Consider the following 57,671-nt stretch of genomic DNA (forward strand, 5'->3'; position numbering starts at 1 on the left):
GCTCTCAATCCATTCGCTCGACTTGCATGTATTAGGCACGCCGCCAGCGTTCATCCTGAGCCAGGATCAAACTCTCCAATAAAGTTAGTTTGTCTAGCATCTAAAAATAAAAATTGACGTTTCACGTTGTTTGTTTCGTTTAGTTTTCAAAGTTCAACATCGCGTTTCAGCGACTTTTATAATATATCATAGTATATTGTTTTCGTCAACAAGTTTTTTAAGATAATTTGTATCTCTCATTTGCTGACTCTGCCTATTATATAGACTTCTCTATTACTATGCAAGTATTATTATAAAAAAATAAGAGGGGGAAAAATCCCCCTCTTATTCTTCAGAAGAAACCTCTTCATTAGATTCCTCTTCTTCATCTTTTTGTGCTTTTGCTACTGTCGCTACCTCTTGTTCATCCTCTAAACGAATTAGACGGACACCTTGCGTATTACGTCCCATTTGAGAGATTTGATCAACTGGCATACGAATAATAATGCCTGCCGCTGTAATTAGCATGATGTCTTCTTCACCTGTTACAGACTTAACTGCTACTAATTTACCGTTCTTATCTGTAATGTTACAAGTCTTCAGACCTTTACCACCACGACTTTGCAGACGGTACTCATCAATCGGTGTACGTTTTCCGTAACCATTTTTCGTTACAATTAGAACATTTACATCCTCTTCAACAATTTCCATGCCTACAACTTGATCTTCATCACCTAATGTAATTGCTTTTACACCAGCCGCATTACGTCCCATAGAACGCACATCTTGCTCATTGAAACGAATTAACATACCGTTGCTTGTTCCAACGATAATATCCTTATCACCAGATGTTAAGCGTACAGAGATTAATTCATCCTCTTCACGAAGAGAAATCGCAATTAAGCCATTCGTACGTATATTTGCAAATGATGAAAGTGGTGTTCTTTTAGAGATACCTTGTTTTGTTGTAAAGAATAAGAACTGATCATCACCAAATTCACGAATTGGAATAATGGCGTTAATCCACTCCCCTTTATCTACACCTAATAGGTTAATAATCGGTATACCTTTTGCTGTACGGCTATACTCTGGGATTTCATATCCTTTCGTACGGTATACTTTACCCTTATTAGTGAAGAATAAAATATGATCATGTGTAGAAGTAGTCAATAGATGCTCTACGAAATCATCATCATTCGTTCCCATTCCTTGCACACCACGCCCGCCACGGTTCTGCGTTTTGTACGTAGAAGCTGGTAACCTCTTAATATAACCGTTATGAGTTAACGTAATTGCAATGTTTTGCTCTGGAATCAAATCTTCATCTTCAATAAATTCCATACCGCCAATTGTAATTTCCGTTCGTCTCTTATCATTGAAGCGCTCTTTTACTTCCGTTAATTCTTCACGAATAATCTCAAGAACTTTCTCTTCATCTGCTAAGATTGCTTTTAATTCAGCGATTAACTTCATTAACTCTTGATATTCTTGCTCAATTTTTTCACGTTCTAATCCTGTTAAACGTTGCAGACGCATATCTAAAATTGCTTGTGCTTGTTTCTCACTTAAACCGAAACGTTCCATTAAGCCTTGCTTTGCAATATCTGCTGTTTTCGAACCACGGATTAACGTAATAACTTCATCAAGATGATCTAGGGCAATTCGTAATCCTTCTAAAATATGAGCACGTGCCTCTGCTTTTTCTAATTCATAAGCAGTACGTCGACGAATTACTACCTTCTGATGCTCCAAGTAATGATATAAATTTTGTTTTAAATTCAATACTTGTGGCTCTCCATTTACAAGAGACAACATATTAATACCGAAACTTGTTTGAAGTGCTGTATGTTTATATAGATTATTTAATAGTACATTGGCATTGGCATCACGACGTACTTCCATAACAATACGCATACCGTTTCGATCTGACTCATCACGTAAATCCGTAATACCTTCAATTTTCTTATCACGAACTAATTCTGCAATTTTTTCAATTAATCGCGCCTTATTAACTTGATAAGGCAGTTCAGTTACGAGAATAGATTGTTTACCATTTGACTTCTCTTCAATTTCAACTTTAGCTCGAAGCATAATAGAGCCTCTACCTGTTTCATATGCTCTTCGAATCCCACTTCGTCCCAAAATTAAACCTGCTGTTGGAAAATCTGGTCCTGGAATAAACTCCATTAATTCCGCAATAGTAATGTCAGGATTATGGCTTAGTGCCAATACGCCATCAATTACTTCACCAAGTTGATGCGGCGGAATGTTTGTTGCCATACCAACTGCAATACCCGTCGTACCATTCACTAATAGATTAGGGAAACGCGCTGGCAATACAATAGGCTCTCTTTCAGAACCATCATAGTTATCTTGATAATCAATCGTATTTTTTGAAATATCACGTATTAATTCCATAGAAATCTTAGACATTCTTGCTTCTGTATAACGCATTGCTGCTGCCGAATCACCATCAACAGAACCAAAGTTACCATGTCCATCAACAAGCATATAACGTTGACTAAAATCTTGCGCCATACGTACCATCGTCTCGTAAACAGCTGAATCACCGTGAGGGTGATACTTACCGATTACTTCACCGACAATACGCGCTGATTTCTTATACGCTTTATCAGCTGTAATTCCTAAATCATTCATCGCATATAAAACCCTACGATGCACAGGTTTTAATCCATCACGAACATCTGGTAATGCACGAGATACGATAACACTCATTGCGTAATCTAAAAATGAGGTACGCATTTCATGACTAATATTAATTTCTCGAATTCGTGCTTGTTGTTGATTGTCTGACATCAACGAGCACCTCCTCTTACATTTCCGTTACACATACATTGATTTATATGTAGAAGACAGGAATACTTAGATTCCTGTCATTACTCATTTAAATATCAAGGTTTTTCACGTATTTTGCATTTTCTTGGATAAAGTTACGACGTGGCTCTACTTTATCTCCCATTAAAATTTCAAATGTTTCATCTGCCTCAATTGCATCTTGAAGAGAAACTTGAAGTAATGAACGTACTTCCGGGTCCATTGTCGTCTCCCATAACTGAGTTGGATTCATTTCCCCTAGACCTTTATAACGCTGAATCCCAGGCTTAGGTTGAGCTGGTAATTCCGCTAAGATTCTTTCAAGTTCCTTATCATTGTAAGCATATTGAATTTTCTTACCTTGTTGTACTTTAAACAAAGGCGGCTGTGCGATATATATATATCCACACTCAATTATTTGACGCATATAACGATAGAAGAACGTTAATAATAGGGTACGAATATGTGCACCATCAACATCGGCATCGGTCATAATAATAACTTTATGATAGCGTGCTTTTTCAATATCGAAGTCTCCGCCGATATTTGTACCGATCGCCGTAATAATTGTACGAACTTCATCATTTGATAAAATCTTATCTAAGCGTGCCTTTTCAACATTAATAATTTTACCCTTCAGCGGTAAAATTGCTTGGAAATGACGATCGCGTCCTTGTTTTGCAGATCCACCCGCAGAGTCACCCTCTACGATATAAATTTCACTAATCGCTGGATCTTTAGAAGAACAGTCTGCCAATTTCCCTGGTAAACTTGAAACTTCTAAAGCACTCTTTCGGCGAGTTAACTCACGAGCCTTTTTAGCTGCTACACGTGCACGCGCTGCCATAGTTCCTTTATCTATAATCTTACGTGCAACATTGGGATTTTCCAGTAAGAACTTTTCAAATGCCTCTGAGAATACTGACTCTGTAATTGTTCTTGCTTCACTATTTCCAAGTTTCGTCTTCGTTTGTCCTTCAAATTGTGGATTTGGATGTTTAATTGATACGATTGCCGTTAGACCTTCACGAACATCTTCACCAGTTAAATTACTATCCGCATCTTTTAAAATATTATTTTTACGACCATAATCGTTGATTACACGTGTTAGGGCAGTTTTAAATCCTACCTCATGTGTACCACCTTCATACGTATGAATATTATTTGTAAATGAGTAAATATGATTTGTATATCCTTCGTTATATTGAAGCGCAACTTCAACCTGAATACCATCTTTTGAACCTTCTACATATACAGGTTCTTCATGAATTGGTTGTTTTGAACGATTTAAATGTTCAACATATGATTTAATTCCACCTTCATAGTGAAACTCTTTCTTTTGCTTATGTTCACGCTTATCTTCAATTGTTAATTTAATATTACGATTTAAAAATGCCAACTCACGCATACGAGTCGCTAACGTATCAAATTCATATTCTGTCGTCTCTTTAAAAATCTCTGGGTCCGGCTTAAAGCGAGTTATTGTTCCAGTTTTATCTGTATCACCAATGACTTTTAAATCCGCAACTGGGATACCTCTTTCATACTTTTGGTAATGAATTTTTCCATCACGATGTACAAATACTTCTAGTTCTGTTGATAAGGCATTTACAACAGATGCACCAACACCATGCAAACCACCAGAAACCTTATAACCGCCACCGCCAAATTTACCTCCGGCGTGAAGGACAGTCATGATAACTTCTACTGCAGGACGTCCCATTTTTTCTTGTATACCAACTGGAATACCACGTCCATTATCCGTTACAAGAATACTATTATCTTCTTCAATACTAACGTTGATTTCATCGCAATACCCCGCTAAGGCTTCATCGATACTATTATCGACAATCTCCCATACAAGGTGGTGAAGTCCTTTTCCACTTGTAGTACCAATGTACATACCCGGACGTTTCCGAACTGCCTCTAGTCCTTCAAGTACCTGTATCTGACTTTCATCATATGCATTTTCTTGCATTTGCTTTTGTTCCATTGACACAAAGATCACCTACTTTTCCATTTAAACAGGGATTATGCCCTGTCCATTTCACAATCTACCGTGCCGTTCATTACATGAATTGTTTTCGCTTCTTTTAATGTTTCGTGTTCAATTCCGTCGACACTCGTCGTTGTCACAAATGTTTGCACTTTTCCTTGAATTGTATTTAACAGATGTGATTGACGATAATCATCCAATTCTGATAATACATCATCCAATAAAAGAATAGGATATTCCTTAACTTCTGAGTAAATCAATTCAATTTCAGCTAATTTTAGGGACAGTGCGGTCGTTCGTTGTTGTCCTTGTGAACCAAAGACTTGAACATTTTTACTATTAACGAAGAATTGTAAATCATCACGATGAGGACCAATTAAAGTTGTACCACGGAAAATTTCACGTTGTTTCACAGATTGAAAACTTTCATAGTATACTTCTTTTATTTTCGACAAATCCATTGATTCTGATACATCTAAGCTTGGTTTATAGACGATTTCTAATTCCTCTAATCCTCTGCTAATCCCGCGATGTATCGGCGCAGCCCATTCTTGTAGTAAATGCAAAAACTCAAAACGTTTTCGCAATATTTTTGCACCATGCTCAATGAGTTGAAGTGTAAATACATCCAACATCGTTTCCTCATTTTTACTATTCCCTTGCATCTTTTTAAGCAAGTGATTTCGTTGCGTGAGCACTTTTTGATATTGGCTTAGTTCGTACAAATAAACGGGCGCTATTTGTCCTAGTTCCATATCTAAAAAGCGTCTTCTTACTTGAGGGCTTCCTTTTACAAGATTTAAATCTTCTGGGGCAAACATCACAACGTTCATTTCACCAATATATTGGCTTAACTTTTGTTGTTCAAGTTGATTTAGCTTTGCCTTTTTACCTTTTTTGGAAATATTTAATTCTAAAGACAAAGAACTATTTCTTTTTTGTAATCTACCTTTGATTTGACCGTAATCCTCATCCCATCGAATAAGTTCACGATCATTAGAGGTTCTATGAGATTTTGCCATCGCTAATACGTAAATGGCCTCCATCAAATTTGTTTTCCCTTGTGCATTTTCACCAATAATTACATTGACCTTGTCCTCAAAGGAAAGCTCTAACTTTTCATAATTACGATAGTTTTTTAATTGTATTTCTGTAATAAACAAAGGGATCCCCCTTTATGCCTGAACTTGGAAAGTTCCACTTCCCGGAATTTCAATAATATCATTCGCATATAACTTGCGACCTCTTCTATTCTCAAGCTCTTGATTCACGTACACTTCATATTCTTGTAAGAACCATTTCACAGCTCCGCCCGTATCAATTACATCGGCTAGCTTTAAAAATTGTCCTAGTGTAATGTATTCTGTTGAAATTTTAATACTTTTCATAAAAATCTCTCACTTTCTGAAAGTGTTCATTCTTTCATTGTACTAAATAAACTAGCATTAGGAAAGCAATACCCTAAAATCAAATAAGGGTCACTAGTACCTTTAAACTAGCAACCCTCAACCCTTACTTAGTAAGTACGTACCGGTAAAATTAATTGGATGATGGAATCATCATTTACTGTACGAATCAAAAACGGCCTCATCGCCCCAGTAAAGCTAATTTTAATTTCTGTACTATCTAAAGCTTTTAATGCGTCCATCATATATTTTGCACTAAAAGATATTTTTAATTCTTCTCCATCTACGTTTTCACATTGAACTTCTTCTACTACTTTTCCGATTTCTGGTGAATTTGAAGAAATCTCAAGCATTTGTTGTTCTAATGTCGATAATTTAACAACATTGTTACGACCATCTCTTGCTAATAGCGAAGCACGATCAATCGCTTGTAAAAATTCTTTTGTATTCACAAAAATGTCTGTCTTACTCTCGGCTGGAATTAAACGTGTTGTATCTGGATAGTTACCTTCTAACAATCTCGAGAAGAATAATAAATGTTTTGTACGGAATAATACTTGATACTCCGTAATAACGATATCTACCATTTCTTCAGATTCATCTAGGATTTTACTTAATTCATTTAAGCTCTTACCAGGAATAACGACATTGGCTTGAAATTCATCAGCAATATTATACCCTTCAATTTTTGCTTTACGAAGTGCTAGTCTGTGACTATCTGTTGCAATACAAGTTAACTCGCTGTTATATACTTTCCAGTTTACACCTGTCAAGATCGGTCTTGTTTCAGAAGTTGAAACTGCAAATACCGTTTGCCTAATCATATGTTTAAGTAAATCTGTTGGAATCTTAAATACATGATGTTCTTCAATCTGAGGTAGTAACGGATATTCAGCTGAATCTAAACCATTTAAATTAAACTCTGATTTTCCAGATTTTATTTTTGTCATAAAATGATTTTCCACAGAAATTTCAACAATTTCTTTAGGTAATTTTTTTACGATCTCACTAAAATATTTTGCTTGTAAAACAATACTTCCTGATTGTTCAATTTCAACAACCTCTTTTCCAGCATCTTCGACTGGGATAAATGATTCGATAGAGATATCTGCATCGCTACCTGTTAAAGTAACCCCTTCTTCAGTTGCTACAACTTTAATTCCTGTAAGAATTGGAATTGTTGTACGAGAAGAAACTGCCTTCATTACATCTTGTACACCTCTTACAAGATAGTCTTTTTGTATTGTAAAACGCATAACGAAAAACCTCCGGTAAGTATAAGATTTTATTTATTTAATAAAGATAAAAAAGTAGTAGTAATAGTAATAGGGCTTGTGGATATGTGGATAACCCCGTTTAAAGATGTAAAAACAGTCTATCTACATGTGGATAGACTGTGCGTAAAACAAGGTAAGTTATTCACACTATTCAGCTACTACTACTTTAAAATATCATTAATTTCTTCGACATGTTTTTGTAATTGAGTATCCGTTTTTAATAGCTTCGAAATTTTTTCGTGAGCATGGATTACTGTTGTATGATCGCGGCCACCAAATTCTTCACCTATTTTTGGTAAAGATGAGTCCGTAAGTTCGCGTGATAAATACATTGCAATTTGACGAGGGAATGCAACGGATTTTGTACGTTTTTTTGCTTTGAAATCTTCTAATTTTACTTGATAGACGCCCCCAACGGCCTTTTGAATATCAGAGATAGAAATAATTCTAGGTATAGAGTTTGGAATAATACCTTTAAGTGCTTCAGCTGCTAAATCAGCATTAATATCTTTATTAATTAAAGATGAATAAGCTACAACGCGAATAAGTGCACCTTCTAACTCACGAATGTTAGAATCAATTTGATTTGCAATATAAAGCATAACCTCATTTGGTATATCAAGGCCTTCTGCTTTTGCTTTTTTACGTAAAATTGCAATTCTAGTTTCTAAATCTGGTGGCGTAATATCCGTAATTAAGCCCCATTCAAAGCGAGAACGAAGGCGATCTTCTAAAGTTGGGATTTCTTTTGGTGGTCTATCACTTGAAATCACAATTTGTTTACTTTCTTCGTGTAACGCATTAAATGTATGGAAGAACTCTTCCTGTGTTTGTTCTTTTCCAGCAAGAAATTGAATATCATCTATCAATAAGACATCTACATTACGATATTTATTACGAAAATCGACAGCTTTATTATCACGAATTGAGTTAATGAATTCATTTGTGAATTTTTCAGATGATAAATATACAACTTTTGCATTCGGGTTGTGTTCAATTACATAATGCCCAATTGCGTGCATTAAATGTGTTTTTCCAAGTCCAACGCCCCCATAAATAAAGAGCGGATTATAAGCTTTAGCTGGAGCTTCAGCTACAGCTAAAGAAGCAGCGTGTGCAAAACGATTACCAGAGCCAATAACAAATGTATCAAATGTATATTTTGGATTTAGCATGCTCTGTGGTAAATGAGTAGAATCATCTTGTACTCGATTTTTTTTAATAGGAGGAAGATCTATATCCTCTTCCGCCTGACTTTGGGGAATAATAAAACGAATAGCTAGTTTTGCCCCTGTTAAATCATAAAGTGTTTCCGAAATGAGTTCTGAATAATGGGATTCTAGCCAGTCACGAGCAAATTCATTTGGAGCTGTAATAGTTAATACATCTTTTTTCAAGTTATGAGCGGTTGTTGATTTTAACCACGTTTCATAACTTGGCTTACTTACCTTTTTTTCTAAGTCTTTCAAGGCACTATTCCATAAATCAGAGATATTTTCCAAAGGTGTCCCTCCTTTACAAAGATGGTAAAAGAATAAGGTTGCGCAACAATTGTACAACCCGTAAATATTTTAAATGCATATTTATACGAAACGTATTTTAAAATATAAAAACGTTGTTTGTATCAGAGATAGAGTTTTCGACAAAAAAACAAATGTGGACAACTATTTACCCACATGTGATTTAAACTGTCCACATGTTATACACAAATTGTGGATAAAATAAAGATGTGGAAAACTTATTCAAAGTGAAAACACAACTATAATATCAAAAAAAAGTAGCTATAGCAATGAATTTAAGAAAGTTATCCACAAAATCAATACCTTGTGGAATAAACTTGTCCACAACACGATATACTGTGTAAAAGTAAAAAAAGAGTTTGTGGATACAAAAAAAGAGAAAATATATTTATCCACAAGGAAATATAGGGGCTGTGAAAAAGTCTGTGAATAGGTTCAAAATGAATATTTGATGAAAATTTCAAGAACCATTGACATTTTCCTAGTTGATTAACTATAATTTATTAGACTGTCTTTAACAGATATTCCTCAGGGAGGTGTCATATAATGAAAAGAACTTACCAACCAAATAAACGTAAGCGCAGCAAAGTACATGGTTTCCGCAGCCGTATGAGCACAGCGAACGGACGTAAAGTGCTAGCAGCTCGTCGTCGTAAAGGAAGAAAAGTATTATCTGCGTAGACCACTGATCGTTCAGTGGTCTTTTTTTCTAATAATAATGAATTTCCGCTGATGAAATACAGGAGTGTCAATTGATATGAAGAAAAAAAATCGTATAAAAAAGAATGATGAATTTCAGGCTGTTTTCCAAAAAGGACAGTCGAATGCTAATCGTCAGTTTGTTGTATACCAGTTAAATAAAGAAAAACAGCCATACTTTCGCATCGGCCTTTCTGTTAGTAAGAAAATAGGAAATGCAGTAGTTCGTAATCGAATCAAGCGTATGATTCGCCAAGCGATTATGGAATTAAAAGATGAGATAGATTCTGGAAAAGATTTTGTTATAATAGCAAGGAAGCCTTGTGCAGAGATGACATATGAAGAGTTAAAGAAAAGCTTAATTCATGTCTTTAAACGCTCTGGTATGAAAAGAATAAAAAAGTAGCGTAAGGAAATGAATTACACTATATACATACCGAAACAAGGAGGAGCAGGCTTTGAAAAAGAAAATAGGTTTAATAGCCATGGTTGTTGTGTTAATGGCAATTGCTACTGGTTGTAGTGAAACAAATCAGCCGATTACACCGAAAAGTACTGGGATTTGGAATGAATATTTCGTATACCCGCTTTCTCAGTTAATCACGTATTTTGCAAACTTATTTGGTAGTAATTACGGCTTAGCAATCGTGGTTACAACTCTTATTATTCGTTTTGCATTATTACCATTAATGATCAAACAAACGAAGAGTACGAAGGCAATGCAAGCGTTACAACCAGAAATGGTAAAATTAAAAGAGAAATATAGCTCAAAAGATCAAGCAACACAGCAAAAATTACAACAAGAAATGATGCAGTTATATCAAAAAAATGGGGTAAATCCATTAGCAGGATGTTTACCAATTTTTGTTCAGATGCCTATTTTATTCGCGTTTTATCATGCGATTATGAGAACATCAGAAATTAGTAAGCATACATTCTTATGGTTTGATTTAGGACAGGCAGATCCTTACTATATCCTTCCAATTGTTGCGGCTATTACGACTTTTATTCAGCAAAAACTTGCAATGGCAGGAACGGCTGGACAAAACCCGCAAATGGCAATGATGATTTGGCTTATGCCAATCATGATTTTAGTCTTTGCAATTAACTTCCCAGCAGCACTATCACTATACTGGGTAGTTGGTAACATCTTTGGTATTGCTCAAATGTATTTGATCAAAGGGCCTGAAATTAAGGCTAGTAAGGCAGGAGGATCAAGCAAGTGAGTATAATTACTGCTAAAGGACAAACAGTCGAGCTGGCAGTACAAGATGCTTTAAGACAATTAAATGTTTCGAAAGATCGAGTAGATATAAAGATTATTGATGAGGGTAAGAGGGGATTCCTGGGTTTATTTGGGAATCGCCCCGCTATAGTAGAAGTTGTAGTGAAGAAAGATCCCATCCAAGAGTGTGAAGAATATTTAAAAAATGTTATTCGCAATATGGGTGTGGAAGTTGAGATTAGAAAAGTTGTAAAAGGACGCGAAGTGGAATTTACAATTTCTGGTGAAAACGTAGGTGTTTTGATTGGTAAAAGAGGAAACTCCTTGAATTCTTTACAGTATTTAACAAAACTTGTGGCAAATCGTAATACGAAGCAATATATTGGCATCACACTAGATGCTGAAAATTATCGTAGTAAAAGAAAAAGTACGTTAGAATTGCTTTCTTACCGATTAGCAAAACAAGCAGTAAGTACGAAAAAAAGAGTTATGTTGGAACCTATGCCATCTTTTGAACGAAAGATTATTCATCAAGCATTAACTAATCATCAAAATATCATTACAACTTCTGAAGGAAAAGAACCACATCGATATGTTGTAATATCTTCCAAGTGACCGGTTACTCAATTGAGTGCCGGTTTTTTTGAGGCGAAAATAAATGTGGATAACTAAAAAAACACTAAACTTATCCACTGTTAATAAGTTTAGTGTTTTTTACATGAGGACATAATAAAATGAGTTATTATTCTTTTGCAGATAGGTTCGTTATGGTATCCTAATAATTTAGTGACGTAAAAAAATCATGTTGAAATAGAGATAAATAAGCAAGTGAGGTGAAAGGACATGGAATTTGATACAATTGCCGCAATTTCCACAGCTCTTGGGGAAGGTGCAATTGCCATTGTTCGAGTAAGTGGGGATGATGCGATTGAGAAAGTCGATCGCATTTTTAAAGGGAAAGATTTAACACAGGTTGATTCTCATACAATTCATTATGGTCATATTGTCGATTTAGATACAAATCAAGTGATTGAAGAAGTTATGGTATCGATTATGCGTGCACCTAGGACTTTTACGCGTGAAAATATAGTAGAAATCAACTGTCATGGTGGACTTGTTTCGGTAAATAAAGTATTACAGCTTATTTTAGCACAAGGAGTACGTTTGGCAGAGCCTGGTGAATTTACGAAACGTGCTTTTTTAAATGGGCGTATTGATTTATCACAAGCGGAAGCTGTTATGGATTTAATCCGTGCAAAAACAGATCGTGCTATGAACGTGGCGATCAACCAAATGGAAGGGCGATTATCTAAATTAATTGGCCGCCTGCGTCAAGACATATTGGAAACGTTAGCCCATGTTGAGGTAAATATAGATTACCCAGAATATGATGATGTAGAAGAGATGACGCATAATATTTTAATTGAGAAAGCTACACATGTTCGTGCTGAAATTGCAAAAATATTAGAGACATCGAAGCAAGGAAAGATTTTACGTGAAGGTATTGCTACGGCAATCATCGGTAGACCTAACGTTGGGAAATCATCGCTATTAAATAGTCTCGTTCAGGAGAAAAAAGCGATCGTAACTGATATTGCAGGAACAACGAGAGATGTTATTGAAGAGTACGTTAATGTGCGTGGTGTACCACTTAAACTTATAGATACAGCAGGTATTCGTGAAACAGAAGATGTTGTTGAACGAATTGGTGTAGAGCGTTCAAAAGAAATGATGAGCCAAGCCGATTTAGTGTTAGTTGTAGTCAATTATAGTGAAGCTTTAATGAATGAAGATGAAGAACTATTCCGTGCCGTACAAGGAAAAGACTTCATTATTATTGTCAATAAGACAGATTTACCGCAAGAGATTGATATGGAACGTGTTACAGAGCTAGCTGCAGGAAATCGTGTTATTACGACGTCTTTAATTGAGGAGCAGGGAATTGATGAGCTTGAAAAAGCGATAGCTGATTTATTCTTTGAAGGAGCAATTGATTCTGCAGATATGACATATGTTTCTAACACGAGACATATTGGATTATTAACACAAGCAGGAACGACAATTGGAGATGCAATTGAAGCAATAGAAAATGGTGTTCCAATCGATATGGTACAAATTGATTTAACAAGAACGTGGGAAATACTTGGTGAAATTACTGGTGATACCGTCCATGAAAGCTTAATTGACCAGTTATTCTCTCAGTTTTGTTTAGGAAAATAATAAAGCGAAGCAACGTTTTAGAAAGATAGAGATTATTAGGAGGAATAAACAATGGGATACAATGCCGGTTCATACGATGTCATAGTAATCGGTGCAGGTCATGCAGGATGCGAAGCTGGTCTTGCGGCAGCACGAATGGGCTCAAAAACCTTAATGTTAACAATTAACTTAGATATGGTAGCATTCATGCCATGTAACCCTTCTGTTGGTGGACCAGCAAAAGGGATTGTTGTTCGTGAAATTGATGCATTAGGCGGAGAAATGGGATGCAATATTGATAAGACACATATTCAAATGCGTATGTTAAATACGGGTAAAGGACCAGCTGTACGTGCGCTTCGTGCACAAGCTGATAAATTCTCTTACCAACATGAATTAAAGAAAACAATTGAAGAAACACCAAACTTAACGTTGTTCCAGGGAATGGTAGAGCGTTTAATCGTTGAAGATGGTGTATGTAAAGGGGTAATTACACAAGCTGGTGCTGAATACACAGCAAAAACAGTTGTAATTACAACTGGAACATTTTTACGCGGTGAGATTATTATGGGTGATTTAAAATATTCAAGCGGTCCAAATAATCAGCAACCATCTATTACTTTATCCGAACATTTAGAGGAACTTGGTTTTGATCTTGTTAGGTTTAAAACAGGTACGCCTCCGCGTGTAAATAGTAATACGATTGATTACAGTAAAACAGAAATTCAGCCAGGTGATGACAAGCCACGAGCGTTCTCTTTTGAAACGACAAAATTTATTATGGATCAAATTCCATGTTGGTTGACGTATACAAGTACAGAAACACATCGTTTAATAGATGAAAACTTACATCGCTCAGCTATGTATTCTGGTATGATTAAAGGAACAGGACCTAGATATTGTCCTTCAATTGAAGACAAGGTAGTTAGATTTAATGATAAGCCACGTCATCAAATTTTCTTAGAGCCAGAAGGACGTAATACACAAGAGGTATATGTTCAAGGTTTATCGACAAGTTTACCAGAAGATGTGCAACGTGACATGCTTAGAACAATCCCTGGTCTAGAAAATGTTGAAATGATGCGTACAGGTTATGCAATTGAATATGATGCAATTGTGCCAACACAACTATGGCCAACACTTGAAACAAAAAAGATTAAAAATCTATATACAGCAGGACAAATTAACGGAACTTCTGGTTACGAAGAAGCAGCAGGACAAGGGCTTATGGCTGGGATTAATGCAGCGTGTCGTTCTTTAGGTAAAAAAGAAGTTATTTTAGGTCGTGCTGATGCTTATATTGGTGTCTTAATTGATGACCTTGTAACGAAAGGTACAAATGAACCATATCGTTTATTAACGTCTCGTGCAGAATATCGCCTATTATTACGCCACGATAATGCTGATCTTCGTTTAACTGAAGTTGGTCGTGAAATTGGCTTAATTAAAGAAGATCGCTATGAGCGATTTACAAATAAAAAGCTACAAATTGAACAGGAAAAGGAACGTTTAGGGAGCATTATTATTAAACCACGTCCTGAAGTTCAAGAATTAATTCGTAGTATTGGCGGAAGTGAATTGAAAGATGGAATACGTGCAAGTGACTTATTACGTCGTCCAGAGGTGACATATGAGCATATTCATCTTTTAGTACCAAGTGAAGTAGCATTAAGTGATGAAATTACAGAACAAGTTGAAATTCAGACTAAGTACGAAGGATACATTGAAAAATCTTTACAGCAAGTAGATCGTATGAAGAAAATGGAAAACAAAAAAATCCCTGTGGATATTGATTATGATGCGATTTCTAGCCTTGCCTCAGAAGCGAGACAGAAATTGAAAGATGTTCGTCCACTTTCAATGGGGCAGGCTTCACGTATTTCTGGCGTAAATCCAGCTGATGTTTCCATTTTGCTTGTGTATATTGAACAAGGAAAAATTGCACGAGTATCGAACCAATAAATAGTAAGGAGATATTGCTAGATGAACATAGAACAATTTCAATCTATGCTAGAAGAGAAGGGTATCACCCTCTCTTCTAGACAATTAGAGCAGTTCAAAATCTACTTTGAAACGTTAGTAGAGTGGAATGAAAAAATGAATTTAACAGCTATTACGGAGAAGGAAGAAGTATACTTAAAACACTTTTTTGATTCTATTACAGCTGCTTTTTATTATGATTTTTCGAAACCATTCTCTATTTGTGATGTTGGCGCAGGAGCTGGATTCCCAAGTATCCCGTTGAAAATCTGTTTCCCACATTTAAAAGTAACAATTGTAGATTCATTACAAAAACGTATTAATTTCTTAAATCACTTAGCGCAAAAATTAGAGTTAAGTGATGTTGCATTTTGTCATGATCGTGCTGAAACATTTGGGAAAAAAGAAGGTGTACGTGAATCATACGATATTGTGATGGCACGTGCAGTTGCACGTCTTTCTGTATTAAGTGAGCTATGTTTACCACTTGTAAAAGTTGGAGGAACATTTATTGCAATGAAAGGTGCTGCAGCAAACGAAGAAATTGAAAATGGCAAGTATGCTTTAGAGGTACTAGGCGGGGAATTAAAAGAAATGTCTACGTTCCAATTACCATTTGAGGAAAGTGAACGTAATATTTTATTAATCGAGAAAAAGCGCAAGACACCAAAGAAATATCCACGCAAACCGGGAACACCCAATAAATTACCTATTGAAAAATAAATCTTATTAGACGTAAGATTGAATTATATAAATGAAAACGTAAATGTTTCATAGGAAACATTTTATGGAGAATAGTCAATAGGCCTAAAAGGTGGTGGAATATGTATGAAAAATACGTTTTCTCGTTTATTTGGCTTTGGAGATAAAGAGAGCGAATTCGAATTACAAGAGGAAAGCCATGAAGAAATAGATAAAAAGGTATATGAGGAAATACAAGAAATCCCGATAGTAAATATTACCCCTAACCGTTATCAACCACGAACAGTTTTCGATGATGCACGAATCGATGAACTAGCATTAACGATTCGTACTCATGGGCTTATCCAGCCGATTGTCGTGAGGCAATATGAGGATGATAAGTATGAGATTATTGCTGGAGAAAGACGTTTCCGCGCAGCAACGAAGCTAGGGTGGGAAAAGGTTCCTGCGATTATAAAGAACTTAAATGATACAGAGACAGCTTCTGTAGCGCTAATTGAAAATTTGCAACGTGAGGAATTAACAGCAATCGAGGAAGCTGTGGCATATCAAAAGCTGATTGAGTTACATAATTTAACACAAGAAGCACTGGCACAACGACTTGGAAAAGGGCAATCCACAATCGCAAATAAGTTGCGATTGTTAAAGTTGCCTGAAGAAATAAAAAGTGCGTTATTAGAAAAAAGTATTACAGAGCGTCACGCTCGTGCTCTCATTCCTTTAAAAAATGAGGAATTACAACTGAAGGTTTTACAAGAAATTGTGGAAAAACAACTGAATGTAAAGCAAACAGAAGAACGAATTGCAAAATTATTAGAGGAAGCAAAACCGAAGCGTAAAGCGAAGCAAAAAGCAGTAAGTAGAGATACGAGAATTGCTATGAATACAATTAGGCAGTCATTAGAAATGGTTGCTAATAGTGGTTTAAATGTTAATTCTGAGGAAGAAGAATTTGATGAGTACTATCAAATTACGATTAAAATTCCGAAGAAAAAATAATAATGGCGTGTTAGAGACCTTATCCTAGTGGAGAGGTCTCTTTTACTATATTTTCTTGTTAATGAAGAAGGAGTTTAGAAATAAATTTTGAAGTTTAATAAGGACGTAAAAGAAAAGCTTTTATTTCATGTTACAATAAACGTAATTGTTACTAGAATAAGATAGAAAGGTTGAAAGTAGGTGACATCATGGGAAAAATCATTGCTATTGCTAATCAAAAAGGCGGTGTTGGAAAAACAACAACATCTGTTAATTTAGGGGCTGGATTGGCGCAAGTAGGTAAAAAAGTCCTTCTCGTAGACATTGATGCTCAAGGAAATGCCACGACTGGTGTGGGAATTGAAAAATCCGAATTAGATCAATGTATTTATAATGTTCTGGTGGAAGATGCAGATGTTCAAGGAGTTATACGGAAAACCGCAACTGAAAACTTAGATGTTCTACCCGCTACAATTCAATTGGCCGGTGCTGAAATTGAATTGGTACCGACTATTTCCCGGGAAGTACGTTTGCAAAGGGCATTACAGCCAGTTCGTGATGAATATGATTATATTATTATCGACTGTCCCCCATCTTTAGGGTTATTAACGATTAATGCATTAACAGCAGCGGATTCAGTTATTATTCCTGTTCAGTGTGAATATTACGCACTAGAAGGATTAAGTCAGCTATTAAATACGGTTCGACTTGTGCAAAAACATTTAAATAAAAATTTAGCAATCCAAGGTGTATTGTTAACGATGTTGGATGCCCGTACAAATTTAGGGATTCAAGTTATAGATGAAGTGAAAAAATACTTTAGGGATAAAGTATACCGTTCGATTATTCCTCGAAATGTGCGCTTAAGTGAGGCGCCAAGTCATGGGAAACCGATTATGCAGTATGACGCTAAATCAAGAGGAGCAGAAGTATATATAGATTTAGCAGAGGAAGTGATTGCAGGTGGCTAAAGGATTAGGAAGAGGAATTAATGTGTTTTTTCCTGATTTGGATGTGAAGGAAGAAGAAACAATTCAGGAGATTATAGTAACTGAATTAAGGCCGAATCCATATCAACCACGTAAGCATTTCAATAAAGAAGCAATTCAGGAATTAGCGGCTTCTATTAAAGAACATGGCATATTGCAACCATTAATCGCTAGAAAGAGTATTAAGGGATATGAAATTGTTGCAGGTGAAAGAAGATATCGTGCTGCTAAAGAGGCTGGACTTGAAAAGGTTCCTGCTGTTGTAAGGCAATTAAACGAGCAGCAAATGATGGAATTTGCTTTGCTTGAAAACTTACAACGAGAAGATTTAAATCCTATGGAAGAGGCAATGGCATATCAGATGTTAATGAGTGAGCTAAATGTAACGCAAGAACAATTAGCGAAACGTCTTGGTAAAAGCAGACCTTACATTGCAAATTATACTCGGTTATTAAGCCTCCCTTCGTTCGTACAAGATATGATTGCAAATGGTCAACTTTCAATGGCTCACGGTAGAACCTTACTTACGATAAAAGATGAAGAACAGCTGAAGTCTTTGTTGAAACGAATCGAAAAAGAAGGATTAAATGTTCGCCAATTAGAAAAAATTGTCCAGGAGATTAATCAAAGCGTTTCACGTGAAACAAAACAGATAAAAAAAGATCGAAATATATTCTTCGTAGAGCGCGAGACGTTCTTAAGAGAAAAGTTTGGTACAGATGTAAAAATTAAAGAAACAAAAAAAGAAAAAGGTAAAATTGAAATTGAATTTTTCAATAAAGAAGATTTAAATCGTATTTTAGAATTATTATCACAGAAAAACTAAAAAGCAAACCATCTTATTATTTAGAGATGGTTTGCTTTTTTTAACGCAGATAATTTTTGATCCGTTTCTTTTATACTTTGTGCAATTACATCAGCCATTTTCATGACTAAACTTAATCTTGTATTTTGAAGAACAAAAAACTCCATAAAACCATTTAGATTGACGATGCCGTGTATATGCAAATCACCAACTGCAGGTAATTTCTTATTCATCGCAGCTCCAGGTTTACTAGGTCCCTTTCCAGTAGTGATTGAACCGATACTTTGAGATTTTCCTAAGCATGCATCAACAGCAATTATAAAAGAAGTAGGATTTTCTTTCTGTATATTCTGAATTTTCTCTTCTAAATTTAACGCATGTATTGGTTCATCTAGTGTGCCGAATACTTGGAAGTTTTTAATTTCTACTTGTTCTAGTTTAGTGCCAACTAATGGGCCGAGTGCATCACCGGTGGAACGATCTGTTCCGATACAAACGAGAATGAGTGGTATGTTAGTTTTAATGGGAATATGGGAAAGTAAAAAGTTACTGATTGTCTCGGAGGCTTCTAAGTCTTGGTGCATAACATTTTGAGTTTCTTTTTCGAAAAAAGGTAAGCGAAAACTTCCAATATTCATGAAGCACCCATCCTTTTAATAAATTTTCAAAATATGTTATACGTTGAGTAAAATGGAAAACTATAAGTGCGTACTTTTTGCAAAATGTGAGTGAAAACGGAAATAATAGTACTAGTATATATATATTCGCTCCATTTTATACCTGGATAGAAGTTAACAAATGGAATTAAAGTCATAAAATTTTTTCAGAAATCAGAGAGACTTCTGATACAATGAGAAGGATAACTAAAAAGAAATTTTAGCTGGAGAGGTAGAGGTACATGGATTTAGCGTTGAAATGGTTTGAGTCCATTGATTGGACGAATATAGGTGTAAAATCACTAAAAATAGTCGTTATTTTAATACTTGGTGCAATCATTGTGCGAGTTGCAAGGGCAGTTGTACGAAATGCGTTTCGCATGGGAAGTCGTTCGCCAATTCAAATTTCAGAACGTCGTACAGTTACAGTAGCGAAGTTACTTGAAAATATTGTGGCATACGTTGTTATATTTATTATGTTGATTGCGATTTTAGGCGTGTTCAATATTAATGCATCAGGTCTATTAGCTGGTGCCGGGGTTATTGGTTTAGCAGTCGGATTTGGTGCTCAAAGTTTAGTGAAAGATGTCATTACAGGACTATTTATTTTGCTAGAAGATCAGTTTTCAGTTGGTGACTATGTAAGAATTGGTCAGTTTGAGGGAGTTGTTTTAGAAATTGGACTTCGTACAACGAAACTAAAGAGCTGGACAGGGGAAATTCATACTTTACCAAACGGAAGTATTATTCAAGTTACTAATTTTTCGGTTAGTAATAGTGTAGCATTCGTTGATGTATCTATTTCGTATGAGGCTGACATAGCAAAAGCAGAGCAAGTAATTGAAGAGTTATTAGTAGAATTACCTGCAAAGTACGAGAAGATGGTAACAACGCCTCAATTGTTAGGTGTACAAACATTAGCTGCATCAGAAGTTATATTACGTGTTATTGCTGAAGTGGAGCCGATGCAACATGCAGTTATTGCAAGAGCTCTTCGTAAAGAGATTAAAACTCGTCTGGATTTACATGGAATTGAAATTCCATATCCACGTATGGTTTTATATAATCGTGAAGAATTGGTTAGTGGAAAAGCAATTTAGTATGGAGAGGGGTTTGGAGAGTGGAGCAAAAGCAATATAACTTGTACGATGTTGTGGAAATGAAGAAGGCCCATCCATGTGGTGTAAATCGCTGGAAGATTATTCGTATGGGAATGGATATCCGCATTAAGTGCGAGGGATGTGACCATTCGGTAATGATTCCTCGAAGAGAGTTTGATCGTAAGGTAAAAAAAATACTTGTGAAGCATGAAGAATAGAGAGAAAGTAACAGTTGCAGTGGGTAGCTGTTACTTTTTTTCGTTTGGAGGAAACTTGTCATTTTTTTCGTTACTATCTATAATGATGAAAGATTGAGACATAGGAGTGAAAAATATGGGATTAACGGCTGGGATTGTTGGATTACCTAACGTAGGAAAGTCCACTTTATTTAATGCAATTACACAAGCAGGAGCAGAATCTGCGAACTATCCATTCTGTACAATTGACCCAAACGTAGGGATCGTAGAAGTACCAGATGAGCGTTTAAATAAATTAACGGAATTAGTAGAACCGAAAAAAACTGTTCCGACTGTATTCGAATTTACTGATATTGCAGGTATCGTAAAAGGTGCAAGTAAAGGTGAAGGATTAGGAAATAAATTCTTATCTCACATTCGCCAAGTAGATGCAATTTGCCAAGTTGTTCGTTGTTTTGAAGATGAAAATATTACACACGTTTCAGGGAAAGTAGATCCAATTGATGATATTGAAACAATCAACTTAGAACTAATCTTAGCGGATTTAGAATCAGTTGATAAACGTATCGAGCGTGTTGCGAAATTAGCAAGACAAAAAGATAAAGAAGCAGTATATGAGCAGGAAATTTTAGTGCGTTTAAAAGAAGCTTTCGAAGAGGGGAAACCAGCTCGTACTGTTGAATTTACAGAAGAGCAAATGAAGATTGTTAAAGGCCTTCATTTACTTACAACGAAAGAAATGCTATACGTAGCAAACGTAAGTGAAGATGATATTATGGATCCTTCTGAAAATAAATATGTACAAATGGTAAAAGAATTTGCTGCAAATGAAAATTCTCAAGTTATCGTTGTATGTGCAAAAATCGAAGAAGAAATCGCTGAGTTAGACGAAGAAGAGAAAAAAGTATTCCTGGAAGAATTAGGTATTGAAGAATCTGGTTTAGATCAGTTAATTCGTGCTGCATATGATTTATTAGGACTTGCTACTTACTTCACAGCTGGTGTGCAAGAAGTGCGTGCATGGACGTTTAAACAAGGTATGAAAGCACCACAATGTGCTGGCGTAATTCATACAGACTTTGAGCGTGGATTTATTCGCGCGGAAACAGTTTCTTATGATGATTTAATGACAAACGGTTCTATGACAGCTGCAAAAGAAGCTGGAAAAGTACGTTTAGAAGGAAAAGAGTATATCGTAAAAGACGGAGATGTTATGCACTTCCGCTTTAACGTTTAATTTAATATTTCCTAGGAAAAATAAAGATATGAACTTGGCAAATATATTATGTGTTTGCCAAGTTTTTTACGTATTGGTGAGTTGATTCATATAACTTACTATGATATAATCTAAACTCGTGAGTAATTACTATAAATTAATTGCTCCTTGCCCATTATGGGCCGTTTAGACCAAAAGGAGGTGAAAGTGTAATGAGAAAGTACGAAATTATGTACATCATTCGTCCTGGCGTTGAAGAAGAAGCTCAAAAAGCTTTAGTTGAACGTTTTGCAGGTGTTTTAACAAACAATGGTGCAGAAATCATTAACACGAAAGAGTGGGGTAAGCGTCGTTTAGCTTACGAAATCAACGACTTACGTGAAGGTTTCTACATGATCTTAAACGTGAACTCTAACTCAGAGGCGATTAACGAATTCGACCGTTTAGCTAAGATCAACGAAGATATCCTTCGTCATATCGTTGTTAAAGAAGAAGAAAAATAATTGATATATAAGGGAGAGTGGTTCGATTGATGAATCGTGTTATCCTCGTTGGTCGTTTAACTAAGGACCCTGACTTACGTTACACGCCCAATGGTGTTGCAGTAGCTACTTTTACGTTAGCTGTGAATCGCGCATTTGCGAATCAACAAGGTGAGCGTGAAGCTGACTTTATTAATTGTGTAATATGGCGTAAACAAGCAGAAAACGTGGCAAATTATTTGAAAAAAGGTAGCTTAGCAGGCGTAGACGGACGTCTTCAAACTCGTAATTACGATGGACAAGATGGTAAACGTGTATATGTAACAGAAGTTCTTGCGGAGAGCGTACAATTTTTAGAGCCGCGTAATGGCGGTGGGGAGCAACGTGGTTCATTCAATCAGCAACCATCAGGAGCTGGTTTCGGTAACCAAAGCTCTAACCCATTTGGTCAATCTAGTAATTCAGGTAACCAAGGTAACTCTGGATTTACGAAGAATGACGATCCATTTTCGAATGTTGGTCAACCGATTGACATTTCGGACGACGATTTACCATTTTAATGGTATGAATCGGCTATTTTTAACAAAGAATGGAGGGAATAGACATGGCAGGACGCAAAGGTGGACGTGCGAAGCGTCGTAAGGTGTGTTTCTTCACATCTAACGGCATCACTCGCATTGACTATAAAGATGTTGATTTATTAAAACGTTTCGTTTCTGAGCGTGGTAAAATTTTACCTCGTCGTGTAACAGGAACAAGCGCAAAATACCAACGCAAACTTACAGTTGCAATTAAACGTGCTCGTCAAATGGCACTTTTACCATATGTTGGTGAATAATAGCGTATGAAATGCACAGTAGAGTCGGACTCTACTGTGCATTTTGCTATGCTTTTCTTTTTGAAAGAGAGGTTAGATGATGAAAAGCACGAAATTTATTACTGAGGGTGCAGCGTTATTGGCAATATATGCAATTTTATTGCTTATATCTATGTATGTTCCGATTTTGGGGACAGTTGCAATATTTGCGTTGCCGTTACCGTTTATATTATTAACAGTAAGACATAAACTATCTAATGTGCTCGTAATTTTTGTAGGGGCGCTTTTTGTTACAGTTATCGTTAGTCAACCGATTAGTCTCATAAAGACAGTGATGTTTGGGTTAATAGGTGTTGTATTAGGATATATGTATAAAAAAGGGAAAAAACCAGTGGAGATATTGATAGCTGGAACACTTGCATATTTAATTGGTATGATGCTCATTTATGTGGGAAGTATAAAGTTTTTTAACATAGATTTAATGAAGCAAATGCAAAATATGTTTAGTGAAAGCATGGCGCAAAGTGAAAAAATAGCAAATGCGGCTGGTATGCCAGTTAGTAAAGAACAAAAAGAATTATTTGCACAAATGAATGATATATTACAAACCTTATTTCCAAGTATACTTGTGCTAGTTTCTGTATGTTTTTCTTGGATTACAGTGATAATATCAAGTAGTGTTTTGAGAAAGTTAAAGTACGACGCGGCACCTTGGCCGAAATTTAAAGATATACAATTGCCAAAGAGTATTGTCTGGTATTACGTCATATTTATTTTGTTATCAACTTTCATGAAAGTTGAACCAACATCATATTTACATATGGTATTTTCTAACCTATATGTAATCTTTGCTTTGCTGCTTGTATTGCAAGGATTAACGTTTATCACCTTTTTAGCACACAAAAAAGGTTTTACAAAAGGCGTCCCTATTATTAGTTTTATTGTATGTATGTTTATTCCAATGCTGTTTCCTCTTGTGACAATCTTAGGTATAATTGATTTAGGGATTTCATTGCGTTCTAAAATGCAATGAAAAACAAAGGGATAAAATAGCATTTCTATGCTATTTTAAGGTGTTTAATCTGTTTAACTAACTAGAAATTTAGTTGGTTTTACGTTATAGGAGTTGTATACATGCCTGAATTTTATAAGAAACAGTGGTTTTTATATCCTGTTTACGTATTGGCATTTTTTGTGTTGGTGCTAATCTCGATTCTTTGTTATTTTCACTTAATTATGGGGATAGCCGCTTTTTTTATTTTTAGCATCGTTTTCCTTTTAGTTATACGATTTGAACTTACTTTTCAAAGGAACTTTGAAAAATATACGACAGATATGATTACTAGGGTAAAAAAGGTGAGTAACGAAGCATTCAATCAGATGCCAATTGGTATATTGTTATACAATAAGGATTATGGGATTGATTGGGCAAATCCTTACTTGTCTTCATGTTTAGGACAACACGCATTAGCTGGGTGGCATCTGTACGATGTATCAGAAACATTACTCCTTTTTATTAAGGGAGAGACTTCTGATGATATAGTATCATTAAATAATCGAAAATTTCGTGTGTTTGTAAGGAAAGAAGAAAAACTAATTTATTTTTTTGATGTAACTGAGCAAACAGAGATTGAAAAAATGTATGAGGATCAGCGTACGGTTTTAGCTGTTATTTATTTAGATAATTATGATGAAGTTACACAAGGATTAGATGATCAATTACGTACGAATATAACAAGCCTTGTCACGTCGCGTCTAAATGAATGGGCTGTTAAGTATGGTGCATATTTGAAACGTGCATCTTCAGAAAGATTCTTCGTTGTACTAAATGAAAGTATTTTAGCACAAATGGAGAAAGGGAAATTTAGTATTTTGGATCAAGTGCGTGAAGAAACATCCAAAAGGAATATACCACTTACATTAAGTGTTGGTGTTGGCTCAGGTGATTTACCTTTATCGGAGCTTGGAGCGATGGCTCAATCTGGTTTAGACCTTGCGTTAGGACGAGGAGGAGACCAAGTAGCTATTAAACAAGCAACGGGTAAAGTTAAGTTTTACGGTGGTAAGACTAATCCGGTTGAAAAGCGTACCCGTGTACGTGCTAGAGTTATTTCGCATGCGTTAAAGGATTTAGTATTAGAAAGCAGTAATGTCATTATAATGGGGCATAGAGCTCCCGATATGGATGCGATTGGTGCAGCGATTGGTATTTTAAAGGTAGCTCAATTAAACGAGCGCAAAGGATATATTGTATTAGACGAAAATGATTCGGATAAAGGAATCAAACGTTTGATGGATAAAGTGAAACAAAATGAAGAGTTATGGTCACACTTTATTACACCAGGGCAAGCGATGGAATTTGCAAATGATGATTCATTACTTGTTGTTGTTGACACGCATAAACCTTCGATGGTGATGGAGGAAAAACTGTTACATAAGATTGAAAATGTAGTGGTTATTGACCATCATCGCCGCGGGGAAGATTTCATTGAAGATCCATTGCTTGTTTATATGGAACCGTATGCTTCTTCAACAGCAGAGCTTGTTACAGAATTACTTGAGTATCAACCGAAAAATTTAAAGATGACAATGTTAGAAGCAACGGCATTGTTAGCTGGTATTATTGTTGATACGAAAAGTTTTACATTCCGTACAGGCGCTCGCACATTTGATGCAGCTTCTTATTTACGCTCGCATGGTGCAGACACTGTACTTGTACAAGAACTTTTAAAAGAAGACATGAATCAGTATTTACGAGTTGCAAAAGCCATTAAAAATGCGTACATTTATAAAAATGGAATTGCGATTGCTAAAGTTGATAGTGATGATTATTATGATCAGGTGCTTATTGCGCAATCAGCGGATACGTTATTGACGATGACAGGTATCATTGCATCATTTGTTATTGCGAAACGTGGAGAGAATTTCATTGGGATTAGCGGTCGGTCTTTAGGTGAATTGAATGTACAGCTAATCATGGAGAATTTAGGAGGTGGCGGGCATTTGACAAATGCAGCCACACAAATGAAAAATGTTACAGTAGATGAAGCTGAGGAGAAGCTTCAATTTGTTATTGATGACTATTTACAGGGAGGCACACAATCATGAAAGTAATTTTTCTAAAAGACGTAAAAGGTAAAGGGAAAAAAGGAGAAATAAAAAACGTACCAGACGGTTATGCAAATAATTTCTTATTAAAACAAGGATTAGCTGCGGAAGCAACAAACAGCAGTATGAAAACTTTAGAAGCTCAAAAACGTAAAGAAGAAAAAGATGCAGCAGCAGAAGTTGAGAATGCAAAAGAGCTGAAAGAAACATTAGAGAAATTAACTGTAGAAGTAAAGGCGAAATCTGGAGAAGGTGGCCGTTTATTTGGTTCTATCACAAGCAAACAAATTGTAGATGTAATGCAAAAATCACACAAGATTAAACTTGATAAGCGCAAATTTGAAATGGACGATGCAATCCGTGCATTAGGTTATACAAATGTCACTGTGAAATTGCATCCGCAAGTAACAGCAACAGTAAAAGTTCATGTTAGTGAACAATAAAAATAAATTAAGCAAGGAGGATTGCGCATGAGTGATGTAATGGCTGATCGTACCCCTCCGCATAATATAGAAGCTGAGCAGGCTGTTTTAGGTGCCATATTGATTGATCAAGATGCGTTAACGTCAGCATCGGAGTTATTGGTACCTGACTCATTCTATCGAACGAAACATCAAAAGATTTTTGAAGTCATGCTTGGGTTGTCTGATAAGGGAGAACCAATTGACTTAGTAATAATGACATCAGCGATGGCTGATCAAGGATTACTAGAAGAAGTTGGTGGGGTTTCTTACCTAGCAGAGTTAGCAGAAGTTGTTCCAACAGCTGCAAACGTAGAATATTATGCACGCATCATCGCTGAAAAGGCGCTTTTACGTCGTTTAATTCGAACGGCGACTCATATTGTATCGGATGGATATGAGAGAGAAGATGATGTGGACGGCCTTTTAAATGAGGCTGAGAAAAAAATATTAGAAGTATCGCATCAAACGAATGCAAAAGCATTCCAAAACATTAAAGATGTTCTTGTAGATGCTTATGATAAAATCGAACTTTTGCATAATCAAAAAGGTGAAGTTACGGGAATACCAACTGGATTTACTGAATTAGATAAGATGACCGCAGGTTTCCAACGAAATGATTTAATCATCGTGGCGGCGCGTCCATCGGTAGGGAAAACTGCATTTTCATTAAATATCGCACAAAACGTAGCGACAAAAACGGATGAAAATGTAGCGATCTTCAGTCTAGAGATGGGCTCGGATCAGCTTGTTATGCGTATGCTTTGTGCAGAAGGAAATATTGATGCACAAAGACTTCGTACCGGTTCATTAACTTCTGATGATTGGGCAAAATTAACAATGGCGATGGGGAGCCTTTCTAATGCTGGTATATATATTGATGATACACCAGGGATTAAGGTAAATGAGATTCGAGCAAAATGTCGTAGATTAAAGCAGGAACAAGGTCTTGGGATGGTTTTAATTGACTATTTACAGCTTATTCAGGGAAGTGGGAAGTCGGGCGAGAACCGTCAGCAGGAAGTATCTGAGATTTCGCGTACATTAAAAGGGATTGCGCGTGAATTACAAGTGCCTGTTATTGCCCTTTCACAGTTATCCCGTGGCGTTGAATCTCGTCAAGATAAACGCCCTATGATGTCTGATATTCGTGAATCGGGGAGTATTGAGCAGGATGCTGATATTGTAGCATTCTTGTATCGTGAAGATTACTATGACCGTGAAACGGAAAATAAAAATACGATTGAAATTATTATTGCAAAGCAGCGTAATGGTCCCGTAGGTTCAGTAGAGCTTGCATTTGTTAAGGAATTTAATAAATTCGTCAACTTAGAACGACGCTTTGAAGATGGGGCATAAAGGCAGTATAAAAAAGAAACACATTTCTTATAATAAGATGTGTTTCTTTTTTTATATAGGAAAGATAAGGCTTTCATAATGTGAAAATATAATTCTTACGAACGAAAATGAATTTTAATAAAAAAATGTTCGCTTTTTGGTTGACTTCTTTTTCGGTTTTGGTACAATTATATTGTTTGAATAGATCGTTTGAAAATCGCGGAGGTGCTTTAATAATGTCTTCAGTAGTAGTTGTAGGAACACAATGGGGCGACGAAGGAAAAGGTAAAATCACTGATTTTCTTTCTGAGCATGCGGAAGTAGTTGCAAGATATCAAGGTGGAAATAACGCGGGACATACAATTGTTTTCGGCGGAGTTAAATATAAATTACACTTAATTCCATCTGGTATTTTCTATAAAGAGAAAATTTGTGTAATCGGAAACGGCTTAGTAGTCGATCCGAAAGCATTGCTTGAAGAGTTAAAATACTTACACGATCGTGGTGTAAGTACTGATAATTTACGTGTAAGTAACCGTGCGCACGTTATTTTACCTTATCACTTAAAACAAGATGAGTTAGAAGAAGCTAGTAAAGGTGATAACAAAATCGGTACAACGAAAAAAGGTATCGGTCCTGCATATATGGATAAAGCTGCTCGTATCGGTATCCGTATGGCTGATCTTTTAGACCGTGAAGCATTTAAAGAGAAGCTTGAGCGCAATTTAGTAGAAAAAAATCGTTTGTTTGAAAAAATGTACGATACAGAAGGTTTCAGCGTAGAAGAAATCTTTGAAGAGTACTTCGAATACGGACAACAAATCGCACAATATGTATGCGACACATCTGTTGTATTAAATGATGCACTAGATAACAATCACCGTGTATTATTTGAAGGTGCACAAGGTGTTATGCTTGATATCGACCACGGTACGTACCCGTTCGTTACATCTTCTAACCCGATTGCTGGTGGTGTAACAGTTGGAACTGGAGTTGGTCCTGCGAAAGTTACTCGCGTTGTAGGTGTATGTAAAGCATATACAAGTCGTGTAGGTGATGGTCCATTCCCTACTGAGCTTCATGATGAAATTGGTCACCAAATTCGTGAAGTTGGTCGTGAGTATGGAACGACAACTGGTCGTCCACGCCGCGTAGGTTGGTTCGATAGCGTTGTTGTAAGACATGCACGTCGTGTTAGTGGTTTAACGGATTTATCATTAAATTCTATCGACGTTCTAACAGGTATTCCAACTCTTAAAATTTGTGTTGCTTACAAATACAATGGCGAAGTTATCGATGAAGTTCCAGCAAACTTAAACATCTTAGCGAAATGTGAGCCTGTATATGAAGAGCTTCCAGGTTGGGAAGAAGATATTACTGGTGTAAAATCATTAGACGAACTTCCTGAAAATGCAAGAAAATACGTAGAGCGTGTTTCTGAATTAACAGGAATCCAATTATCTATGTTCTCAGTTGGACCAGATCGTAATCAAACAAATATCGTTCGTAATGTATACGAAGCTTAATTGATATAAGAAATTGATTTTTGTAAGAAAAAACTCATGCTCTCATGAGTTTTTTCTTATCTTTTATAAAAAAATAAAAAAAGGTATTGCAAAAACAAAAGATAATATGCTATGATATGTCTTGTCGTCACGAAAATATGACGTTGGTGAGTATGAGCCATTAGCTCAGTTGGTAGAGCATCTGACTTTTAATCAGAGGGTCGAAGGTTCGAATCCTTCATGGCTCACCATTTTATTTTTCGTGGCCCGTTGGTCAAGTGGTTAAGACACCGCCCTTTCACGGCGGTAACACGGGTTCGAATCCCGTACGGGTCATGTTTTTTTTATGTTCATTTTTGGTCCCGTGGTGTAGTGGTTAACATGCCTGCCTGTCACGCAGGAGATCGCCGGTTCGACCCCGGTCGGGACCGCCACTTTTGTTTATACCACCATTAGTGGTTTTATATATAGTTTTGGCTCGGTAGCTCAGTCGGTAGAGCAGAGGACTGAAAATCCTCGTGTCGGCGGTTCGATTCCGTCCCGAGCCACTCTCAGGATATTAAGTGGGCCCACTTAATATCCTTTTTATTTTGTCCAGTTTTACAAAAGTGGGTAGTTATTTTACAATAGAATGAGGAGCCTCTAGCAGTTGAAGCTAGAGGTTTTTCTATAGATCGTATAGGATTCCGTGAAAAAGTGGATCATACATGAGTCTATGAGAATAGAGGAGAAAATACTTAAACAAAGGGTGCGGTCATATAGGGACATACTATATAAACGTCAATGTGTTTAGGGATTATTGACCATATTTTTATAAGGAGGAAATAGACGATGATGGGAAAGAAAATTTTAGTAGTTGATGATGAAAAACCGATTGCAGATATTTTGAAGTTCAACCTAGAAAAAGAAGGTTTTGAAATTGTAATGGCGCATGATGGTGATGAGGCGATTGAAAAAGCAAATGAAGAACAGCCAGATATGGTTTTATTAGATATTATGTTACCGGGAAAAGACGGCTTAGAGGTATGTCGTGAAATACGTAAAAGTTCAGAAATGCCAATTATTATGCTTACAGCAAAAGACTCTGAAATTGATAAAGTATTAGGACTTGAGCTTGGGGCGGATGATTATGTAACAAAGCCATTTAGTACGAGGGAGTTACTTGCTCGTGTGAAAGCGAATTTACGTCGCCATCAGCAGGGTGGTGCTGCAGAGAAAGAAGAAAATACTGAAATGGTTATTGGACCAATCGTTATCAATTCGAATGCTTATAGTGTAACGAAGCGTGAAGAAAGCATTGAGCTTACACATCGTGAATTTGAATTACTACATTATTTAGCGAAGCATTTAGGTCAAGTTATGACTCGTGAACATTTATTACAAACAGTTTGGGGTTATGATTATTTTGGGGATGTACGTACGGTAGATGTAACAGTACGTCGTTTGCGCGAAAAAATTGAAGATAATCCAAGTCATCCTACTTTAATTGTAACTAGACGCGGGGTAGGGTATTACTTGCGTGACCCAGAACAGGAATAGTATATGAAGAAAGTTGGTTTTTTTCAATCTATTCATTTAAAATTTGTGCTCATATATATGCTGTTAATATTAATAGCAATGCAAGTAATTGGTGTATATTTCGTTAGGGAATTAGAAAAAAGCCTTGTAAAAGGTTTTCAAGATTCCTTAACGCAGCAAACGAATTTACTTTCTTATAACTTGAAGCAAGAGTTTGTAAAAGAACGTCCTAAAGCAGATTCAGTAGATAAAGCTATTAATGATTCGATTCAAAAATTTGCATCGGATCGTAAGAGAGATATTCAAGAAATAAGCGTAATTGATTCTACTAAAAAATTAATGGCAATTTCAGACGCGTCTAAGCAAAATAAAGTAGGACGAACGTCAGCAGACACAGCTGTACAACGGGTAATGGTACAAAAAAAACCAGAGTCAAAGGTTGAGAAAGACGTGAAAACAGGTCATCGGGTTCAAGTGATGATTACTCCTATTCTAAAAGAGCAAGAAGGAGAGGTACTTGGCGTCATTCGTATTGTTGCATCTATGGAAGATGTGTATAAACAAATGAAAGATATAAACCAAATTTTCGCGACGGGGACAGTAATTGCTTTACTAGTAACAGCTGTACTTGGGATTTTGTTGGCTCAAACAATTACAAGACCAATTTCAGATATGCGGAGACAAGCAATTGAAATGGCAAAAGGGAATTATTCGAGAAAAGTAAAAGTGCATAGCCATGATGAAATTGGACAACTAGCATTATCTTTCAATAATTTATCAAAAAAATTACAACAAGCCCGCTCTTCAACAGAGAGTGAAAGGCGCAAACTATCATCTGTTTTATCACATATGACAGATGGAGTAATTGCTACTGATCGAAAAGGTGACATCATTTTATTAAATGATCCTGCGGAAAAAATGTTAAATGTTTCGCGTGAAACGGCACTAGATCAATCTGTATTAGAAGTGTTAGGGATACAAGAAGAATTTACACTGGATCATTTATATGAAGAACCTGATTCAGTTTTATTAGATTTTAGTACGAGGAATGAACCATATATTTTACGTGCTAGTTTCTCTGTCATTCAAAAAGAAACAGGGAAGGCAAATGGTTTAATTGCTGTATTATATGATGTAACGGAGCAGGAGCGTATAGAGCAAGAGCGTCGTGAGTTTGTTGCAAACGTATCTCATGAGCTGAGAACACCGTTAACAACAATGCGCAGTTACTTAGAAGCACTTACGGATGGCGCATGGCAAGATCCAAATATCGCACCGCAATTTTTAACGGTTACACAAGAAGAAACAGAAAGAATGATTAGACTTGTAAATGCGTTGTTACAACTATCTAAACTAGATAGTACAGAACATCGCTTAATGAAGGAATGGGTCGACTTTACTGATTTCTTTAATAACGTTATCGATCGCTTTGAAATGTCTAAAGAGCAAAATGTAAGCTTCAAACGATCTTTCTCTAAAAAATCTCGATTTATTGATATGGATACAGACAAAATTACACAAGTGTTATATAACATTATTTCCAATGCATTAAAATATTCGCCAGAAGGTGGCACAGTAACATATCGCCTGCGTGACCGTGGTGAGTTATTAGAAATTAGTGTGAGTGATCAAGGAATGGGTATCCCGAAGGAAAATGTAGATAAAATATTTGAACGTTTTTACCGTGTAGATAAAGCTCGCTCAAGACAAATGGGTGGTACAGGTCTTGGATTAGCCATTGCGAAAGAAATGATTGAGGCACACGGCGGCTCAATTTGGGCGAAAAGTGAGGAAGGAAAAGGAACAACTATTTATTTCACACTGCCAATGGCAACTGATGAAGAGGACGATTGGGAATGAGTATGGAAAACTTTAAAACAATAGTTTTAATTAATTTAGTTGTTATTAGCCTATTTCTTACTTTTAACTTATGGACATATGTTCCCGATTCTACTTCAATACAAAATGCAAAATTTGTTCAAGGTAATGAAGAGATAAATCCAATAAAACTTTCGGAGGTTGTTCGCCCATCCTCTGTCATCGTTCATAAAGAGAAAAATCATTATGTGAGTGAAAACAAGAGTAATGTGGATTTAATTTATAGAATTCTTGAAAATGGAGAGTTACATGATTTAAAGGAAATAACAGGGACAGTTCCTAAAGGTGATTTTCTTTCGTATGTACACGGAGAGGAAAAAATCGAATTTGTTTTTCCTACAAACATTCCACTGGGTACGATTAAAAGTATGTTTAATTTTAAAGATAAAAACATAGAAGGTAATAGGAGTTTCAATCGTATTATAATTGATCCTTCTCGAAGTAAGGACCAAGAAATTAAAATTAGTTTTGTTTCCTATGATACTTATCCTTATCGTAAAATATATGAAGCAAAATTGAGTGGTGTTTACGTAAAGGATGTTATAAATGCTCAAAATCAACTTATAACAGTAGCGAGACCGTATTTTGAATATCAAATAAGTGATAGAAAAAAACTTTACTTACCAGATGGAATTACGGAATTAAGTGAGGTAGAGTATTTTGGATCTAAGTTAGATGAGGATACATTTAAAAATGCATTATTTAGTGATCCACGTTATTTAAGCCCTATTTCTGAGAAATCAAAGAAAACATTTACAGATGGTATACGTTCTATGGAAATTGATCAGTCAAATGCAATGTTGAAATACAAAAACTCCGCTGTACATAGTGATGAATCTATGGATAATGCAGCACTTTTACAAAAAAGTTTTGACTTTGTAAGTGGGCATAGTGGTGCGTTAAAACTCTATCGTTTTGATTATATTAATAAAGGGAAAACGTCCTTCCGTTTTTATGAGGAGGGGTTGCCTGTATTTAATAGCGATGGAATGGCGGAATTAAAGCAAGCATGGGGTTCAGGTGAAATCATGCAGTATGAAAGATCCTTTTTTGATCCAAGTTTCAAATTACCTAGTAAACAACTAACAACTTCTCTTGCATCGGGTCGTACAGTGATGACATCATTAGAGAATAATCCGCAAATTGATAAGAATTCAATTCAGGATGTTGGAATTGGTTATAAGTTATCATTGGAAGATTCCATTAACGAAGGAAAAAACATTATTTTAAAGCCAATATGGTATGTAAAATGTGAAGAAAATGGTAAGCAAAAAATATTTGAATGGAGTGAGGGGGGACTAAATGGATTGGGATCGAATTAAAACCATATTTATTGTGACCTTTTTTGTTTTAGATCTCTTTCTTATCTTTCAGTTCATTCAAAAGCAAGATAGTAATCAATTGGAACTTGTGACAGAAACAAAAATTGATCAACAATTAAAAGAGTCTAAAATTACTATGGGGAGTTTTCCTAAAGAGCCGAAAAAAGAGTCGTTTATTATGGCGAAAAATAAAAGCTTTAAGGAAGAAGATGTGCAGTCTTTAAAAAATCAAACGGTGCATCTGCAAGAAGAATATAAGATAGAAAGTAAGTTGAAAGAACCATTTTTAAATGCAAAATCATTATCAAAGGACAAGTATAATGATTTCTTAAAAAACTACGTGCTTGATGGGCAGAAATACGAGTTTGGGGCAATGAAAGATTCAAAAATTTATTTCTTTCAAAAGTATAAGGATAAGCCGATTTTCTACAACAATCATGCAATGATTGTTGTAGATTTGAATGAAAAAAATGAGCTTGTTTCGTATACGCAAACAATGTTAACGGATTTGAAGGAAATGGGCGAAAGTGAAAAAACGAAAGAACAAGAAATTATCACTGCTCAAACAGCTTTAGAAAATATATATGTAAAAAATAAAATTGCAGAAAATACGCACGTGAAAGAGGCGCAGATTGGATATGCGACTCTAGCTGAATCTTCTTCTAATATACAAGTGCTTGCTCCAACGTGGAACTTAAAGACAGAGCAGAAAAAGGACTATTTTGTGAATGCAATTGAAGGACAAGTTATGGAATTAGGGGAAACTCAAGTGCCGGAAGAACATAATGGAGTGAGAAAGAATGAGTATGCACTTTAGTGTACTTGCAAGTGGAAGTACAGGGAATATGCTATATGTAGGAACAGATGAAAAAAAATTGCTCGTTGATGCAGGTTTAAGTGGTAAAGCTACAGAGGCCTTATTTAAGCAAGCTGAACTGAATATAAATGACATATCAGGTATTCTTGTAACACATGAGCATAGTGACCACATTAAAGGATTAGGTGTATTGGCGCGTAAATATGATTTACCTGTTTATGCGAACGAGAAAACATGGAATGCAATGGAACATTTAATAGGTAATATCCCAACTGATCAAAAATTCATTTTCTCAGTAGGAGACGTGAAAACATTTGGAGATATTGAAGTTGAATCATTTGGTGTTTCTCATGATGCGGCAGAACCGATGTTTTATGCTTTTCATAACAATAATAGAAAGTTAGCTCTTATTACAGATACGGGCTACGTAAGTGACCGTATGAAAGGTGTTATTAAGGGAGCGAATGCTTTCGTATTTGAAAGCAATCATGATGTGGAAATGCTTCGTATGGGACGATATCCATGGAGTATTAAACGACGCATATTAAGTGATGTAGGTCACGTTTGTAATGAGGATGCTGCATTAGCGATGGCGGATGTTATTACAGACGAGACAAAACACATTTATTTAGCGCATTTAAGCTTAGATAATAACATGAAAGAATTAGCGCGTATGTCTGTATCACAAGTATTAGAAGAAAAAGGTTTTGGGGTTGGAGAATCCTTTGAAATACATGATACAGATCCAAAAATGCCTACGAAAATTCAATACGTATAATTCTTCATTTTAGTAAACAATAAGGGTGAATATAGTTGTTTTCAGGAAGATAGGTGAACAAATATGTCCTTTATTGATGAAGAAAAATATCGTATTAAACGTGCAGGGAAAAAGAAACATAAAGGTATTGTTATTTCTAGTATAGCGGGAACAATTGTAGGGGCTTCATTATTTGCATTTGGAGCGCCTTTATTTTCAAATCATGAAGGTAAGCTTCCGCAAGTTGAAGCAAGTGAAAAGAATATGGCTGAAGCTCAAAGCGGAAATGTGTCTGTTAAACAAGTTAGCTTTGTAGACGCTGTTGATCGTGCTTCAGAGGCTGTTGTTGGTGTTATTAACATTCAACGAGACGATTTTTCAGAGGCTGATTCGGAAGCTGGTACAGGTTCTGGTGTGATTTATAAGAAAACAGATGGACATGCGTATATTGTAACGAATAACCACGTTGTTGCTGGGGCGAATCGTATTGAAGTGAGCTTAAGTGACGGTAAGAAAATTCCAGGTAAAGTATTAGGAACCGATGTAGTCACAGACTTGGCGGTACTAGAAATAGATGCGAAGCATGTGAAGAAAGTGATTGAAATTGGCGACTCTAATACCGTTCGTAGAGGAGAACCAGTTATTGCGATTGGAAATCCACTTGGGCTACAATTTTCCGGAACTGTCACACAAGGTATTATTTCGGCTAATGAGCGTATTGTTCCTGTAGATTTAGATCAAGATGGGCATTACGATTGGCAAGTAGAAGTATTGCAAACAGATGCGGCAATTAATCCAGGTAATAGTGGTGGAGCGCTTGTAAATGTATCTGGACAATTAATAGGTATTAACTCAATGAAAATTGCAGCAAAAGAAGTAGAAGGAATTGGACTAGCTATTCCAGTTACGAGAGCTGTTCCTATTATGAATGAACTAGAAAAGTACGGTAAAGTAAGAAGACCTTACGTTGGGATTGAACTAAGATCATTAAATGAGATTCCGAGTTACTATTGGTCAAAAACGTTACAATTACCAGGTAACATAACAGAAGGAGTCTGTGTTTTAGATGTGAAAAGTCCTTCTCCAGGTACGGATGCGGGTCTTAGAGAACATGATGTTATTGTGGCGGTAGATGGAAAAGCGGTGCACGATATTATTGGGTTCCGCACGGCCTTATATAATAAAAAAATTAATGATAAAATGACTCTTACGTTTTATCGTGGTACAAAAAGAGCGACAACAACGGTGAAATTAGGCATTCAAAAGTATTAAAAACAGGAGGGCCTACCTCCTGTTTTCTATTGTAGAAAAGTGAGGTGAAGAATATGAATTTACCTTGTTGTTTAGAACATGTTGAATTAGCATTAGACATCATTGTGGATGAGTGTGAAGTTGCACCGGTTATTAACAATGTGGATAACTCTGAAGAAGAGAAAAAAACATGTGAATTTTGTCAAAATGAGGCGACATATGTTGTATCGAACACAGATTCTCACACAATATGTGGGTAACATTTGTGGATATGTGGATAAGTGCTGTGGATAACGTGTTTGTAAGGTGGGGAATAGATGTGAATATCTCGATTATTTCAATCGGAAAATTAAAAGAAAAATACTTAAAACAAGGTATAGCAGAATACTTAAAACGATTATCTTCTTACGCAAAAGTAGAAGTAATTGAATTGCCAGATGAAAAGGCACCAGAAAATTTAAGTGAAGCAGAAATGTTAATTGTAAAAGAAAAAGAAGGCATACGTATACTGGATAAAATTTCTGATGATACGCACGTTATTGCGTTAGCAATAGAAGGAAAACAAAAATCATCAGAAGAATTTGCGGTAAGTCTAGATCGCCTTGCTACATATGGAAAGAGTAAAGTAACGTTTGTAATTGGTGGATCACTTGGACTTAGCTCAGAAGTAATGAAGCGTTCAAACGAATCTCTGTCTTTCTCAAAGATGACATTACCACATCAATTAATGCGATTAGTATTGCTTGAGCAAGTGTATAGAGCATTTCGTATTAATCGCGGTGAACCGTATCATAAATAAATTTTTCATTTGTATATAAAGAGTAAAAAAGACCATTGGACAAAAATCACCGATGGTCTTTTAAACATTAATAGATGGTATGTAGATTTCCTAAAATAAGTATGTTTCTATTTCTAAAAAAATATGCTGTAATATGAAGAGGGAAAAAGTATAAGTAGTCATAGAAGTGAGGAATTAAAGGTGAAGAAGTTTAAGAAGTTTTACTTGGAGATTACAAGTGTATGTAATCTTGCGTGCAGCTTTTGTCCGCCGACGGAAAGGCAGAAGCAATTCATTTCTGTAGAGGATTTTGCTAAAAGATTAGACCAAATTAAACCTCACACAGACTACATTTATTTGCACGTGAAGGGTGAGCCGTTGCTCCATCCGAAAATAGATCAACTATTAGATTTAAGCCATGAAAAAGGGTTTAAAGTTAATATTACAACGAACGGAACGTTAATTAATAAGAGAAGGCATAGACTGTTAAATAAGCCTGCGTTAAGACAAATGAATTTTTCACTGCACAGTTTTGATGGACACCCAGGATCGCAAGATAAAGAGGGTTATGTAAGAAGTATACTTTCTTTCATTAGAGAAGCAACGAGTCAATCGGATTTAATTGTTTCACTAAGATTATGGAATTTAACTCAGGATAATAAAACAAATGCTGAAATCCAGAAAAATAGGGATTTATTATCCATAATTGAAAATGAGTTTGATCTATCCTATCAAATTGAAGAGAAGCTTACACCAGGAAAAGGTATAAAAATTGCAGAACGTGTATTTATCAATCAAGATTATGAATTCCAGTGGCCGGCATTGCATGAAGAAGAGGATGATGGAAAAGGATTCTGTCATGGTCTTCGAAATCAAGCAGGTATTTTAGCGAATGGAACGGTTATTCCTTGTTGTTTAGATGGTGAGGGAATTATTAACCTTGGAAATATTAATAGTGACTCATTTTCTAACATTATAGAAGGTGAAAGAGCAACAAACATTGTCGATGGATTTTCGAAAAGAGTTGCGGTAGAAGAACTATGTAGAAAGTGCGGATACCGCAAAAGATTTGGAAAGTAAATAAAGAATAAGCCCTCATAAAGCGAGGGCTTATTTTTTATTCTTGATAAGAGCGCTCTAATTCATCAATTAAGGAACCGACGTAAGAAACAGCTTTACGGATTGCATCTGGTTTTGACATATCTACCCCGGCATGTTTCATTAATTCAAGTGGTTTCATCGTACCACCAGCGCGAAGTACATCTAACCAGCGATCAACGGCAGGTTGCCCCTCCTCTTTAATCATTTGAGCTACCGCAGTAGACGCAGTGAGGCCGGCGGAATAGGTGTAAGAATATAATCCCATATAATAATGAGGTTGACGCATCCATGTTAAACCAGCGCCTTCATCAATTTCTACGGAATCTCCCCAGAATGTCGAAAGGACCTTTGTTTTTATTTCAGTTAAAGTTGTAGCTGTGAGTGCTTGCCCTTCTTCTGCTAGGGTATATACTCGTCTTTGATATTCTCCCTCAAGTAGATGGGTAACGAAGTTGTGGTAATATGTGCCGAGTAGTTGCAGAATAATCCATCTGCGCATTCTCTTATCATCGGTAGTCGCTAGTAAATGCTGGGCTAATAGTAATTCATTCATCGTTGATGGTGCTTCAACAAAGTACATAGATGGACGTACATTCATAATGCGCTGATTTTTATTGGCTAAATAAAAATGACCAGCATGTCCAAATTCATGAGCTAATGTGAAGCATCCACGCATCGTATTTTGCCATGTAATTAAAATGTAAGGATGGGAACCATACGGGCTAGAGCAGAAAGCACCTGTTGATTTACCTATATTATCTGCAAGGTCTACCCATCTTTCCTTAAATCCTGTTTCGATAATCGTATTATATTCAGGTCCTAATACTTTTAAAGATTCTTGAATTAATTTACCAGCTTCATCGTATGTGATGGTTGGATTAAATTCAGAATCTAACGGTGCGTGTAAATCGCAGAAGAGCATTTGATCGAGACCTAATACTTTCTTTTTTAAATCTGCAAAGCGGCGCATATGAGGCGCTAATTCGTTATAAATAATATCTAGTTGGTTGTTATACATTTCAAGTGGAACTTTTTGAGGTTCTAAAAGCATATGGGTAACAGACTCGTACTTACGTAAACGAGAAAGTGTCACTTGTTTTTTTACTTCAGTAGCATACGTTGTTGCAACTGTATTTTTATATCGTTTCAATGTGGAAATAAATGATGAATACGCTTCTCTACGTATATATGCGCTTGGAGAAAATTCATACTTACTTTCAAATAATGCAAACGATACAGGCAAATCATTTCCTTGTTCATCTTGTATAGAAGGGAAATCCATATCGGCTAATTTAGTCATGCCGTAAATTTTGTAGGGAGAACTATGAACTTCACCGAGTGCAGCAAGAGCTTCTTCTGTTTCAGGAGAGAGCGTGTGCTGCCTTTTTTGTAGTATTTCTAGTAACGATTTACGGAAAGGCTCAAGTTTTGTTTCCTCAGTTAAATATTTTTCAATGGTTCCTTCTTCAAAAGAGAGAATTTCGTTATGAATAAAGGATAGTGCGGTATGTACTTTCGTCCCTAAAGCGGAAATTTTGGAAGAGTTCGCTTGAATAACTGGATCTGTACGATCAGCGGATTCTTTTAAATTTGCATATGTGCCGAGTTTTGTTAATTTCATTAGAAGCTCTTCTTCTAAAAGTAGGCAATTTAATAAGGTAGCGGGGCCAGTGTGTAATTGTCCTTTAAATGCATCGAGTCTTTTTATATCATTTTCTAATACATTTAGTGCAGTGTGCCATTCATCATCAGACTTATACAAATCAGAAAGATCCCATGTTAGTTCAGTAGGAACTTCCGCGCGAATAAGGCGTTTCTCAATTACATGTTTCATTTAATGTATCCCCCTTATTTTAAGTATCTAAAAATATAATACTAGAAAATTCAGTGAAATGAAAATATTTTACATTTTTATACATGAAAAAGAAGGACAAGCATAAAAAATACTTGTCCTTCGAGTTAAATTTAAAAATTAATATACTTTATCACCGTTGAAAATAGAGTTTTTCACAACTACATAATCTACAGTACGAATTGAGTCTAACTTTGTTCCACCAGCGTAAGAGATAGAAGATTGAAGATCTTGTTCCATTTCGATTAAAGTATCTTCTAAAGAACCTTTATGCTCAACGAACATTTTCTTACCTTCAACGTTTTTCTTCTCGCCTTTTTGGAATTCAGAAGCTGAACCGAAGTACTCTTTATAAAGTTTGCCATCTTTTTCGATTGTTTCCCCTGGAGACTCTTCATGACCAGCGAATAGAGAACCGACCATAACCATAGTTGCTCCAAATCGAATTGATTTAGCTACATCACCATGCGTACGAATACCACCGTCAGCGATAATTGGCTTACTTGCAGCTTTTGCACACCAGCGAAGTGCAGCTAACTGCCAACCACCAGTTCCAAAGCCTGTTTTAATTTTAGTAATACAAACTTTACCAGGTCCAATACCAACTTTTGTTGCATCAGCACCAGCGTTTTCTAATTCTCTTACCGCTTCTGGAGTTCCAACGTTTCCAGCAATAACGAAGCTTTCTGGTAAATGTTTTTTAATATGTTGAATCATGTTGATCACAGCATTAGAGTGACCATGTGCGATATCGATTGTAATGTATTCAGGTGAAAGTTGCTCAGCAGCTAATTGTTGTACGAATTCGTATTCGTCTTCTTTAACACCAACGCTGATTGAAGCAATTAATCCACGTGATTGCATATCTCTAATGAATGAGATTCGTTTCTCTGGTTGGAAACGATGCATGATATAGAAGTAATTATTTTCAGCTAAATAAGTTGCGATTCTTTCATCTATAATCGTTTGCATATTTGCAGGTACGACAGGTAATTTAAATTTATGTTTTCCTAAAGTGACAGTTGTATCACATTCAGATCGGCTGTTTACAATACATTTTGCAGGAATTAATTGAATGTCTTCATAGTCAAATACGTTTTCCATCATTTACACCCCTAAAATACGAATATTTTATTTTTATTGATTAAAAATGTTCGTCCATAGGATAATTTACATCATTTTTATTAAGAAGTCAAAGATTTTCTTAACATTTTTTTTGAAAGAAGCTAATATCTTTTAAAAATAACGTTAAAAACGAATTTAAATAGTTTTTATATGAATAACGTTCGTTTATAAAAAGAGTAAGGAAAGTTGCGATAATTGCATAAAATTGTATGTGTGCTTCTTATTTTGGGTGAGGGGGCTGGGGGAATACGATGAAAAGGTTAATACTAATAATAGGAATAACTTTGTTGGTTGTTGCTGGATACGGCAATAATGATGCATTTGATAAGGCGAAGAAACAAGGAGATTTAGCACTGGAAAATAAAGAATACGATAGAGCAGTCGCATCTTTTGAATTAGCATTAAAAGAAAAGAAGGATGACCGAGAAGTAAGGCTGAAGATGAATCAAACGAATAAAATGATTGAAGCATTGCAGGAAAGTAATATAGACCGGGCAATTTCGTTATTAAGAGAAATTGAAAATGACTCTGCTAGTTCAGTTATATTAGTCAAACAAGTAAAAGAAAAACGAGAAGATTTATCTAATCAAAAAGATGAGGAAGAGAAATATAAGCAAATGCTTGCTAAAGTAGAAGAGTTGAAAAACGAGCAGAAGTTTGTGGATGTAAAAGAGCAACTGAACGTAATTATTAGGGAAACGAAAGGGAAAGAACAGTTTAAAATATATTATCAAAATGCGAATGAACAAATTACACAGATTGTGCCGAGGACAGTAGAGGTAGATAAAACAAAAGATGAGAACCGTAAGGAAGAAAAAGTAATAGAAGAGAAGCCGAAGAAAGAAAGTGTTATTACCGGTCAAAAGGCAGAATATATTACTAAACTAAATAGTATTGAGGAGAGTTTGAAGAAACTCGATTATTTATATGAGAACGGAATTACAACTGAAATGAAAGAAGGGGAAGTTAAAAGATACGATGCATGGGATCAGGCTTTAAATGAGATTTATGGCGTTTTGAAAAAGCAACTTTCTACAAGTGAAATGAACACTTTGAGAGAGAAACAGCGTGAATGGATTAAGTATCGAGATCGTAAGGCGGAAGAAGCTTGGAATGAATCTGGGCAGGGAACATTATCAGGGATAGCAACTATTTCATCGAAGGCAACTAGTACGAGGGAAAGATGTTATCAGTTAGTTGAACAGTATATGAAATGATAAAAGTTTATTTTTATAATGAAATAATATTTTTGAAAAATTTCTGAAATAGAGACCCCTTTTGTTTAGTCAGGCGAATCACGAATGATTCGCCTTTTTATGTGAGCTTTCAAGTATAATGAATAAGGTGATAATAACGTATATGATGATTCAGTGATAGGAAAAGCGAAAAAAGAAAATAATATATCATAAAAAGAGGTTAATATATGAGTAAAAAAAGTTTTGCTGATTATGCATTAAGTAAAGAAATTGTAAGAGCACTTACTGGTTTAGGCTATGAACATCCAACGGAAGTGCAAGGAGAGGTTATTCCAGTTGCCTTGCAAAAGAAAGACCTTGTCGTGAAATCACAGACTGGAAGTGGAAAAACTGCTTCATTTGGCATACCACTTTGTGAAATGGTGGAGTGGGAAGAGAATAAGCCACAAGCTTTAGTTTTAACACCGACGAGAGAGCTTGCGGTGCAAGTGAAAGAAGATATTACGAATATAGGCCGATTCAAAAGAATTAAGGCTGCTGCAGTTTATGGTAAATCGCCATTCGCGCGTCAAAAATTAGAGTTAAAGCAAAAAACACATATTGTAGTTGGGACTCCTGGCCGTGTGTTAGATCATATTGAAAAAGGTACTCTTTCTTTAGCGTGTTTGAAGTATTTAGTTATTGATGAAGCAGACGAAATGCTGAATATGGGCTTTATCGATCAAGTAGAGGCAATTATTGACGAGTTACCTACAAAACGAATGACAATGTTATTTTCAGCAACACTTCCAGAAGATGTTGAAAAATTATCTCGTAAATATATGGATTCGCCAACGCATATTGAAATTAAGGCTGCTGGGATTACAACAGATAAAATTGAACATACACTTTTTGAGACGAGAGAAGAGGAGAAGCTTTCACTTCTTAAAGATGTAACAACGATTGAGAATCCAGATAGTTGTATTATTTTTTGCCGCACACAAGAAAATGTAGATCACGTATTTAAACAATTAGATCGCGTTAACTATCCTTGTGACAAAATACATGGTGGTATGGTACAAGAAGATCGTTTTGAAGTTATGGACGATTTTAGAAAAGGAAAGTTCCGTTATTTAGTAGCGACAGACGTAGCAGCTAGAGGAATTGATATTGATAATATTACACATGTTATTAACTATGATATTCCATTAGAAAAAGAAAGTTATGTACATCGTACGGGAAGAACGGGACGAGCTGGTAATAAAGGAAAAGCTATTACATTCATAACACCGTATGAAAATAGATTTTTAGAAGAGATTGAGGAGTACATCGGCTTTGAAATTCCAAAGGCGCTTGCACCCTCAAAGGAAGAAGTTATGAAAGGGAAAGCAGTATTTGAGGAAAAGATACACGCTAAACCAATTATAAAGAAAGATAAAAATGCGGACCTAAATAAAGGAATTATGAAATTGTACTTTAATGGCGGGAAGAAAAAGAAAATTAGGGCGGTAGATTTCGTCGGTACAATTGCTAAAATTAAAGGTGTTACAGCAGAAGATATAGGCATTATTACAATCCAAGACAATGTTTCTTACGTTGAAATATTAAATGGAAAAGGACCACTTGTTTTAAAAACCATGAAAAACACAACGATTAAAGGGAAACAATTAAAGGTTCATGAAGCAATTAAGTAAACAAAAAAGCTATCCATTGTAACAGATGGATAGCTTTTTTATTTAAGATTCTTTTAAATCATCAACTAATTTTTCCGCTAAACGTCTATACATATTACTCATAGTCACGAAGGATGTTAGTAATAAAAGCTTTTCTAGCGTTGGATCTTCTAAGGAAGAAACCTCGTTTACATCCGTAACACGTTTATTTACGTCTTGTTTAAAGCTTTCCACATTGGTTTCAGTAAGAGAAAGATAATCTTTATATAGAGTATTTAATTCGAATGTATCATCGTTTATTAACGGTGCATTTATATTTTCTAAGGAGCTTTTTATATCATTAATGGAAAGGGCTCCTTTTAATTGATAAATTAAGCTGATTAAAATCATATGCTCTTTTGAGTACTTTTTATTTTTGATAGGGATGAATAATTTCCCTTTTGCGTAATTGTTAATCATTGTTTTTGTTAACACTTTTTCATCATCAGTTCTCGTTGTATCCGCATAAGTATTCTCAAATAGTTGAACGACTTGGTCTACATATAAGTCGACATTTGGGATATCCTCAAGTTTAATATTTTTTTCTAAATGTAATGATTCAAGTAATTTATTTATATTTTCCACGTAGAACCCCTCACTTTTATAACTTAGTGGAACTTAATGTTTAGTATATCTTTAAATATGGTATTACGAAACAAATGAAATGTAAATGTTGACCCGTACGAATAATGTGTATATAATTACATGTAGTTATGAAAACTACATGTAATTATATGAGGGGTGTTTATATGAATGCTTATGTAAGAGAACCGGTTAATGCATTTACTCACTTAGGGGGAGCTGTATTATCATTTATTGCATTATTAGCTATGATTGTGAAAGTTTCTGTTAAGATGCCATCTTTTGCTGCAATTACAGCTGTTATTTTATTTGGTATCGGGATGATGGTCCTTTATATGGCGTCAGCTGTGTATCATAGTGTCGTAGCCAGTGAACGTGTTATTTATTTCTTTAGGAAGCTAGATCATTCTATGATTTTTATATTAATTGCAGGTACATATGCACCCTTTTGCTTAATTACATTAAATTCGGCAAATGGTTTACTATTATTTTGTTTAGTTTATGCAACGGCAATTTGTGGTATTGTTTTTAAAATGTTTTGGTTTAATTGTCCAAGATGGTTATCGACAGCAATTTATCTTCTGATGGGTTGGTTAATTGTTCTATTCTTTGCACCGCTAGCTGAGAATTTAAGTACAGGAGGTATTATTTTCTTAGTACTTGGAGGCATTTTTTATACAATTGGTGGGTTTATTTACGGTGCGAAGCCAAAATGGTTGGAGTTTAAATATATGGGACACCATGAAATTTTTCATGTTTTTGTATTGTTAGGTAGCCTTGCTCATTTTCTAAGTGTATATTGTTACGTAATTTGATCAAAAAACGCCACGCGATGTCTGTTATGTGGCGTTTTTTTATTACCTGATTGGAATCGTGTATTGTATAAAATAATTATGGGATAAAATGTAAGTTTCTGTGTTCGCATAATAAACATTGGATAAGAAATATGTGATATACTTTGAGAAGTTTATAATGAATGAAATATGGAGGACTATAATTATGGCAATACTTGTAACAGGTGGAGCAGGATATATTGGTAGTCATACATGCGTAGAATTACTAAATAACGGTTACGAAATTATAGTAGTAGATAATCTTTCGAATAGCTCAGTAGAGTCTATAAATCGAGTGAAAGAGATTACAGGAAAACAGTTTACGTTTTATAAAGAAGATATTTTAAATCGCGAAGCACTGGATATGATTTTTGAAGAAAATACAATTGAAGCTGTTATTCACTTTGCAGGCTTTAAGGCCGTAGGAGAATCAGTAGCAATTCCGTTAACGTATTATCATAACAACATTACAAGCACATTAGTGCTATGTGAAGTGATGCAGAAGCATGATGTGAAGAAGATGATCTTCAGTTCGTCTGCAACAGTGTATGGTATCCCAGAAACATCACCAATTACGGAGGAGTTTCCATTAAGTGCAACAAATCCATATGGTCAAACGAAATTAATGATTGAACAAATTATGCGTGATGTAGCATTTGCGGATGAAGAATGGAGTATCGCATTACTTCGTTATTTCAACCCATTTGGCGCGCATGAAAGTGGACGTATTGGAGAAGATCCAAACGGAATTCCAAATAACTTAATGCCATATGTAACGCAAGTAGCAGTAGGTAAGCTAAAGGAATTAAGTGTATTTGGAAATGACTATCCAACAAAAGATGGCACGGGTGTCCGTGATTATATTCACGTTGTAGACTTAGCCAATGGCCATGTAAAGGCGCTTGAAAAGGTACTTGGCACTACTGGGATAGATGCATACAATCTCGGTACAGGTACTGGTTATAGTGTATTAGAAATGGTTGAAGCATTTGAAAAAGTTTCAGGCAAGGAAGTTCCTTATAAAATTACGGAACGTCGCCCTGGTGATGTCGCAGTATGTTTTGCAGATGCATCAAAAGCGAAGCGTGAATTAGGATGGGAAGCACTACGCGGATTAGAAGAGATGTGTGCAGACTCTTGGAGATGGCAATCAAATAACAAAAATGGCTATCTAGAAGTTTAATAAGCAGATAAAAAAATGACCTTTTTGCAGGAGCAAGAAGGTCATTTTTATTTATTTATTTCCATTAAGTTTATTAGCAAATTTAGTAAAGAAAGTTCGTCGTTTTATAGGAGCGTTTGACTGACAAAATGTATAGTAGTCAATATCTTTAATATAAGTAAAGAGTCTAGAAATAGCATATAAGAATGTAATAGAAGATCCAAGTGCAAAACTAATACCGTAACCATTGAATCCAAATGGTAGTAGAAGAAGACTTAATAACAGGTTTGCAAAAAAGAACAGAGCCGATGTTCGAAATGCTCCTTTACGATCTTCAAAATATAAGAGTAGTAACGTAATAACAAGAACCATACCGTTTGCATAAGCACCAATTATAGTCAGCTGTAAAATAGAGTATTCAAGTGTTACGTTCCCAGATTGTGAACTAAACATCCATATTATAAAAATAATAAGTAAAGAAAAAATACCTTGATTACGAAGTATTCGTTCCATTTCTTGTTTTAGAACAAAGTTCATTGATTCTTTTAATTGTAAAATTGTATTTAATGTTGCCCCATTGTTAACTGAACCGAAGAACTTCTTATACCGTTCATAAAACCTTGTTTCAATGGATACTACGAAGAAAATATAAGTTGGGATAATACTTAAATAAGCCCAGAAAACAGAGGTATCATATATTTGATGATAAATAAACGTGTTTTCAATATTTCCTCGCCCTTCTCCGAACCAAATAACAAAGTTACATACCCAAATGCCAATATTGTAAAATAGGCTCGACCAAAATAGTTCTGGATATTTATCTAAATAAGAAAGAAAGGTAAATTGTTCAGTAGCATCACTATTTGGAAACATTCGTACAATAACTATACTTAACCACACTAATGTAATGAAAGTCCCGATTGTAAAAGCAATTAAAAGTAATAGGGCAAATCCATGTTCTATTCCAAGTGTCGGATGCCAGTAAGCTATAAGCGCAATTCCAGATAAAGAGAAAATGGAACCAATTAAAAATGCAAGAGCGATAGACTGATAATCTTTAGCTGCTGTTAAATAAATGGATTGAATCCAAATGATATTTAAAGCTAAAAATAAGAATAGCATCACGATTTTATAATACAAGGCTAATGGTGTAAAAATTGCAAACAAAAGCCATAAGATAATAGCTAAGAAAAGTGTGATTTTCGTCATTCCTAAAAAGGACGAAAATACTTTATCAGCTTTTTGCTCGTATAAAAGGTCAGCCACATATCTAGTTACGATGAGCTGCAGGGCACCATATATGATTTGAGAAAAAATAAAGCAGTATGAAATTGAAATTGTGAAAAGGCGCTGTTCCTCAATCGAAATAGAATGGAACAAACTTAAAATGTATCGAATAGCTGTTACTGCTAAGATGACGACTAACCACGGACCGGCTGTAACAAATAATGAAAATCCGTATGCTTTTATTCTTGAAGAATAGTAGTCTTCTTGGAATAATTTTTGTAAACGAAATCCTATTCCTGCCATGTTTTTTTACCTCTTTCTAAGTAAAGCTTACGATAACTATCAACGACGCCTGATAATTGATAGTGCGCTTCAATACGATTGCGCCCATTATCCCCAAATTGTTGAATGGATTCAGGGTGACGATAATACCACTCTAAATGAATGGCAACTTGCTCAGGAGATACAGGTGGTACAACAAATCCGCATTGCCCGTAAGGATCTCCGTCTTGTCCGTAAATTAACTCCCTACAAGAGCCGACATCTGTAACAACCCATGGTAATCCTGCCGCCATTCCTTCTAACATAGCTAATGGTTGTCCTTCAGATATACTTGTTAATACGAGAATGTCTGTTTGTTTTAAGTAATCTTTAATATTTACTTTTCCGGTCATTATTACATGTTCTTTTAATCCTAATTGTTGAATTAAGTCACGACATTCCTGAGCATATTCTGCTTCTTCTGTATCAGGACCTAGTAAGTAAAATATAAATGGAATATTTTTTTCAAATAGTAATTTAGCTGCATAAATCATTGTTTTTACATCTTTAATTGGCACAACTCGTATAATAGCGGAAATGATGAGTTTATCTGAATTATACTTTGGTTTACGTAACCCTTTATAGTCAGATAAAGTAACGCCATTTGGAACGATTTTTAGTTTATGAGCTGGGGCACCTAATTCTTTTTGATATGCACTATTTCGGCCGAACAACGTAATTACATCAGCTGCTTGTTCATATGCTTGATGAGACAAGTGATGAAAGAAAGAAACCCATCTTTTTTTGTATTCAATTGGTATCCAAGTAGACTGTAGTATTTCTTCTTCACGCTCCCGAGAGTAAATACCGTGTTCAGTTAGAATAAATGGTATATCAGACTTGGCGCTAATTGCAGCACCAAGCAGTCCACCATAACCTGTCGATACAGAATGAATAAGATCTAATTCGGGAAAATCAATTTGTAAAATTTGAATGATTGGTGTGAACATAGATCTCCACATCCAAAAATAATTTAAGAAGGAACCACTACTTTCTTCATATAAATAGCTTTCTTTAACAATTTCATAAAACTCACGACTTTCGAAGAAGGAATGGAGTGTTCCTAGCTTTTGTTTATCCCCTAATATTTGTAATGCTGTTGTATCGTTGGCTTGAAATGTAAACCATTTTTGAAGTGTCTGTACTTCTTGTTCAGTTAAATTAGTTTTTACATGTTTTGATTCATTTTCTGATTGCAAAGGAATCATAATGATATCTTTTACGTTGCTTGGAATTTCATATTGATATTCATCCTCTGTTTTTACTTGAGGGACTATCGCAAAAATCGTAAATTCATGTTCTTTAAACTGCTGGATAATCATTTGAACCCAGCTTGCTACCCCTCCACTTACAAAGGGGTAGCTGCCTTCGACGACCAAACCTATTCTCATCTGTTATTCTCCTTTAATTGGGATCGTAGCGCTGGCTTTCGTTAACGTAACGCTGTAAATTTGGGAATTAAGCTTTTTAACTGTACCGTAAGAGAATGAGCCAGGTTGTATCTTCTTACCTTCTTCTACACGTATAATTGTTGAAGTATGGTTTGGTAACCCTTTATATGCAATGTGAATAGCATCATCTTCATAAGAAACATCTAGGTCACCAGTTTGATAAATTTTCATAGAAGCAGTTGCTTCACTTTGGGTCATACTTTTTATATAAGGATATTTTTCTCGTATTTCTTTAATTGTCGTTTTATAAGCTTTAAATAATTCTTCCCATGTTAAGTCACCTGAGCGTTTTTCATCAAGGATATCATCTGGATGGACGAAATGTGAGATAACCCCTAAATTTGCGGTAACATCAGTTAAGATAAATTGCTCTTCATCTGTGATAGCATAGCCACTCGTAATACGCGGGAAGTGATAAATGTTTTTGTTATGTTCATCTGGTCCAAATTCTTGAATTAAACTGCCGTTACTTTTACTTCCCACATATAGAGAGGCAACTGTTTCCATAGTTGGAACTGCGTCGTTTAATGCACTTAATCCAGTTGTATTTATAATATTGGATGGTGGTACATAGGTTTTTAGTTTTTCGTTTGGAAAGAAGTTATACACGAGTTTTTGTAGAGCATCTAAGGAGCTCTCCATGTCCTCTTTTGAATTCCAAGGAACATATTCAAGTGCTTTATCTACTGGGTCTGGTGGTAATAATAAAGGTTGATGGTTATAGCCATGAATACCGATTTCCCCGCCGTGACTTAATAATTCTCTTCCAAATAATAAATAGGTATTTCTATTTTTACCTGTGAAATTTTCAAAAGGTGGTGTTACTTTATTTTGGTATGTCCCAATTGCAACACCCGTATATTTAATATCAAGCTCTTCAGAGATATCCTTCATATTTTTCCACCAATGTTTTTTATAAAATTCTTCAACAGAAATTTTTTCTTTTGTTAAGTTTTTTAGTTCTCCCTGTGGAATTGGAGATGGGAAGTCATCGATATACATAATCTCCGCTCCAAGTTGTGCTGTAGCGAAAGTCTGGAAAATAGTACCCAGTGATTGAACGAACATACCTCTACCTAATTTATCGTTCAATGCTGTTGTATTCCAATATAAGACTTTTCCTTCACCGTAGTCATTGGTCCAAAGGATGGGAGTATCTTCCGCTGTAATCCAAGTATTAGTTGTATTCTCATCTAGCGTAATATTCATTGAGCTATGAGTAAACAATGGAGAAGAACTTGAGAGATCTGGATAACCAGGGAATAAAACTTCCTCAAAGGTTAATCCTTTCGCATCTTTGAAACCTTCTTTTTTTGTAATACCAAATAATGTGTTCCAGGAAGGATCTGAATCAAGTCGGTTTGCGATAATGATCCTTCCGCCCATTTGTACAAAATTTTGAATATCAGCTTGTGGAAGTTGCTCCATTATTTCACCTGTAATAATAATCCCTGTATAGGGAGAGGGAGTAAGTCCCTTAATTTCATTAGCTGTAATATCTTTATAGTGTAGGTGTGCGTAATCCATTGCCTTCTTCGTATTAAATTCGACTTGTTGCCCTAATGTATTATCCGTGTTTAAAACGTATAATTGCATTTTCTGTCCATTTTGAGCTACATCTTTCGCTTTGAGTGTTTTAACAGTATCCGTTTCTTTAGTTTTAGGAACAGAAAATTTTTGATAAAAATTTTCTGTTCGATATATAAGGATGGATATAATTAAGAGAAATAAAATGATACTAATAATCCCGATATATATTAATCCCCTTTTTCAATGTGTGCGCCTCCAAACTGCCTTACAAATAATTGATATTTACGCGGTAGTATATGAACTCTTTTTGCAGCTGCTAGATTATTGATTAAGTTATAGAGCTCGTCCCATAACTTTTGCTCATAATATAGTTCAAGTAACCCAACGTAACCGTAATATGATTCCGGATAGAAATGAATAAGATTTAAAAATTGTTCTTCAGACTTTGCATATTGTTTTGTGTGTAGAAACAGATTTCCAAGGTGGAAAGGGTAAAGAGGTTCGTTAGGGAATAGTTCTACACTTTGTGTAACAAAATTCATAAATTCAGCGATTATTTTTTCTTTTTGCTGGTTAGAAAGAAGACCACTGTCTATATATCTTAAATAGTTAGAAACCAACTCTTTTGCAATTTCATTTTGTGGATTTTGTGGAAATTGCTTATTTAAGTATTCGATCTGTTTTTCGTACCGTTCATTTAGTAAATTAATAGTAGTTGCTGCGTAATGTACAGTTTCAGGATCTTTATGGTTAATGGCTTCTTTCAATAAGCCTCCTTCATTAGAAATAGAGGAGGAGCTTAACTGTACAATGAGTTGTTTATGTAATTCAGGCTTATCTAGTTCTAATCCAGAAGAAAATGAAATTAAGTCCATATCTTGTTTTGCTGATTCTAAAATATCTTCATAATTATCAACGTGAAAGGCAACATAATCAGAGTATTGCTGTAACCACTCGGTTTTTGATCGTCTTATATTAAGTAATAACATGATTACTGATACAATAAGTCCGATAAGCGGGAAAAGAAGTGAGATAATTAAGCAAAATTCAATAATCCCTTTTTTATCTTCAGCAATTAAACCTTTTGTAAATCGAAATAAAAGAAAAACTAAAATGGCGTAAATAAAATAGAGAAGGAGCAAAATCATTAGAGTATCACTCCTTTAGAAGAAAGAGCGTTTTGTATACGAGTTTGAACTTGTAATAAAAACTTTTCTTCAGTGCCAGGTAATATAATCATAATTTTTTGCGCGGTCGTACTATAACCGAATATATCAATATCACGTAAATAATCTTTTAAAATAGAATTTATTATTTCTAAAGAATCTTGTGGAGCATTGAACTCAAAATAGGAATATGGATAAGATAATGTTTCGTACCGTTTCTTTTCTATTTTTAGTAAATGTTCAAATTCATCTTCATAATAAATGCTTGTTTTAGGGAAAGTGCGATCTTCTTGACTTGATAGCCAAAGATTAGAAGCGTTTTGTAAACGATCACCCATCCAGCGTAAATACCATGTGAAAAGTTCGAATTGCTCAGAAGTTACTTTTGAAAACTCGATTTCGTCTAATATAATGACGTATTGTACATCATCTTGGAATAGGACGGGACCAACTAAAAGTGGAGCATCTTGAGAATCCTCATCTGTACGGAAAAAAGGTCGATTATGCGCTAGCGCATTTTTGATGACTAACGAAGCGTTTTTAACAAAGATGGATTGGGATAATGTATTTTTACCAGTTTCTGCTCTTAATTTAATGCGAAGCGACTGTTTATTGTTATCGACGTGATAGATACCAATTTTTTTTGCCCCAAAATACATTTTTAGTACATTCATTCCTTCATCGAGTACAATTTCAGGATGTGTATGATTTAAAGCTTTAAACATATGATACATTTTAGATAAGTGGTTATTTGATTCAAGTACACGAGAACGTAGTGTAATACGTGTTTCATCCAATTGTTTCACAACATATTTTAATTCTTTATTTTCAGCTTTTAGCTCATTATTTATCATATGTACATCTTCATAACGTTCTTTGTGTGCAGTACTCATTAGTCCACAACATAAACTAATAACAAGTAAGAAAATCCAACTTACCCAGTAATCTAATGAATAAAAGTACAGCAATATATCATTTCCTTTACATATGCCGCTTACAAAAATATAAATCATTGCTTCCAGAAAGGCGAAAAGGGCAATGGATATGCCATACCGGTTAGAAATAATTAGTGTAATAAATAAGAGTAAGAAGTATTCATACGTTGGTGTTAGAAAATCAGTTAGTATGGAGAGAAAAAATAGAGCAATAAAGAGAATCGTAGGTTCAATCATTTTTTGTAATAAATTAGATTGTCTATAGTGCATAAAAAAATCCCTTCTTTCGTTTGCAAATTTAATTTTGAGGAATAGTAAACTGAAATAAAATACATAATTTAAAAGAATTATTTTAAGATAGATAATATATAAAGCCCAAATCATTTTATCAACAGAGATGTAGTAAATTCAAGTGAAATAAATTCTAATTTCTGTTAATGTATTGTATTTATTGGGATTTTTATGGGGATATCGAGTTTAAAAAAATGTAGAATGTTATGGCATTACTATATTTGTATTAATATTTAAAGGTGTTAAAATTTAAAACGATAGAAAATTACAGTTGTATAGGGGGTAATATTATTATGGAGTGGAAACGTTCCATATGCTTTTTAGCTATATTTTCTTTTATTTTTTCCTCAAGTACATCCGCACAAGCAAATGTTGTGGAACCAATTTTAAAAAATGTACGAAGTTATAAAATTTATTATGGTGAAGCAAATGAGCAAGTAATTGAGAGACTTTCAAAGTATGACATGGTTATTATAGAGCCATATGCATTTACGAAAGAACAGGTTCAGCAATTAAAAAAATCAGGAACGGTAGTTCTTGGCTATGTTAGTGTTTTAGAATTAGAATCGTGGCATAAATCGCAAGTAGTTGAATCAGACTATTATTATAGAGACGGTAAGAAAATGAAGATTGAGCAGTGGGATACATATATTATGAATTTAGCTGATGAACACTACCGTGGGATTGTTGTGAATAAGGTGAAACAGCAAGTTATTGGAAAAGGAATAGATGGTGTGTTTTTAGATACAGCTGGTGATATTGATGACTATTTTTATGATCAGCCGTCTACACAAGGGAAATTTCGAGAAGCATATGTAAATTTATTAAAAGAAATTAAAAGTGTTGATTCCAACCTGCTTCTTATACAGAATTGGGGATTTGACACAATCAAAAATACATCCTTGAATTTTATACATGGTGTATTGTGGGAAGACTTCGATAAACAAGTTATTGCGAAAGATGAATGGAGTCAAAATTGGATGCGCTATTTTAAACAACAAAGTAATAAAATTGTAACGTTTACCGTTACCCCAAATAACGTATCTAAAAAATATAGTTCTATAAATGGATTTATTCCCACAATTAATCCGAATGATATTTATGATAAATAACAATTATTAGGAATGAGAAACTATCAAGATTGACTATGACAGTTTAGGTCAGTAATATGATTATCTTATAAAGATGAATGTATTACTGATCAGCCCATTCTATCCCGCTATTTGTGGGAATCGGGCTGCCCGTAAACGCCCGATTGGTGAGGGCTGATTAAAGTTTCACTTTATAATATTCTATGTTAGAAATTAGTAGAGTGAGATAGGAAAAATGTATTATCCTATTAATTTTTTCTAGAAATAAAAAACGTAATATTGAAAAGAATTCCAATACTTGTATCATGGTCAGAGTACGTTTATAATCAAGGAATCCTATTTAATGTTCTGATAGGCTTATTTATTATTGAAAGCGTTTTAAATTCCGGCCCTTTTTAAGGTAGGAAGTCTGACTTGTTTAGATTAAAAATTATGTATGTAGTTTTAAATAGGAAGAAAAATAATAAAGGATCACTTTATATTGTGGGGAGGTTAAAAGTGTGAAAGGGAAAGACTTTCACACGAATATATATGGGTTACGTAGGATTATTACTTTCAGGTGCAGCTTTATTTTTAAATAGTCTTGTTATATTGGGCAAAGTAGAGATGAAAAGCGCAGGTGTCTTTAATTTATTTGTAGGGGCATTACAAATTATTATACCGTTTTATTTAATTATGATTTCTGATCAAAGTAATTGGACGGTATATTCATATGCAGCTACCTTTTTATTTGGTTTAACTTATTTATATGTAGGCGTTACTTTTATTAAAGGAATGGATAGTAGTGGACTAGGCTGGTTCTGTATTTGGGTAGCAATTATTGCCCTATTCTATATGGTCGTTTCATTTGTTCAATTCCACGATGTTGTTAATGCGTTAACATGGTTTATGTGGGCATTACTTTGGTATTTATTCTTTGTGTTAAATGCGCAAAAAAAGAATATCAATCAATATCTTGGCAGAATTGCATTTGTACAATCATGGGTAACATTGACGTTGCCTTCACTCTTTTATTTTATGGGAGTATGGGGAGAAGGCTTCGTATATGAACTATGGGTTTATGTATCAGTAATTTCTATTTTATATTGCTGCTATTGTATTTTTAAATATCGAGTACGTTAAAGTATCGTATGTAAGAAAGCATGGAATCTTGATAATGATTCCATGCTTTTTGTTTATATGTAGGTTTATAATTAAGGTAGTATTTTACAAAATAGGGGATGATGAAAGTGAAAAAAGTGTTGGTTCTAGGGGGAACAAGGTTTTTTGGTAAGCAGTTAGTAGAAGCGCTTTTACAAGAGGGGCACGATATAACAATTGCAACACGAGGATTTACGGAGGATTATTTTGGGGATACGGTAAAAAGAATTGTAGTAGATAGAGAAGACGGAAAGTTATTGGAAGAGCGCTTGGAAGGTAAATGCTATGATGTTGTATACGATAATTTATGCTATAGCTCGAATGCTGCGGAAGTTATATGTAAAGTATTACGTGGTAGGGTGAAAAAATATGTTATGACATCCTCAATGGCGGTTTATGAGCCTACATTAAACTTGCAAGAAGAAGACTTTAATCCGTATACATATTCAATTACGTATGGTGATAGAGGGGACTTCACTTATGGTGAGGGGAAGAGATTGGCGGAAGCAGTGTTGTTTCAACGAGCAACATTCCCTGTCGTTGCGGTACGATTTCCCGTCGTTATTGGAGAAAATGATTATACGAAGAGATTACAGTTTTACGTTGAAAATGTTGTGAAACAAGAACCTATTGTCGTGGATTGTTTAGAAGGAAAATTGTCGTTCATACATGAAAAAGAAGCTGGAGAGTTTTTAGCATGGTGCGGAATGGGAAACATAGAAGGACCAATTAATGCTTGTAGCAACGGGGTAGTTTCTACTGGAGAAGTTATTCATTTCATAGAAGAAAACACGGGAATAAAAGCACTTATTCAAGAAGTAGGAGATAATATAGCACCTTATAATGAAGTGACTAATTGTACGTTACATAATGGAAAGGCTCGTGAATTAGGATTTTCATTCCGAGAATTAAATGCAGAAATAAAAAATGTTTTACAGCATTACATAGATAGATTGAAGTAATTATAAATCCCCCGGTGGCAATCCGGGGGATTTAGGAGGATTTCAACAATACTGGTTTAACATTACCAAATTTACCTGACACGCATGATGAATGGCAGGCATCATCAATATATGGATCTAGTTCACCATAGCCTTATGAAAGATTGGGTAATTGAAAAAACATGCAATTACCGATTTCCCACCCAAAAAGTTGGTTGAGGTAAAAATAATTTCCTTAAGTCAAA

Annotated in this window: 51 protein-coding genes, 4 tRNA genes, 1 rRNA gene and 1 pseudogene; 41 read left to right on the top strand and 16 right to left on the bottom strand. The window is 35.2% G+C overall.

What is annotated here, in order from left to right:
• From Q3V31_RS18895 to dnaA, 7 genes are all read right to left on the bottom strand, one after another.
• A 16S ribosomal RNA gene (locus tag Q3V31_RS18895) occupies positions 1-82 on the bottom strand; the annotation flags it as partial.
• 242 nt (positions 83-324) lie between these two features.
• Positions 325-2,796, bottom strand: coding sequence for a DNA gyrase subunit A (gyrA, locus tag Q3V31_RS18900; protein ID WP_001282858.1), 2,472 nt, complete (start codon positions 2,794-2,796; stop codon positions 325-327).
• Positions 2,797-2,884: 88 nt separating this feature from the next.
• Positions 2,885-4,807 carry a DNA topoisomerase (ATP-hydrolyzing) subunit B gene (gene gyrB / locus Q3V31_RS18905; protein WP_000435984.1) on the bottom strand — a complete coding sequence of 641 codons (1,923 nt, stop codon included), beginning with the start codon at positions 4,805-4,807 and terminating at the stop codon, positions 2,885-2,887.
• A 38-nt stretch (positions 4,808-4,845) separates the two neighbouring features.
• Entirely contained in the window at positions 4,846-5,973 is a 1,128-nt protein-coding gene (gene recF, locus Q3V31_RS18910) for a DNA replication/repair protein RecF (protein WP_000470960.1), read from the bottom strand.
• 12 nt (positions 5,974-5,985) lie between these two features.
• On the bottom strand, positions 5,986-6,198 hold the full coding sequence (gene yaaA / locus Q3V31_RS18915; RefSeq protein ID WP_000835828.1) for a S4 domain-containing protein YaaA: 213 nt from the start codon (positions 6,196-6,198) through the stop codon (positions 5,986-5,988).
• 128 nt (positions 6,199-6,326) lie between these two features.
• Positions 6,327-7,472 (bottom strand): DNA polymerase III subunit beta, encoded by a 1,146-nt coding sequence (gene dnaN, locus Q3V31_RS18920; protein ID WP_001212881.1) that lies wholly within the window; start codon positions 7,470-7,472, stop codon positions 6,327-6,329.
• 182 nt (positions 7,473-7,654) lie between these two features.
• The gene (dnaA, locus tag Q3V31_RS18925; protein WP_000428011.1) at positions 7,655-8,995 is read right to left on the bottom strand and encodes a chromosomal replication initiator protein DnaA; all 1,341 of its coding nucleotides are present in this window, start codon (positions 8,993-8,995) and stop codon (positions 7,655-7,657) included.
• Between the two features lie 564 nt (positions 8,996-9,559).
• On the opposite strand from dnaA, the gene rpmH reads away from it, so the two are divergent.
• The 10 genes from rpmH (at position 9,560) to spo0J (ending at position 18,611) form a co-directional block, all read left to right on the top strand.
• On the top strand, positions 9,560-9,694 hold the full coding sequence (gene rpmH, locus Q3V31_RS18930; RefSeq protein WP_000831901.1) for a 50S ribosomal protein L34: 135 nt from the start codon (positions 9,560-9,562) through the stop codon (positions 9,692-9,694).
• Positions 9,695-9,770: 76 nt separating this feature from the next.
• A complete protein-coding gene (rnpA, locus tag Q3V31_RS18935) occupies positions 9,771-10,118 on the top strand; it encodes a ribonuclease P protein component (protein WP_000728888.1) in 348 nt (115 codons plus the stop codon).
• 52 nt (positions 10,119-10,170) lie between these two features.
• The gene (gene spoIIIJ / locus Q3V31_RS18940) at positions 10,171-10,938 is read left to right on the top strand and encodes a YidC family membrane integrase SpoIIIJ (protein WP_000726756.1); all 768 of its coding nucleotides are present in this window, start codon (positions 10,171-10,173) and stop codon (positions 10,936-10,938) included.
• Complete coding sequence (gene jag, locus Q3V31_RS18945; RefSeq protein ID WP_329766156.1) at positions 10,935-11,552, top strand: RNA-binding cell elongation regulator Jag/EloR; 618 nt, start codon at positions 10,935-10,937, stop codon at positions 11,550-11,552. Before spoIIIJ ends, jag begins: the two co-directional genes overlap by 4 nt.
• Before the next feature lie 228 nt (positions 11,553-11,780).
• Positions 11,781-13,157: a tRNA uridine-5-carboxymethylaminomethyl(34) synthesis GTPase MnmE gene (gene mnmE / locus Q3V31_RS18950; RefSeq protein ID WP_329766157.1), complete on the top strand. Its 1,377-nt coding sequence runs from the start codon at positions 11,781-11,783 to the stop codon at positions 13,155-13,157.
• 51 nt (positions 13,158-13,208) lie between these two features.
• Positions 13,209-15,098: a tRNA uridine-5-carboxymethylaminomethyl(34) synthesis enzyme MnmG gene (mnmG, locus tag Q3V31_RS18955; RefSeq protein WP_097872055.1), complete on the top strand. Its 1,890-nt coding sequence runs from the start codon at positions 13,209-13,211 to the stop codon at positions 15,096-15,098.
• 21 nt (positions 15,099-15,119) lie between these two features.
• Positions 15,120-15,839, top strand: a complete 720-nt coding sequence (gene rsmG / locus Q3V31_RS18960; RefSeq protein ID WP_001019628.1) for a 16S rRNA (guanine(527)-N(7))-methyltransferase RsmG — start codon at positions 15,120-15,122, stop codon at positions 15,837-15,839.
• 105 nt (positions 15,840-15,944) lie between these two features.
• Positions 15,945-16,817 carry a nucleoid occlusion protein gene (gene noc / locus Q3V31_RS18965; protein ID WP_000799030.1) on the top strand — a complete coding sequence of 291 codons (873 nt, stop codon included), beginning with the start codon at positions 15,945-15,947 and terminating at the stop codon, positions 16,815-16,817.
• A 188-nt stretch (positions 16,818-17,005) separates the two neighbouring features.
• Entirely contained in the window at positions 17,006-17,767 is a 762-nt protein-coding gene (gene soj, locus Q3V31_RS18970; RefSeq protein ID WP_000516117.1) for a sporulation initiation inhibitor protein Soj, read from the top strand.
• On the top strand, positions 17,760-18,611 hold the full coding sequence (gene spo0J / locus Q3V31_RS18975; RefSeq protein WP_001051821.1) for a stage 0 sporulation protein Spo0J: 852 nt from the start codon (positions 17,760-17,762) through the stop codon (positions 18,609-18,611). Before soj ends, spo0J begins: the two co-directional genes overlap by 8 nt.
• Positions 18,612-18,631: 20 nt before the next feature.
• On the opposite strand, the gene yyaC is transcribed toward spo0J, so the two are convergent.
• Entirely contained in the window at positions 18,632-19,228 is a 597-nt protein-coding gene (yyaC, locus tag Q3V31_RS18980; protein WP_001020734.1) for a spore protease YyaC, read from the bottom strand.
• A gap of 260 nt (positions 19,229-19,488) precedes the next feature.
• Between yyaC and Q3V31_RS18985 the strand changes: the two genes are divergently transcribed.
• The 24 genes from Q3V31_RS18985 (at position 19,489) to Q3V31_RS19100 (ending at position 38,871) form a co-directional block, all read left to right on the top strand.
• Positions 19,489-20,346, top strand: coding sequence for a mechanosensitive ion channel family protein (locus Q3V31_RS18985; protein WP_000362301.1), 858 nt, complete (start codon positions 19,489-19,491; stop codon positions 20,344-20,346).
• 20 nt (positions 20,347-20,366) lie between these two features.
• The gene (locus Q3V31_RS18990) at positions 20,367-20,564 is read left to right on the top strand and encodes a DUF951 domain-containing protein (RefSeq protein WP_000436055.1); all 198 of its coding nucleotides are present in this window, start codon (positions 20,367-20,369) and stop codon (positions 20,562-20,564) included.
• A 115-nt stretch (positions 20,565-20,679) separates the two neighbouring features.
• Positions 20,680-21,780 carry a redox-regulated ATPase YchF gene (ychF, locus tag Q3V31_RS18995; RefSeq protein WP_000524673.1) on the top strand — a complete coding sequence of 367 codons (1,101 nt, stop codon included), beginning with the start codon at positions 20,680-20,682 and terminating at the stop codon, positions 21,778-21,780.
• 191 nt (positions 21,781-21,971) lie between these two features.
• Positions 21,972-22,262, top strand: coding sequence for a 30S ribosomal protein S6 (gene rpsF / locus Q3V31_RS19000; protein WP_001233782.1), 291 nt, complete (start codon positions 21,972-21,974; stop codon positions 22,260-22,262).
• A 26-nt stretch (positions 22,263-22,288) separates the two neighbouring features.
• Positions 22,289-22,801 carry a single-stranded DNA-binding protein gene (ssb, locus tag Q3V31_RS19005; protein WP_016093691.1) on the top strand — a complete coding sequence of 171 codons (513 nt, stop codon included), beginning with the start codon at positions 22,289-22,291 and terminating at the stop codon, positions 22,799-22,801.
• 44 nt (positions 22,802-22,845) lie between these two features.
• Positions 22,846-23,079, top strand: a complete 234-nt coding sequence (gene rpsR, locus Q3V31_RS19010; protein WP_000918874.1) for a 30S ribosomal protein S18 — start codon at positions 22,846-22,848, stop codon at positions 23,077-23,079.
• 79 nt (positions 23,080-23,158) lie between these two features.
• Positions 23,159-24,091 (top strand): YybS family protein, encoded by a 933-nt coding sequence (locus Q3V31_RS19015; protein WP_000843150.1) that lies wholly within the window; start codon positions 23,159-23,161, stop codon positions 24,089-24,091.
• A 101-nt stretch (positions 24,092-24,192) separates the two neighbouring features.
• Positions 24,193-26,166, top strand: coding sequence for a DHH family phosphoesterase (locus tag Q3V31_RS19020; protein WP_001113913.1), 1,974 nt, complete (start codon positions 24,193-24,195; stop codon positions 26,164-26,166).
• Complete coding sequence (rplI, locus tag Q3V31_RS19025) at positions 26,163-26,609, top strand: 50S ribosomal protein L9 (protein WP_000864226.1); 447 nt, start codon at positions 26,163-26,165, stop codon at positions 26,607-26,609. Before Q3V31_RS19020 ends, rplI begins: the two co-directional genes overlap by 4 nt.
• Positions 26,610-26,636: 27 nt before the next feature.
• Complete coding sequence (dnaB, locus tag Q3V31_RS19030) at positions 26,637-27,986, top strand: replicative DNA helicase (RefSeq protein WP_001286241.1); 1,350 nt, start codon at positions 26,637-26,639, stop codon at positions 27,984-27,986.
• 215 nt (positions 27,987-28,201) lie between these two features.
• Positions 28,202-29,491 (top strand): adenylosuccinate synthase, encoded by a 1,290-nt coding sequence (locus Q3V31_RS19035; RefSeq protein ID WP_000100227.1) that lies wholly within the window; start codon positions 28,202-28,204, stop codon positions 29,489-29,491.
• 154 nt (positions 29,492-29,645) lie between these two features.
• Positions 29,646-29,721 (top strand) — tRNA-Lys (locus Q3V31_RS19040).
• Positions 29,722-29,734: 13 nt separating this feature from the next.
• Positions 29,735-29,806: transfer RNA gene (locus tag Q3V31_RS19045), tRNA-Glu, on the top strand.
• A 22-nt stretch (positions 29,807-29,828) separates the two neighbouring features.
• Positions 29,829-29,904, top strand: a tRNA-Asp gene (locus Q3V31_RS19050).
• Between the two features lie 41 nt (positions 29,905-29,945).
• Positions 29,946-30,018, top strand: a tRNA-Phe gene (locus Q3V31_RS19055).
• Between the two features lie 283 nt (positions 30,019-30,301).
• Positions 30,302-31,009 (top strand): cell wall metabolism DNA-binding response regulator WalR, encoded by a 708-nt coding sequence (gene walR, locus Q3V31_RS19060; protein ID WP_000971867.1) that lies wholly within the window; start codon positions 30,302-30,304, stop codon positions 31,007-31,009.
• A gap of 3 nt (positions 31,010-31,012) precedes the next feature.
• Positions 31,013-32,848 (top strand): cell wall metabolism sensor histidine kinase WalK, encoded by a 1,836-nt coding sequence (gene walK / locus Q3V31_RS19065; protein WP_000755355.1) that lies wholly within the window; start codon positions 31,013-31,015, stop codon positions 32,846-32,848.
• The gene (locus Q3V31_RS19070) at positions 32,845-34,188 is read left to right on the top strand and encodes a YycH family regulatory protein (RefSeq protein ID WP_000061553.1); all 1,344 of its coding nucleotides are present in this window, start codon (positions 32,845-32,847) and stop codon (positions 34,186-34,188) included. Before walK ends, Q3V31_RS19070 begins: the two co-directional genes overlap by 4 nt.
• The gene (locus tag Q3V31_RS19075; protein ID WP_000383744.1) at positions 34,169-35,005 is read left to right on the top strand and encodes a two-component system regulatory protein YycI; all 837 of its coding nucleotides are present in this window, start codon (positions 34,169-34,171) and stop codon (positions 35,003-35,005) included. Before Q3V31_RS19070 ends, Q3V31_RS19075 begins: the two co-directional genes overlap by 20 nt.
• The gene (locus Q3V31_RS19080) at positions 34,989-35,783 is read left to right on the top strand and encodes an MBL fold metallo-hydrolase (protein WP_000061686.1); all 795 of its coding nucleotides are present in this window, start codon (positions 34,989-34,991) and stop codon (positions 35,781-35,783) included. Before Q3V31_RS19075 ends, Q3V31_RS19080 begins: the two co-directional genes overlap by 17 nt.
• Before the next feature lie 63 nt (positions 35,784-35,846).
• Positions 35,847-37,034, top strand: a complete 1,188-nt coding sequence (locus Q3V31_RS19085) for a S1C family serine protease (protein WP_000008027.1) — start codon at positions 35,847-35,849, stop codon at positions 37,032-37,034.
• 53 nt (positions 37,035-37,087) lie between these two features.
• On the top strand, positions 37,088-37,273 hold the full coding sequence (locus Q3V31_RS19090) for a CxxH/CxxC protein (protein WP_001052825.1): 186 nt from the start codon (positions 37,088-37,090) through the stop codon (positions 37,271-37,273).
• 59 nt (positions 37,274-37,332) lie between these two features.
• The gene (gene rlmH / locus Q3V31_RS19095; protein ID WP_001027006.1) at positions 37,333-37,812 is read left to right on the top strand and encodes a 23S rRNA (pseudouridine(1915)-N(3))-methyltransferase RlmH; all 480 of its coding nucleotides are present in this window, start codon (positions 37,333-37,335) and stop codon (positions 37,810-37,812) included.
• A 180-nt stretch (positions 37,813-37,992) separates the two neighbouring features.
• Positions 37,993-38,871 (top strand): radical SAM/SPASM domain-containing protein, encoded by an 879-nt coding sequence (locus tag Q3V31_RS19100; RefSeq protein WP_000713628.1) that lies wholly within the window; start codon positions 37,993-37,995, stop codon positions 38,869-38,871.
• A 37-nt stretch (positions 38,872-38,908) separates the two neighbouring features.
• Here Q3V31_RS19100 and pepF read toward each other — a convergent pair whose 3' ends face one another.
• Together pepF and guaC are read right to left on the bottom strand one after the other, a co-directional pair.
• Complete coding sequence (gene pepF, locus Q3V31_RS19105; RefSeq protein ID WP_090813660.1) at positions 38,909-40,726, bottom strand: oligoendopeptidase F; 1,818 nt, start codon at positions 40,724-40,726, stop codon at positions 38,909-38,911.
• A gap of 138 nt (positions 40,727-40,864) precedes the next feature.
• Entirely contained in the window at positions 40,865-41,848 is a 984-nt protein-coding gene (gene guaC, locus Q3V31_RS19110) for a GMP reductase (RefSeq protein ID WP_000432440.1), read from the bottom strand.
• Positions 41,849-42,120: 272 nt separating this feature from the next.
• On the opposite strand from guaC, the gene Q3V31_RS19115 reads away from it, so the two are divergent.
• Complete coding sequence (locus Q3V31_RS19115; protein WP_329766185.1) at positions 42,121-43,086, top strand: lysozyme inhibitor LprI family protein; 966 nt, start codon at positions 42,121-42,123, stop codon at positions 43,084-43,086.
• Between the two features lie 206 nt (positions 43,087-43,292).
• Positions 43,293-44,738 (top strand): DEAD/DEAH box helicase, encoded by a 1,446-nt coding sequence (locus Q3V31_RS19120; RefSeq protein ID WP_000039333.1) that lies wholly within the window; start codon positions 43,293-43,295, stop codon positions 44,736-44,738.
• Between the two features lie 42 nt (positions 44,739-44,780).
• On the opposite strand, the gene Q3V31_RS19125 is transcribed toward Q3V31_RS19120, so the two are convergent.
• The gene (locus Q3V31_RS19125) at positions 44,781-45,341 is read right to left on the bottom strand and encodes a DUF1836 domain-containing protein (protein ID WP_000427893.1); all 561 of its coding nucleotides are present in this window, start codon (positions 45,339-45,341) and stop codon (positions 44,781-44,783) included.
• A 164-nt stretch (positions 45,342-45,505) separates the two neighbouring features.
• Between Q3V31_RS19125 and trhA the strand changes: the two genes are divergently transcribed.
• Entirely contained in the window at positions 45,506-46,153 is a 648-nt protein-coding gene (gene trhA / locus Q3V31_RS19130) for a PAQR family membrane homeostasis protein TrhA (protein WP_000995373.1), read from the top strand.
• 184 nt (positions 46,154-46,337) lie between these two features.
• Positions 46,338-47,354, top strand: a complete 1,017-nt coding sequence (gene galE, locus Q3V31_RS19135) for a UDP-glucose 4-epimerase GalE (protein ID WP_088008270.1) — start codon at positions 46,338-46,340, stop codon at positions 47,352-47,354.
• A gap of 51 nt (positions 47,355-47,405) precedes the next feature.
• On the opposite strand, the gene pelG is transcribed toward galE, so the two are convergent.
• The 5 genes and pseudogenes from pelG to Q3V31_RS19160 form a co-directional block, all read right to left on the bottom strand.
• Positions 47,406-48,863: an exopolysaccharide Pel transporter PelG gene (pelG, locus tag Q3V31_RS19140; protein ID WP_000907285.1), complete on the bottom strand. Its 1,458-nt coding sequence runs from the start codon at positions 48,861-48,863 to the stop codon at positions 47,406-47,408.
• Positions 48,851-50,272: a GT4 family glycosyltransferase PelF gene (gene pelF, locus Q3V31_RS19145; RefSeq protein WP_098403653.1), complete on the bottom strand. Its 1,422-nt coding sequence runs from the start codon at positions 50,270-50,272 to the stop codon at positions 48,851-48,853. The genes pelG and pelF overlap by 13 nt, the downstream gene beginning before the upstream one ends.
• Before the next feature lie 3 nt (positions 50,273-50,275).
• Positions 50,276-52,106 (bottom strand): annotated as a pseudogene (locus tag Q3V31_RS19150) (DUF2194 domain-containing protein).
• Positions 52,090-53,010 carry a tetratricopeptide repeat protein gene (locus Q3V31_RS19155; protein WP_088008275.1) on the bottom strand — a complete coding sequence of 307 codons (921 nt, stop codon included), beginning with the start codon at positions 53,008-53,010 and terminating at the stop codon, positions 52,090-52,092. The pseudogene Q3V31_RS19150 and the gene Q3V31_RS19155 overlap by 17 nt, the downstream one beginning before the upstream one ends.
• Positions 53,010-54,233 (bottom strand): GAF domain-containing protein, encoded by a 1,224-nt coding sequence (locus Q3V31_RS19160; protein ID WP_329766191.1) that lies wholly within the window; start codon positions 54,231-54,233, stop codon positions 53,010-53,012. Before Q3V31_RS19160 ends, Q3V31_RS19155 begins: the two co-directional genes overlap by 1 nt.
• A 314-nt stretch (positions 54,234-54,547) precedes the next feature.
• Between Q3V31_RS19160 and Q3V31_RS19165 the strand changes: the two genes are divergently transcribed.
• The 3 genes from Q3V31_RS19165 to Q3V31_RS19175 all read left to right on the top strand — a co-directional run bounded on the left by Q3V31_RS19165 (position 54,548) and on the right by Q3V31_RS19175 (position 57,447).
• Positions 54,548-55,366, top strand: a complete 819-nt coding sequence (locus Q3V31_RS19165; RefSeq protein WP_000454996.1) for an endo alpha-1,4 polygalactosaminidase — start codon at positions 54,548-54,550, stop codon at positions 55,364-55,366.
• A gap of 510 nt (positions 55,367-55,876) precedes the next feature.
• Positions 55,877-56,467 carry an AmiS/UreI family transporter gene (locus Q3V31_RS19170; protein ID WP_000542579.1) on the top strand — a complete coding sequence of 197 codons (591 nt, stop codon included), beginning with the start codon at positions 55,877-55,879 and terminating at the stop codon, positions 56,465-56,467.
• Between the two features lie 101 nt (positions 56,468-56,568).
• Positions 56,569-57,447 (top strand): NAD-dependent epimerase/dehydratase family protein, encoded by an 879-nt coding sequence (locus Q3V31_RS19175; protein ID WP_139265938.1) that lies wholly within the window; start codon positions 56,569-56,571, stop codon positions 57,445-57,447.
• Positions 57,448-57,671: the final 224 nt, after the last annotated feature.

This window comes from Bacillus nitratireducens, from assembly GCF_036320425.1.
Classification (GTDB): domain Bacteria; phylum Bacillota; class Bacilli; order Bacillales; family Bacillaceae_G; genus Bacillus_A; species Bacillus_A nitratireducens.

Excerpts from the sequence above, each read along its gene's own strand:
- walR (WP_000971867.1), top strand. The coding sequence starts at position 30,302 with ATGATGGGAAAGAAAATTTTAGTAGTTGATGATGAAAAACCGATTGCA.
- Q3V31_RS19165 (WP_000454996.1), top strand. The coding sequence starts at position 54,548 with ATGGAGTGGAAACGTTCCATATGCTTTTTAGCTATATTTTCTTTTATT.
- rsmG (WP_001019628.1), top strand. The coding sequence starts at position 15,120 with ATGAACATAGAACAATTTCAATCTATGCTAGAAGAGAAGGGTATCACC.
- mnmE (WP_329766157.1), top strand. The coding sequence starts at position 11,781 with ATGGAATTTGATACAATTGCCGCAATTTCCACAGCTCTTGGGGAAGGT.
- Q3V31_RS19075 (WP_000383744.1), top strand. The coding sequence starts at position 34,169 with ATGGATTGGGATCGAATTAAAACCATATTTATTGTGACCTTTTTTGTT.
- trhA (WP_000995373.1), top strand. The coding sequence starts at position 45,506 with ATGAATGCTTATGTAAGAGAACCGGTTAATGCATTTACTCACTTAGGG.
- Q3V31_RS19160 (WP_329766191.1), bottom strand. The coding sequence starts at position 54,233 with ATGCACTATAGACAATCTAATTTATTACAAAAAATGATTGAACCTACG.
- soj (WP_000516117.1), top strand. The coding sequence starts at position 17,006 with ATGGGAAAAATCATTGCTATTGCTAATCAAAAAGGCGGTGTTGGAAAA.
- Q3V31_RS19035 (WP_000100227.1), top strand. The coding sequence starts at position 28,202 with ATGTCTTCAGTAGTAGTTGTAGGAACACAATGGGGCGACGAAGGAAAA.
- ychF (WP_000524673.1), top strand. The coding sequence starts at position 20,680 with ATGGGATTAACGGCTGGGATTGTTGGATTACCTAACGTAGGAAAGTCC.
- dnaB (WP_001286241.1), top strand. The coding sequence starts at position 26,637 with ATGAGTGATGTAATGGCTGATCGTACCCCTCCGCATAATATAGAAGCT.
- rpsR (WP_000918874.1), top strand. The coding sequence starts at position 22,846 with ATGGCAGGACGCAAAGGTGGACGTGCGAAGCGTCGTAAGGTGTGTTTC.
- rnpA (WP_000728888.1), top strand. The coding sequence starts at position 9,771 with ATGAAGAAAAAAAATCGTATAAAAAAGAATGATGAATTTCAGGCTGTT.
- noc (WP_000799030.1), top strand. The coding sequence starts at position 15,945 with ATGAAAAATACGTTTTCTCGTTTATTTGGCTTTGGAGATAAAGAGAGC.
- Q3V31_RS19020 (WP_001113913.1), top strand. The coding sequence starts at position 24,193 with ATGCCTGAATTTTATAAGAAACAGTGGTTTTTATATCCTGTTTACGTA.
- rplI (WP_000864226.1), top strand. The coding sequence starts at position 26,163 with ATGAAAGTAATTTTTCTAAAAGACGTAAAAGGTAAAGGGAAAAAAGGA.
- pelF (WP_098403653.1), bottom strand. The coding sequence starts at position 50,272 with ATGAGAATAGGTTTGGTCGTCGAAGGCAGCTACCCCTTTGTAAGTGGA.
- guaC (WP_000432440.1), bottom strand. The coding sequence starts at position 41,848 with ATGGAAAACGTATTTGACTATGAAGACATTCAATTAATTCCTGCAAAA.
- rpmH (WP_000831901.1), top strand. The coding sequence starts at position 9,560 with ATGAAAAGAACTTACCAACCAAATAAACGTAAGCGCAGCAAAGTACAT.
- gyrA (WP_001282858.1), bottom strand. The coding sequence starts at position 2,796 with ATGTCAGACAATCAACAACAAGCACGAATTCGAGAAATTAATATTAGT.
- dnaN (WP_001212881.1), bottom strand. The coding sequence starts at position 7,472 with ATGCGTTTTACAATACAAAAAGACTATCTTGTAAGAGGTGTACAAGAT.
- Q3V31_RS19120 (WP_000039333.1), top strand. The coding sequence starts at position 43,293 with ATGAGTAAAAAAAGTTTTGCTGATTATGCATTAAGTAAAGAAATTGTA.
- pelG (WP_000907285.1), bottom strand. The coding sequence starts at position 48,863 with ATGGCAGGAATAGGATTTCGTTTACAAAAATTATTCCAAGAAGACTAC.
- Q3V31_RS19170 (WP_000542579.1), top strand. The coding sequence starts at position 55,877 with ATGGGTTACGTAGGATTATTACTTTCAGGTGCAGCTTTATTTTTAAAT.
- Q3V31_RS19175 (WP_139265938.1), top strand. The coding sequence starts at position 56,569 with ATGAAAGTGAAAAAAGTGTTGGTTCTAGGGGGAACAAGGTTTTTTGGT.
- Q3V31_RS18985 (WP_000362301.1), top strand. The coding sequence starts at position 19,489 with ATGGATTTAGCGTTGAAATGGTTTGAGTCCATTGATTGGACGAATATA.
- Q3V31_RS19070 (WP_000061553.1), top strand. The coding sequence starts at position 32,845 with ATGAGTATGGAAAACTTTAAAACAATAGTTTTAATTAATTTAGTTGTT.
- Q3V31_RS19085 (WP_000008027.1), top strand. The coding sequence starts at position 35,847 with ATGTCCTTTATTGATGAAGAAAAATATCGTATTAAACGTGCAGGGAAA.
- Q3V31_RS19090 (WP_001052825.1), top strand. The coding sequence starts at position 37,088 with ATGAATTTACCTTGTTGTTTAGAACATGTTGAATTAGCATTAGACATC.
- gyrB (WP_000435984.1), bottom strand. The coding sequence starts at position 4,807 with ATGGAACAAAAGCAAATGCAAGAAAATGCATATGATGAAAGTCAGATA.
- galE (WP_088008270.1), top strand. The coding sequence starts at position 46,338 with ATGGCAATACTTGTAACAGGTGGAGCAGGATATATTGGTAGTCATACA.
- yaaA (WP_000835828.1), bottom strand. The coding sequence starts at position 6,198 with ATGAAAAGTATTAAAATTTCAACAGAATACATTACACTAGGACAATTT.
- mnmG (WP_097872055.1), top strand. The coding sequence starts at position 13,209 with ATGGGATACAATGCCGGTTCATACGATGTCATAGTAATCGGTGCAGGT.
- Q3V31_RS19115 (WP_329766185.1), top strand. The coding sequence starts at position 42,121 with ATGAAAAGGTTAATACTAATAATAGGAATAACTTTGTTGGTTGTTGCT.
- yyaC (WP_001020734.1), bottom strand. The coding sequence starts at position 19,228 with ATGAATATTGGAAGTTTTCGCTTACCTTTTTTCGAAAAAGAAACTCAA.
- pepF (WP_090813660.1), bottom strand. The coding sequence starts at position 40,726 with ATGAAACATGTAATTGAGAAACGCCTTATTCGCGCGGAAGTTCCTACT.
- Q3V31_RS19155 (WP_088008275.1), bottom strand. The coding sequence starts at position 53,010 with ATGATTTTGCTCCTTCTCTATTTTATTTACGCCATTTTAGTTTTTCTT.
- Q3V31_RS19080 (WP_000061686.1), top strand. The coding sequence starts at position 34,989 with ATGAGTATGCACTTTAGTGTACTTGCAAGTGGAAGTACAGGGAATATG.
- rpsF (WP_001233782.1), top strand. The coding sequence starts at position 21,972 with ATGAGAAAGTACGAAATTATGTACATCATTCGTCCTGGCGTTGAAGAA.
- walK (WP_000755355.1), top strand. The coding sequence starts at position 31,013 with ATGAAGAAAGTTGGTTTTTTTCAATCTATTCATTTAAAATTTGTGCTC.
- Q3V31_RS19015 (WP_000843150.1), top strand. The coding sequence starts at position 23,159 with ATGAAAAGCACGAAATTTATTACTGAGGGTGCAGCGTTATTGGCAATA.